Origin of the sequence: Kitasatospora sp. NPDC096140, from assembly GCF_040303045.1 — a bacterium.
Taxonomy (GTDB): domain Bacteria; phylum Actinomycetota; class Actinomycetes; order Streptomycetales; family Streptomycetaceae; genus Kitasatospora.
Window position 1 is genome coordinate 102,812 of the sequence record NZ_JBEOUW010000002.1, and the last position, 57,671, is coordinate 160,482.

At 75.5% G+C, this 57,671-nt stretch carries 31 protein-coding genes (2 of these 31 running past the window's edge); 16 read left to right on the plus strand and 15 right to left on the minus strand.

Annotation, left to right across the window (positions count from 1 at the left end; translation table 11 throughout):
- The 8 genes from ABT048_RS02225 to eccCa form a co-directional block, all read right to left on the minus strand.
- On the minus strand, positions 1 to 3,036 hold the 5' portion of the coding sequence (locus ABT048_RS02225) for a lantibiotic dehydratase (RefSeq protein WP_350519390.1). Its footprint begins 417 nt before the window's first position; only the first 3,036 of its 3,453 coding nucleotides appear in the window; the start codon lies at positions 3,034 to 3,036; the stop codon falls past the left edge of the window.
- A complete protein-coding gene (locus ABT048_RS02230) occupies positions 3,033 to 4,412 on the minus strand; it encodes a lanthionine synthetase C family protein (RefSeq protein ID WP_350519391.1) in 1,380 nt (459 codons plus the stop codon). Before ABT048_RS02230 ends, ABT048_RS02225 begins: the two co-directional genes overlap by 4 nt.
- 251 nt (positions 4,413 to 4,663) lie before the next feature.
- Positions 4,664 to 5,560: a hypothetical protein gene (locus ABT048_RS02235; RefSeq protein WP_350519392.1), complete on the minus strand. Its 897-nt coding sequence runs from the start codon at positions 5,558 to 5,560 to the stop codon at positions 4,664 to 4,666.
- Between the two features lie 61 nt (positions 5,561 to 5,621).
- Positions 5,622 to 6,383, minus strand: a complete 762-nt coding sequence (locus ABT048_RS02240) for a hypothetical protein (RefSeq protein ID WP_350519393.1) — start codon at positions 6,381 to 6,383, stop codon at positions 5,622 to 5,624.
- 389 nt (positions 6,384 to 6,772) lie between these two features.
- Positions 6,773 to 7,681 carry a LysR family transcriptional regulator gene (locus tag ABT048_RS02245; protein WP_350519394.1) on the minus strand — a complete coding sequence of 303 codons (909 nt, stop codon included), beginning with the start codon at positions 7,679 to 7,681 and terminating at the stop codon, positions 6,773 to 6,775.
- Positions 7,682 to 7,895: 214 nt separating this feature from the next.
- Entirely contained in the window at positions 7,896 to 8,261 is a 366-nt protein-coding gene (locus ABT048_RS02250; RefSeq protein ID WP_350519395.1) for a hypothetical protein, read from the minus strand.
- A 168-nt stretch (positions 8,262 to 8,429) separates the two neighbouring features.
- On the minus strand, positions 8,430 to 11,186 hold the full coding sequence (locus tag ABT048_RS02255; RefSeq protein ID WP_350519396.1) for a hypothetical protein: 2,757 nt from the start codon (positions 11,184 to 11,186) through the stop codon (positions 8,430 to 8,432).
- The gene (gene eccCa / locus ABT048_RS02260; protein ID WP_350519397.1) at positions 11,183 to 15,118 is read right to left on the minus strand and encodes a type VII secretion protein EccCa; all 3,936 of its coding nucleotides are present in this window, start codon (positions 15,116 to 15,118) and stop codon (positions 11,183 to 11,185) included. Before eccCa ends, ABT048_RS02255 begins: the two co-directional genes overlap by 4 nt.
- Before the next feature lie 268 nt (positions 15,119 to 15,386).
- Here eccCa and eccD point away from each other — a divergent pair, with 268 nt between their 5' ends.
- The 13 genes from eccD to ABT048_RS02325 all read left to right on the plus strand — a co-directional run bounded on the left by eccD (position 15,387) and on the right by ABT048_RS02325 (position 48,410).
- The gene (gene eccD / locus ABT048_RS02265; protein ID WP_350519398.1) at positions 15,387 to 16,778 is read left to right on the plus strand and encodes a type VII secretion integral membrane protein EccD; all 1,392 of its coding nucleotides are present in this window, start codon (positions 15,387 to 15,389) and stop codon (positions 16,776 to 16,778) included.
- Positions 16,779 to 16,852: 74 nt separating this feature from the next.
- The gene (gene eccB, locus ABT048_RS02270; protein ID WP_350519399.1) at positions 16,853 to 18,319 is read left to right on the plus strand and encodes a type VII secretion protein EccB; all 1,467 of its coding nucleotides are present in this window, start codon (positions 16,853 to 16,855) and stop codon (positions 18,317 to 18,319) included.
- Positions 18,320 to 18,394: 75 nt separating this feature from the next.
- Positions 18,395 to 18,739 carry a hypothetical protein gene (locus ABT048_RS02275; RefSeq protein ID WP_350519400.1) on the plus strand — a complete coding sequence of 115 codons (345 nt, stop codon included), beginning with the start codon at positions 18,395 to 18,397 and terminating at the stop codon, positions 18,737 to 18,739.
- Positions 18,740 to 18,801: 62 nt separating this feature from the next.
- Positions 18,802 to 19,101, plus strand: coding sequence for a hypothetical protein (locus ABT048_RS02280; RefSeq protein WP_350519401.1), 300 nt, complete (start codon positions 18,802 to 18,804; stop codon positions 19,099 to 19,101).
- Positions 19,101 to 19,511 carry a hypothetical protein gene (locus ABT048_RS02285; protein ID WP_350519402.1) on the plus strand — a complete coding sequence of 137 codons (411 nt, stop codon included), beginning with the start codon at positions 19,101 to 19,103 and terminating at the stop codon, positions 19,509 to 19,511. Before ABT048_RS02280 ends, ABT048_RS02285 begins: the two co-directional genes overlap by 1 nt.
- 37 nt (positions 19,512 to 19,548) lie before the next feature.
- Entirely contained in the window at positions 19,549 to 21,840 is a 2,292-nt protein-coding gene (locus tag ABT048_RS02290) for a hypothetical protein (protein WP_350519403.1), read from the plus strand.
- Between the two features lie 73 nt (positions 21,841 to 21,913).
- Positions 21,914 to 22,381: a YbaB/EbfC family nucleoid-associated protein gene (locus ABT048_RS02295; RefSeq protein ID WP_350519404.1), complete on the plus strand. Its 468-nt coding sequence runs from the start codon at positions 21,914 to 21,916 to the stop codon at positions 22,379 to 22,381.
- On the plus strand, positions 22,374 to 22,673 hold the full coding sequence (locus ABT048_RS02300) for a hypothetical protein (protein ID WP_350519405.1): 300 nt from the start codon (positions 22,374 to 22,376) through the stop codon (positions 22,671 to 22,673). The genes ABT048_RS02295 and ABT048_RS02300 overlap by 8 nt, the downstream gene beginning before the upstream one ends.
- Before the next feature lie 119 nt (positions 22,674 to 22,792).
- Positions 22,793 to 40,969, plus strand: coding sequence for a scabin-related ADP-ribosyltransferase (locus ABT048_RS02305; RefSeq protein WP_350519406.1), 18,177 nt, complete (start codon positions 22,793 to 22,795; stop codon positions 40,967 to 40,969).
- 99 nt (positions 40,970 to 41,068) lie between these two features.
- Positions 41,069 to 41,872 (plus strand): type VII secretion system-associated protein, encoded by an 804-nt coding sequence (locus ABT048_RS02310; RefSeq protein WP_350519407.1) that lies wholly within the window; start codon positions 41,069 to 41,071, stop codon positions 41,870 to 41,872.
- A gap of 177 nt (positions 41,873 to 42,049) precedes the next feature.
- Positions 42,050 to 43,402: a hypothetical protein gene (locus tag ABT048_RS02315; protein ID WP_350519408.1), complete on the plus strand. Its 1,353-nt coding sequence runs from the start codon at positions 42,050 to 42,052 to the stop codon at positions 43,400 to 43,402.
- 125 nt (positions 43,403 to 43,527) lie between these two features.
- Entirely contained in the window at positions 43,528 to 46,995 is a 3,468-nt protein-coding gene (locus ABT048_RS02320; RefSeq protein ID WP_350519409.1) for a right-handed parallel beta-helix repeat-containing protein, read from the plus strand.
- The gene (locus ABT048_RS02325; RefSeq protein WP_350519410.1) at positions 46,992 to 48,410 is read left to right on the plus strand and encodes a S8 family serine peptidase; all 1,419 of its coding nucleotides are present in this window, start codon (positions 46,992 to 46,994) and stop codon (positions 48,408 to 48,410) included. The genes ABT048_RS02320 and ABT048_RS02325 overlap by 4 nt, the downstream gene beginning before the upstream one ends.
- A 146-nt stretch (positions 48,411 to 48,556) precedes the next feature.
- Here ABT048_RS02325 and ABT048_RS02330 read toward each other — a convergent pair whose 3' ends face one another.
- The 4 genes from ABT048_RS02330 to ABT048_RS02345 form a co-directional block, all read right to left on the minus strand.
- On the minus strand, positions 48,557 to 49,921 hold the full coding sequence (locus ABT048_RS02330) for a MinD/ParA family ATP-binding protein (protein ID WP_350519411.1): 1,365 nt from the start codon (positions 49,919 to 49,921) through the stop codon (positions 48,557 to 48,559).
- Positions 49,922 to 50,065: 144 nt separating this feature from the next.
- Positions 50,066 to 50,743 (minus strand): HAD family hydrolase, encoded by a 678-nt coding sequence (locus tag ABT048_RS02335; protein WP_350519412.1) that lies wholly within the window; start codon positions 50,741 to 50,743, stop codon positions 50,066 to 50,068.
- Positions 50,744 to 50,802: 59 nt separating this feature from the next.
- A complete protein-coding gene (locus tag ABT048_RS02340; RefSeq protein WP_350519413.1) occupies positions 50,803 to 51,756 on the minus strand; it encodes a DUF4331 family protein in 954 nt (317 codons plus the stop codon).
- Between the two features lie 203 nt (positions 51,757 to 51,959).
- Complete coding sequence (locus ABT048_RS02345; protein WP_350519414.1) at positions 51,960 to 53,225, minus strand: cytochrome P450 family protein; 1,266 nt, start codon at positions 53,223 to 53,225, stop codon at positions 51,960 to 51,962.
- A gap of 348 nt (positions 53,226 to 53,573) precedes the next feature.
- Between ABT048_RS02345 and ABT048_RS02350 the strand changes: the two genes are divergently transcribed.
- On the plus strand, positions 53,574 to 54,440 hold the full coding sequence (locus ABT048_RS02350) for a hypothetical protein (RefSeq protein WP_350519415.1): 867 nt from the start codon (positions 53,574 to 53,576) through the stop codon (positions 54,438 to 54,440).
- A 23-nt stretch (positions 54,441 to 54,463) separates the two neighbouring features.
- Here ABT048_RS02350 and ABT048_RS02355 read toward each other — a convergent pair whose 3' ends face one another.
- Entirely contained in the window at positions 54,464 to 55,036 is a 573-nt protein-coding gene (locus ABT048_RS02355) for a YcxB family protein (RefSeq protein WP_350519416.1), read from the minus strand.
- A gap of 276 nt (positions 55,037 to 55,312) precedes the next feature.
- Entirely contained in the window at positions 55,313 to 56,509 is a 1,197-nt protein-coding gene (locus ABT048_RS02360; protein WP_350519417.1) for an outer membrane protein assembly factor BamB family protein, read from the minus strand.
- A 280-nt stretch (positions 56,510 to 56,789) separates the two neighbouring features.
- Between ABT048_RS02360 and ABT048_RS02365 the strand changes: the two genes are divergently transcribed.
- Complete coding sequence (locus ABT048_RS02365) at positions 56,790 to 56,984, plus strand: hypothetical protein (protein WP_350519418.1); 195 nt, start codon at positions 56,790 to 56,792, stop codon at positions 56,982 to 56,984.
- A 59-nt stretch (positions 56,985 to 57,043) separates the two neighbouring features.
- A complete protein-coding gene (locus ABT048_RS02370; RefSeq protein ID WP_350519419.1) occupies positions 57,044 to 57,424 on the plus strand; it encodes a S24/S26 family peptidase in 381 nt (126 codons plus the stop codon).
- Positions 57,425 to 57,442: 18 nt separating this feature from the next.
- Here the strand turns inward: ABT048_RS02370 and ABT048_RS02375 are convergent, their stop codons facing one another.
- Positions 57,443 to 57,671, minus strand: partial view of an ankyrin repeat domain-containing protein gene (locus ABT048_RS02375; RefSeq protein ID WP_350519420.1) — the final stretch only. The gene runs 1,052 nt beyond the window's last position; 229 of the gene's 1,281 nt are visible here — the last part of the coding sequence; its start codon lies beyond the right edge, outside the window — the gene reads right to left on this strand; its stop codon occupies positions 57,443 to 57,445.

The following is a 57,671-nucleotide window of genomic DNA, read 5'->3' on the forward strand; positions in this document are numbered from 1 at the left end:
GCCGAGCCCGGCGAGCAGGTCGTCGGTGCTCACGGCGGCCAGCTCGGTGAGGTCGCCGTCGAACGGGGAGGCCGGGGTGGCCGGGGAGGCCGGGGTGGCCGGGGTGTGCCCCGGATCCGGCCCGGACTCGGCGAGCAGCCGCAGGACGGCCCGGCTGTCGGCGCAGAAGACCTGCTCGCTGACATCGGTCCCCTCCGAACCGCCGTACCGCTCCAGTTCGCGCTCGTAGGTGTCGATCACCAGCCGGGAGACCAGGCCCTGCTCGGTGAGCTCGGCGGCGAGCCGGGCGACCTCCGGGAGCAGGTGCCGGGTCAGGGCCTCCTGGCCGCCCTGCCAGCGCAGGCGCAGGTGCGGGTCGGGGTCCGCGTACCGGATGAAGAACCACTGGCGCGCGAGCCCGGAGACCTCGGCCATCTCGCACAGGCGCCCGAGGGGGCCTGCCAGCAGGCCGTCCTCCTGGTCGCGGTCGCAGTAGAACTTGGCGAACAGCCAGTCGCTGCCCGGCAGGCGGAGCCGGTCCCGGACCGGGACGGGGCGGCCGTTGCCGTGCGCGACCGCCGGCGCGGGGCCGGCCCGCGGTGCGGTCAGCGGTGTGGCCCGCGGTGCGGCCAGCGCTGCGGGCGCCGGCGGGGGCGCCGGCTGCGGGCGGAGGACGAGCGGTGCCACGAACTCGCTCACGAAGACGCCGTCCGTGCCCGGCACCCAGGCGTCGGCGGCGTCGGGCAGCGCCTCCTGGAGCACGAGCGGCCCGGACCGGCCGCTGCGGGCCTCGGCGCGCAGCTGCTCCACCTGGCCGGGGTCGTCGAAGTCGAGCAGCAGCCGGTTGTCGGCCATGGTCAGGTAGAGGTGCGCCGGGACCGACCACCGCGCGCGCCAGGCGGCCACGTGGGCGGCGAAGGCCTCGGCGTCGGCCGGCCGGCCCCCGCCGTCGCCGCTTCCGCCGCCGTTCCCGCCGTCGCCGTTCCCGCCGTCGCCGGTGCCGTCGTCGGTGGCCGGGCGCAGCAGCCACCGGGCGGGGGCGAGCACGATCCGGCCGTACTGCACTCTGGGTAGGAACGGGAAGCCGGCCGCCGGGCCCCAGTCGAAGGCCGCGAACTCGGGTGAGCCGTCCCGGGCGACCTCGTCGAGGAAACGGCAGACGGCGGGCGCCTGATGGGTGTTGAGCATGTGGCGTGCGGTCGGGCGCAGCACGGTGTCGAGCCGCCGTGACCGCAGCCGGTAGCGGTCGTGCAGGATGCCGACCAGGATGTCGTCGAGCGGGACGACCCGCTCGGCGGGCACTCCGGCGGGCACGTCGAGAACGATCTCGTGCCCGTGGACGGCGGGGCGCACCACGACGTTCGCCATCCGGTGGTTCGCCGGGAGGTAGACGACCTCGGCGGGCAGGGCGGTGTCGGAGCAGGCCCGGGACTCGGCCTCGCCCAAGGCGCGCAGTGCCGCCGGGCCCTGCGGCGCGAGGAGGTCGGCGAACCGTCCGAGCGAGCGGCCGGCGCTGCTGGCGCCCAGGTTGGGCCCGACGACCAGGAGGAAGTCCCCACGGTCCACGGCCTCGGGGGAGGCGGAGGCGACGAAGGCGGACAGTTCGAGGGAGAGCGGCGCGGGTGAGGCCGCGGGGTCCCGGGTCCCGAGGTCGGCCAGCAGGGCGTCGGTCAGTTCGACGGCGCGCCGCCCGTCCCGCAGGGCGCCGAGGGCGAGGTCGGTCAGCGTGGCCGCGCGCCGGGCGGCCACGTCGGGCGGCAGTGCCTGACCGGCGCCGTGCGCGTGCGGGAGCGGGCCGATCCCGGTGTGCTCGTCCAGCAGCTCCAGCAGGGGCACCTCCCGGTCGTGACCGTAGCGCTGGGTGAACGCGCCGCGGTGGGCCGACAGTTCGGCGCAGCCGAGCGGCTGCGGCGACAGCCGGAGAAGCAGCTCGGCCGCCTGGGCGCAGGCCTCGCCGACCCGGGCGGTGAGCCGGTCGCCGGCCAGGGGCCGCGCCATGTCGGTCTGGAACACCGGCCCGTGGCCGGGGTGGACGGCCCCGGCGTGCCGGGCGATGCCGCCGACCCGCTTCGGCGCCTCGTCCGCCGGGGCGCCGTCGAGGTCGGCCATCTCGGCGAGCAGGCCGGCGAGTCGACCGGCCGTGCCGGCGCAGGCGGGGCGGCCGGCGAGGCGGCGGCGCAGCTCGTCGGCCGGGTCGGCGGTGGTGAGGACGGCCCGCAGGTCGGTGACCAGGAAGCGCTGGCGCCACAGCTCGGTGAGCAGCCGGTCGACCTGCTCGGGGCTGCCGTTCGTGCGGTCCAGCAGGTGCCGGCGCAGCGCCTCGTACGGGACGGGGCCGCGGGCGGCGCGCAGCGCCTCGCGGACGGCGGCGGTCAGGCGCACCGAGCCGGTGCTGCGCGCGGGGTCGCCGTCGGCCAGGGCGAGCCGGCCGTGCCGCTCGACGGCGTGGGCGCCGGTCGTCCACCGGCTCTCGGCGCGGGCGGCGGGGTCGCCCTCCAGGGCGAGGCACAGTTCGGTCAGCCAGCCCATGTCGGGGCGGGTGCGGATGCGGTCGGCGTCGTTGCGCACGGAGAGCGTGGTGCGTTCGCCCCAGGTCGCGAGGGACACGGCGGCGAACGCTCCGTACGGGGTGGGCCGGGTGCTCATCCGGATCAGGTAGCGGGCCAGTTTCAGCTCGGCCCGGGCGGCGTCGCGCGCGCTCGCCCCGGGGCGTTGCAGGGCTTCGAGCAGATCGGGGCTGGCGACGGCCAGCGCCCGCAGCACGCGCGGGTCGGCGAGCGCGTCGCGGGGGTTCGCCGCGGTGGCGGCGCCCGGTCCGCGGGCCGGCAGCAGGGGGGTGCGCACGATCAGCCAGGGAGCCGGCTCGTAGAGCGGGGCGCGGCCGCGGGCGGCGGCGGGCGTGCGCCCGGCGCGGCGGCGCGGCCGGCCCGCGTCGGTGGTGGTGGCGGAGTCCGCGGCCGCGGGCGCCTCCGGCCGCGGGTCCGGGTGCGGGTCCGGGTGCGGGGGCGGGTCCGCCGCGCGGGGGCGGGCGTCGGCCTCGTGGCCCCGCGCCGTCATGACAGCGCCACGGCGCGGTCCCACACCGGCTCCCGGTCCGTCGCGGCCGCGAGCAGGACGAGGGCGACCCCGGCCGCCCCGTCGAGGAGGCCGGGCTGGTCGACGAGGTTGCCCGCCGGCTCCACCGTCGCGATCCCCATCGGCCGCGCCGGGTCGACGTGCGCCAGGATCTGCTCGGTGAGATCGGCGGCCGCCTCGGTGAACACGGGCAGCCCGGTGTCGTCGGCGAAGCGGAGCGTCACCTGGAGGAGCCCGGCGACGCCGTGGCAGAAGGTCGGGGAGTCGATGCCGCGCTCGGGGACGGGCCGGCGGTAGACGGCCTCCATCGCCCGGACCGCCGCGCCGCACAGGCCGTCGTCGCCGAGCGCGCTGCCCGCCAGCCACAGCGCCCTGGCGATCCCCGGGCTGCCGTAGCACCACGCGCTGCGGGTGGCGCGGTCCGCGCGGCCCTCGCGCAGGCCGAGGCCGCCGTCGACCAGCGGGACGACGGCGGGCCAGTTCGGCCCGGCCGCGTCGTCCACCCGGTGCGCCGGCAGCCACCGGGCCAGCTCGCGGACCGCCGGTTCGAGGCCCTCGACCCCGACCCCGCCGGCGACGGCCAGGGCCATCACCGCCAGCGGGCCCGGGACACCGTGCGCCAGACCGCAGTTGAGGTTGCCGAACGGATAGGCGCGGGCCTGCTCCTCGTCGTGGAGCAGCGTCACCGGGGTGTACCAGGCGGGCGGCCGCCCGCCGGGACGGGCGAGGTCGGCGAGCGCGCCCAGCACCTGCGGGAGCGCCGGGTGCGCGGGCCGGTTCGCACCGGCGGGCAGCAGGTGGGTGGCGATGCCGCTGAGGCCGGAGATGAGGTCGAAGGCCGACACCGGCACGCCGCTGCGTCCGCGCACGGCCGCCGCCGCGGACAGGCTCACCGTCGCGATCCGGTCGTCGAGCACCTGTCGCAGGCGCCGGTAGCCGAGGCCGTCGCCCAGCACCGCCGCGCAGAACGCGACACCGCTCAGCCCGCCGAACACGCTCGGCGGGGCGTCGCCGCGCCGCTCCAGCGCGGCCACCGCGCGTGCGAGGTGCGCGTGCCCGGTGCGGTCCCAGCCCTCGGCGGGAAAGCAGCGGTGCAGCTGGGCGCAGAGCAGCGCCTGGCCGGTGTCACCCTGCGCCAGTGACACGGGGTCCCAGCGCACCGATCCGGGGAACGACGTCTGTCGGGCGGCGAGTTCGAGCGCCGCCCGCACCTGCGGGGGGCTGGTGGCCCGGTCGGCGATCAGCCGGGCGGCTTCGAGCGCACGCGCCCCGGCCGCCGGCTCCAGCCGCGGCGCCCAGCCGCCGTTGCCCGTGGCTGCCGTCGTCGTTGCTGCTGTCGTCGTGCGGGGTGTCGTCATCCGTTGCATACGCCGGTCCTGCACACGCTGTGTCCACGGTGGGTGAAGCAGTCGTCGTCGAGCAGGCCGCTGAGCGTCGGCGTCCTGGGCGAGCGTCCGGACGGGTCGGACGGGTTCCTCGCCACGAGGTCGTCCTGTGGGCGGTCGCCGGTACCGCCGGGCCCACCGGATCCGGAGCTCTTGTCGGCCATGTCAACCTCCGGGGTGCAGCCGGAGCGGTTCCTGCTCCGTCTCGACGGTGTGCCGGATCCTCAGGCTCTGCACTGCGGGTTCGGTCCGCAGGTGAACACGTGCGGGTTGCAGGTGGGGCCGTGGCAGGTGTTGCAGGTGGCGTCGTCACAGGTGCGGCAGGTGTCACCGGGGCAGGTCTGGCACGTGTGGGCGAACTCGGTGCGGCAGGGAGCGCCCGTTTCGAACCCGGGCGCGTCGCCGGCGAACTCGGTGAGCATGAGGAGGGTGCCGCACACCGGGCCCGAGGTGCAGAGGCACGTGTTGTAGGCGGTCACGCATGCCGGCGGCCCTTCGGTGCAGCGGATGGTGGCGAAGGCGCCTCCGACCGGGCCGGCGGTGCAGCGGAAGGTGTCGGCGGTGCCGCACACCGGGCCCGCGGTGCAGCGGCACGTGGCGTCGAAGGTCGCGCACCCCGCGTCTGTGCACTGGCAGGTGTGCGGCTTGCAGCCGGTGTTGAATTCCGTCGGACAGCCGAATTCGGTGCGACAGAAGTCGAAGGTCGGCCCCGGCAGGGTGGCCGGTCCCAGGGGCGAACCCGGCCGGCGCGGCTGCGCCAGTCGCAGGTCGAGGTCGAACTGGTCCACGGGGGTGGCGGTTTCCACGCGGGTGAAGTGGACGGTGGCGTCGCGACGCAGGGTGACTTCCGTTGCGTCGAGGCCGACGAACGGTGGCCGGTCGCTGGCGACGTCCTCGGCCGACAGGACGTCGGCGGAGGCGAACTCGGCGTAGTAGTCGAGCTGCTTGGTGAAGTACAGGCGGCGGAATCCGGGGCGGTCGCTGTCGCCCAGCAGGCCACTGAGCGTCAGCGTCCTGGGCGGTCGTTCGGACGGGTCGGGGAGGTTCCGTGCGACGAAGTCGTCCTGTGGGCGGTCGCCGATGCCGCCGGGTCCACCGGGTTCGGAGTTCTTGCCGGTCATGTCGACCTCGGGTGCTACTGGTGAGGTTCCTGCTCTGCCGCCGGTGGTGTGCCGGAGGCCGTCAGGCCCTGCACCTCGGGTTCGGTCCGCAGGTGAACACGTGCGGGTTGCAGGTGTCGCGGGTCTCGGGCAGATGGCAGACGGCGTTGGCACAGGTGACGCACGTGGCGCATGTGGCGCAGGTGACGCAGGTGGCATCGTGGCAGGTGTGGCAGGTGGCCCCGCCGCAGGTCACGCACGTCTGGCAGGTGGAGCCCGGGTGGGTGGCGCACGCCCCCTGCTCGGTGATCCCGCACGTGTGCGGCTTGCAGACCGTGAAGCCCGTCGGGCAGTCGACGTCGGTGCCGCAGGCGAAGTCGGTCGGGCAGCCGCCCCACGTCGGCCCGGCACACTCGGCCTCCCAGGTCTGCGGGGCGGCGGGTTGCGTCGTCGCCGCCGTCCCGGTGCCGCGGGGCCGTCCGAGGCGGAGGTCGAGGTCGAACTGGTCCACGGGGGTGGCGGTTTCCACGCGGGTGAAGTGGACGGTGGCGTCGCGACGCAGGGTGACTTCCGTTGCGTCGAGGCCGACGAAGGGTGGCCGGTCGCTGGCGACGTCCTCGGCCGACAGGACGTCGGCGGAGGCGAACTCGGCGTAGTAGTCGAGCTGCTTGGTGAAGTACAGGCGGCGGAATCCGGGGCGGTCGCTGTCGCCCAGCAGGCCACTGAGCGTCAGCGTCCTGGGCGGTCGTTCGGACGGGTCGGGGAGGTTCCGTGCGACGAAGTCGTCCTGTGGGCGGTCGCCGATGCCGCCGGGTCCACCGGGTTCGGAGTTCTTGCCGGTCATGTCAGCCTCGGGTCCTCCCGGTGCGGTCCTGTGGCGCGGTTCCCGCTCCGTGTCCCGCTCCGTCGCCACCGCGGCGACGGCCCCACGGCCGCGCAAGCGGTGTACGCACCCGGGGGCCGTGACCGCGCCGCGCCGCCGACCTGTCAGCAGTCCTGCGGCACGCCGATCTCACGAGGACACGGGACCCGGGACGGCGAACCGCACCGACCGTGTTAACTCTGCGTCACTCTTGGTGAGGTCTCTCCTCTTATTGTGAGCCTGATCGCTCGTACCCGCACCGTCCCGGGGTGTCCGGCGCCTCAGCTCCGTCCGCCGTCCGTCCGGTCCCACGCGCTGACGGTGTCGCGCAGCAGGCGGGCGACACCGGGCTCCGGCGCCTGCCCGCGCCGTCAGGCCGGCCCGGCCCCCGGGGCCGCCGCGCCGTCGCCCGCCCAGTCCCAGCCGGCGACGGCGTCGCGCAGCAGGCGGACGGCGGCGGGCAGGCGGGTGCCCGCGCCCCAGGCGAGGGTGAGGGTGCGGCGGCAGTCGACGGCGTCGACGGCGACCCAGGCCAGCGGCAGGCGGGTGGCGGTGCGGCGGCCGACGGCGGGCACCAGGCCGATGCCCAGGTCCGCGCTGATCAGTTCGGCGATCGCGCCGACCTCGTCGACCTCGCAGACGATCCTGGGCACCAGGCCGCGCCCGGCGAACAGCCGCTCCAGCAGGCGCCGTTGCCAGTGCCCGGGGCGGGCGGCGATGAACGGGTGGCCGGCGAGCTCGTCGATGCCGACCGCGGTGCGGGCGGCCAGCGGATGGCCGGGGGCGACGGCCAGCCCGACCGCCTCGTCGAGCAGCGGGACGGTCTCCAGCCCGTCGGCGGCGATCGGCTGGGAGACGACGGCGAGGTCGACGTCCTGGGCCCGCAGCCGGCGGGCGGCCTCCTCGGCGGACAGCTGGTGCAGTTCGATCTCCACCCCGGGGTGGGCCCGCTTGAACGCGGCCAGCGGCCCGCTGAAGGCCAGGAAGGTCTCCGAGGCCAGCCGGACCGTGCCGAAGCCCTGCCCGGCGGCCTCGGCCACCGCCCGCCGTCCGGCGGCCAGTTCGCCGAGCGAGCGCTCGACGTGGCCGCGGAAGATCCGCCCGGCCTCGTTGAGGCGCAGCCGCCCGCCCCGGTCGAACAGCGGGGTGCCCAGCTCGGCCTCCAGGCGGGCGATGCTGCGGCTCAACGACGGCTGGGCGACGCGCAGTTCCTCGGCCGCGCGGCTCAGGTGCTCCAGCCGTGCCACGACGAGGAACTGGCCGAGCGTGTGCAGGTCCACCGGCGTCCGTCCCGTCCTGTCCCCGTGTCCGCGACGACGGCACACCGCCATCCCTGGTCCTGCAGGGTATCCGCGGCTTCGGACGGGCCGGCGGGCAGTGCACCGGCGTGGGTGCCGCCGGTGCGGGTGACGTGGGCACGGGCAGTGCCCGCCGCTCCCCCGTGCGGCGGGCACTGCCGGAACCGGAAACCCGGTGACGATCCGTGACGATGCGTCAGGGGCGGTCGAGCGTGATCGAGTTGATCGGCCCCAGGTCGTAGTACACCCCGTTCTGCGCCGGGATGTCGTAGACGCAGTTCGTGCCGCCCGAACCGCGGCACAGGTGCGCGTGTGCCCCGCCGGTCTGGTTGTTCAGCACCCAGTGGTTGCCGAACTGGTTGCTCAGGTTGTGCGCGCCGTAGCTGTAGTAGACGTCGGTGGGGGAGACGGCCGGGTTCTGGTTCTGCGGGTAGATGCAGACCGCCCCGGACGGGCAGCCCGCCCAGGAGCCGTCCGCGGCGCCGGCACTGCCGGTGCCCATCGCGGTCAGGGCGGCGGTGGCGAGGCCGAGGGCGGCCAGGGCGTGGGTGATCCTGCGCATGGGGTGGTTCTCCCTTGGCTGGTACGGGGCCCGGCGATCGGCCGGACCGGTGCCCGTCAGCCTAGGAACGCGGCGCCCCCGGCGGTCCCTGACATCTGACAGGGGCGTGGCTGCTTGCCCCCCGCCGCCCCGCGCCCCCGGCCTCCCGGCCGGGGGACCCCCGGGGCCTCAGCCGGTGGCGACCCCCGGCGTCAGGCCCAGCCGCTCCGGACGGGCCGGCGGGCGCAGCTGATCGGGCGTCAGCTGATCGCGGCGGGCCTGCCAGGCGAGCAGCCGGACCCGGGCCTGCTGGTTGCGCTCCGCCGCCGCCCCGTCCGCGGCGGGAACGGCGTCCGCCTCGCGCAGCAGCACCCTGGCCGGACGTTCGTCGGCGCCGGGCAGGACGTCCAGGACGAGGAAACGCGCACCCGGCGGGAAGACCACCTCAGGGTCCCCGTCCTCGGCGATCACCGACGTCCGGCGGCCGGTGGCCGACCACACCAGGAACTCCGCCGACGTCCCCGGAAGGAGATCGGCCTCCGGAGTCCCGACCAGCGGTGCGGGCTCCGTCAGCAGCGCGTCCCGCACGTAGTGCCGCAGCACCTCCTCGTCCGCGTCGGCGCCCAGCAGCACGGGCCCCCGGTGGTTGGGCAGCCGGCGCAGCCCGGAACCCAGGCACGCCAGGTACGGGTCCAGCGCCCCGGCACCGCCGGGCCGGCGGGCCGCCGCCACCAACTCGGCCCGGGACGCGGGCAGTCCGGTGTCCGCGTGGTGCAGGTAGACCGCCGCGAGGTCGTCCTTCAGGTCGTCACGGGCCTGCGACCGCAGCGCCGGCAACCGCAGGGCGACCTGCTCGGCCCGGCTGGCGTAGCGGTGGAAGTGCGGGCCCAGCAGGGCCCGGAACGCCGCCCGCTCCGCGGCGGTGGACGGCCGGCCGGCGGGGAACGCGCCGTCCGGCGCGACGAGCCGGGACACGGCGGTGCCTTCGGTGTCGCCGGCGTCGGTGCCGCCGTTGCCGGTGCCGCCGGCCGGCCCGGCCGTGGGGTCCACGGAGACGGGGACGGAGACGGGGACGGAGACGGGGACGGGGACGGGGACGGGGACGGAGACGGGTTCGGATTCGGGGACGGGTTCGGTGACGGCGGGTTCCACGGCGGCGGGCCCGGCGCCCGGACCGACGGGTGCCGGTGCGGGCTCCGGTTCCGGGTCGGGTTCGGTGTCCGGTGCGTCGGGGAGCGGGGTACGGGCGGGGGCGGGTTCCCGGGTGCCGGTCGTGGTGTCGGGGCCGGCGGAGGTGGCCGCCCAGGTGGGCGGTTCGGGGAAACCGGGGTCGGCGGGTGGCACCGACGGCCCGGGTTCGGGCTCGGTGTCCGGTGCGTCGGGGAGCGGAGCACGGGCAGGCACGGCCGGGCGGGCGGTCTCCGGCGCGGGGCCCGCGTTCAGGAGCAGCCCCGGTACCGCCGCGCCCGGGACGGTGAGCGCCGTCAGCAGGCCGTCCACGGCGGCCAGCACCTCCGCCGGCACCGTACGGTCGGTCACGCCCGCGATGAGCACCGGACGGGCCGGGTCGGGGTCGAGCAGCCGCGGGCCGTGGTCCAGCGGTGGGTCCTCCGGGCGCAGCCACAGGCCGGCCGGGACCGCCTCCAGGCACCAGCCCGCCACCGGCGCGCGGTAGAGCGCGGGGCCGCAGGACGTGGTGCCGTCGGGCAGGGGACGCCACGCCGAGGCGACGACCCGGCCGCGGCCGGGGGAAGCGGTCAGCTCGGTCAGCCACGGCTCCCAGCCGGGGATGCCGTCGGCGTCCAGGATCCGGGCGGAGCAGCCGTCCCCGGTGCGCATCGGCAGGCCGACGGCGGCCCGGACGTCGTGGCCCAGCTCGGCCGCGAGGGCGGCGGCCAGGGTGACCAGGGCCGTCGTGGGCGCCCAGGGCGCGCTGACCAGCAGGTCGTCCGGGGCCGGGTGGACGCGGCGCAGCCGCTCGGCGACGCCGGCGGCCTCGGGCAGCGGCGCACCGGGGTGGCCGACCACCAGGACCAGGGTGCCCGGCGTCGCCGTGGTTCGGGCCGGCAGGCCGGGCCGAACGTCGGGGGCGGGCTCGTCGCGGAACCAGTAGCCGCGCGGCAGCACGGTCACCAGCGGGTCCCCGTCGAACGGGTCGCGGTCGCCGCCCGCCACGGGGGAGGGTGCGGGCGGTGGCGGTGTCCGGGGGGCTGTCGGGCCGGTCGTGACCGGTACGGCCGTGCCCGCCGCCGACGCGGGCAGGGCCGCCGGTGCCGGTGCCGGTGCCGGTGCCGGTGCGGGTGCGGCCGCGGCTGCGGGGGAGGGCAGGGCGACCGGCACCGCGCCCGCCGCGACCGGCACCGCCGCCGCCGCGCCCGCCATCGCCGCCGCCGTCTCCGGCAGCGGCCACACCGGCCCGAGCCGGCGGGTGCGCCCCGCCGGGGTGAACAGCCACCAGGAGGACGGCTCGCCGTCCTCGGCGCCGCCGCTCAGCAGGGTCCCGTCGGGCCGCAGGGTGACGACGCCGTCGGGCGCGACGATGCTGGTGGCGGCGAGTTCGGCGATCCGCTGGGCGGGCCGCCGTCCGTCGGCCTGGCCGGCGGCGAGGCCGGAGGCCGCGAGGACCAGGGTGGCGGCCCGGCGGGCGGCCGCGGTGCGGGCGAGTTCGTCCAGGCCGGCGAGCAGGACGGGCTGCGCGTCGGCGGCCGCCGCCAGCACCGTCACGGTGCCGACCACGGCCGGCAGCAGGGCCAGCGCGTCGGCGAGGTCGGCCGGCAGCACCGCCGTCGCCTCGGTCCCGTCCGCCGTCCCGCCGGCCGCGCCCTGCGCCGGGCCGGGCGCGATGACGAAGTGCGGGCCCGCCTCGTGCAGCACCGCGGGCGCGGGCGCCGGGACGTCGCGGTGACGGGCCAGCCAGCGCCGCACCGGCGCGCTCCCGGCGCTCACCGCTGCGCCCCGTCGGCGTCGTCGAGGACCGCGGTCTGCACCTGCACGGTGCGCCGCCGGGTGATGTGCAGGGCCCGTCCGGGCGGGAACGTGCGGGGTTTGGTGTTGCCGAACAGGAAGCCCTCGCTCGGCGGGCAGGACAGCAGCACCGCCGGGGTGTTGACCTCCTCCAGCTTGCGCAGCAGCTGGTCGGAGGAGGCCCGTCCGATGCCGTTGGCGCTGCGCGCCACGATCAGGTGCAGGCCCAGTTCGGCGCCCTGCGCGAGGTGGTCCAGCAGCGGCGCGAACGGGTGGGCGGTGATCCCGCCGGGGGAGCCGGCGACCAGCTCGTAGTCGTCGATCAGGATGAACAGCTCGGGGCCCTCCCACCAGTCACGCAGCCGCAGCCGCTCGGGCGGGATGTCCGCGCCGGGCAGCCGGTTGCCCATCGCCCGTGCCGCGCCGTCGACGATCTGGCGCAGCACGTCCACGGCGACCGCGTGCCCGAGCCGGTACTCCTCCGGCACCGCGCCCTGCAGCACCCGGCGGTAGTCGACCAGCATGATGCGCGCCTCGTCGGGCCGGTAGGCGCCGGTGATGCCGGCCGCGACCAGCTTCAGCAGGTTCGTCTTGCCCGACTCGCTGTCACCGACGACCACCAGGTGCGGCGTGTCCTCGAAGTCGTGCCACAGGGTGTCCATCGACACGTCCTGCAGACCCAGCGGGACGCGCAGCCGGCCCTCGGGCGCGGGCAGCGCGGCGGCGGGCAGCTGCAGCGGCAGCATCCGGACCTCGGGCGCGCGCGGCCCCGTCCAGTGCTCGGCGACGGCGTCGACCAGGTCCGCGACCCCCTCGCCGAGGTCGTCGGTGGCGCCGTTGCCGTCCATCCGGGGCAGCGCGGTGAGGAAGTGCAGTTCGTCCACGGTCAGACCGCGGCCGGGGACCTTGGGTACCGTCCCCGCGACGCGCATGCCGATCGCGGAGTCGACCGGGTCGCCGAGGCGCAGTTCGAAGCGGGTGCCCAGCAGGTCGCGCAGCGCGCCGGTGACCTCGCCCCAGCGGGTGGTGCCGACGACCAGGTGGATGCCGTAGTTGAGGCCGCGCTGGGCGATCAGGGTCAGCACCGGAGCGAGGTCGGGGAACTCCTGGCGCACGGTGTTCCAGCCGTCGATCACCAGGAAGACGTCGCCGTGCGCCTCCTGCGGCAGCTCACCGGCCGCCAGCATCCGGCGGAACGCCGCGACGGAGTCGATGCCGAGTTCGGCGAAGCGCTGCTCGCGCCGCGCGAGGATCGCGTTGACCTCCGCGACCGTGCGCACCACCCGCTCGGGGTCGTGCCGCCCGGTGACCCCGCCCACGTGCGGCAGCCCGCGCAGCGAGGACAGCGTCCCGCCGCCGAAGTCCAGGCAGTAGAACTGCACTTCGCGCGGGGTGTGGGTGAGCGCCAGCGCCGTCATCAGGGCCCGCAGCAGGGTGGACTTGCCGCTCTGCGGGCCACCCGCGATCCCCACGTGCCCGCCCGCCCCCGACAGGTCGGCGGTGAGCAGGTCGCGCACCTGCTGGAAGGGCCGGTCGACGACACCGACCGGAACGCTCAGCGTGCCGCGGCCCGCCGCGCCCTCGGTGGTCAGCCCGTGCTCCGGGTGCGGCGCCAGCGGCGGCAGCAACTGGTCCAGGGTGGGCGGCACCCCCAGCGGCGGCAGCCACACCTGGTGCGCCGGCGGCCCCGCGTCCAGCAGCATCCCGGCCGCGATGGCCAGCAGGCTGCCGCTCTCCTGCTCCTCCTCCACCTCCGGCTCCTCCGGCACCAGGACCGGCTGACGCGGCGCCACGTACCCGGTGCCGTACGCGGCGACCTGCCCGGCCGCGGCCTGCCGGCGCACGGCCGCGGGCCGCGGCGCCCGGTAGGGCCCGGAGACGTACGCGGCCTTGAACCGGGTCAGGGTGGCGATGTCGCTGCGCAGGAACCCGTTGCCGGGCTGGGACGGCAGGTGGTACGCGTCCGGCACCCCCAGCACGCCCCGGCTCTCCATCGCCGAGAACGTCCGCAGCCCCACCCGGTACGACAGGTGCGACTCCAGCGCGTGCATCCGGCCCTCGTCCAGCCGCTGCGAGGCCAGCAGCAGGTGCACGCCCAGCGACCGACCCAGCCGGCCGATCATGATGAACAGCTCCATGAAGTCCCGGTGCGCGGCCAGCAGTTCGGAGAACTCGTCGACCACCACGAACAGCGTCGGCAGCGGCTCCAGATCGGCCCCGCCCGCCCGCGCGGTCTCGTAGTCCAGCAGCGAACTGTAGTTGCCCGCCGCCCGCAGCAGCTCCTGACGGCGCACCAGCTCACCGTGCAGCGCGTCCCGCATCCGGTCCACCAGCGCCGCCTCGTCGGCCAGGTTGGTGATCACCGCCGAGGTGTGCGGCAGCCGGTCCAGCCCCAGGAACGTCGCACCGCCCTTGAAGTCGACCAGCACGAAGTTCAGCACCTCCGAGGAGTGCGTCAGCGCCAGCGCCAGCACCAGCGTGCGCAACAGCTCCGACTTGCCCGACCCGGTCGCCCCGATCAGCATCCCGTGCGGACCCATGCCGCCCTGCGCCGACTCCTTGATGTCCAGCTCCACCGGCGTGCCGTCCGCCGCGATCCCCAGCGGCACCCGCAGCCGGTCCGCGATCCCGCGCCGCGCCCAGCTCAGCGCCACGTCGTGCCGGTGCAGGTCCCGGATGCCCAGCAGCGACGCCAGATCGAAGTCACCCGCCAGCGGCTCCCCGGCCTCCACCTGGTCCCCGAGCCGGTACGGCGCCATCAGGGAGGCCAGCCGCCGAGCCGCCGGCAGCGACAACGCGTCCGGCCGCCCCAGCTCCGTCACCTCGTCACGGTGGTTGCGGTCCGCGCCGACCATCGCCAGCCGGCCCTCCTCGATCCGCAGCCGCAACCGGTGCCGCAACGGCTTCCACTCCAACGCGTCACCCAGGTCCAGCAGCACCGCGTTGCGCCACCCCGCCAGCGCCGCCCGGCTGCCCGCACCCGCCTGCGGACCGTCCAGCACGATCACCGTGAACGGCTCGTCCCGGCCCGGCTGCGCCTCCGGCTCCCACGGCCCGCGCCCCGCGAACTCCGCCCCCAGCACCTGCTCCAGCTCCGCCAGCGACCCCGCCACCAGCCGCACCGGCCCCAACGCGTCGGTGTCCACCGGGTGCAGCGCGTGCGGCAGCCACTTCGCCCACTCCCACCGCTCCCGGTGCTCCGCGTCCGTCACCACCGCGATCCGCAGCTCGTCCGGCGCGTGGAACAGCGCCAGCTGCGCCAGCATCGCCCGCGCCAGCGCCCGCGCCGCCTCCCGGTCGTCACCGCGCACCAGCACCTGGGCGTACCCGCGCACGTACACCGCGATCGGCTGGTCCGCGACCGTGCCGTAGGCGTGGATGAACCGCCGCAGCGCGTGCGCGCACAACGGCTCCAGGTCCTCCACCGGCTTCGTCGACAGCGGCGCCAGCCGCACCGCCAGCCGCTGGTGCCCCACCCCGATCCGCACGTCACCGAAGTCCGGGTGCGCGCTGCGCCGCTCCCACAGCCGCGAGGTGCGCACCAGCGACGCCACCGTCGACGGAGCCGGGTGCCGCCAGGCCAGCGCCTCCTGCTGACGCACGATGTGCCCGCGCACCTGCCGGCGCATCTGCGACAGGTACCGCAGGTAGTCCCGCCGCTCGGCCCGCAACTCCCGCTTGCGGTCGCTGGAACCGCGGATCAGCGAGGTCACCAGCATGCCCACCGCGGACAGGCCCATCATGCCCACCGCCACGTAGCCGAGCACCCCGCCGCCCTCACCGGGACGCAGGAACACGAACACCATCGACAGCGAACTCAACGCCATCGGCGCCATCGAGATCATGCTCGACATGCCGCTCTGCGACTCCGGCAGGACCGGCGGCTCCTGCAACTGGATCTCGCCGTCGGGCATCGCCGGACCAGGACGCCGAGGCGGACGGTCGACCAGCACCACACTCAACGCAACGGCTCCTCGCACCAGGGGGGACGGCCGCGAAGGCCCCGCGGTCCGGGGCGCCGTCCGCCCAGGACGACGGACGGCGCCCCGCCCCGGGTTCACCCGCCGTACGGAACCCGCCACCCGCCGGTGAACCCCGCGGCCCCCGCCGCCCGTGGCCCAGGGTGAAGGAGACCGCCCCCGCGGGGCGGACGGCCCAGGCCGTACGGACGTGAGGAGAGCCTTGAACGGGAGCGCCAACGGGACCGCAGTCGCCGGACTGTGCCGACTGAGGTTCCACGCACCCGAAGCGGTGTTCGACCTCGCGGTCCCCGCCGACGTGCCACTGGCCGACCTGCTGCCCGCCGTCCTCGCCCACGCCGGCGACGACCTGGAGGAACGGGGCACCGAACACGACGGCTGGATCCTCCAACGCCTCGGCGAACCGCCCCTGGACGAGGAACTCGGCGCCGACGCCCTCGGCCTGCACGACGGCGAGGACCTCCACCTGCGCCCGCGCCGCGACCCCCTGCCCGAGGTCCACTACGACGACCTCGCCGACGGCGTCGCCACCGGCATGCGCGAACGCCCCGACACCTGGCGCCCCGCCCTCACCCACCACGTCGCCCTCGCCCTGGCCGTCACCGCCCTCGCCGGCGGCCTCGCCCTCCTCCTCCTGCCCGGCCCGCCCCACCTGCGCGCCGGCGCCGCCGCCGTCACCGGCCTGTTCCTGCTCCTCGGCGCCCTCAGCGCCTCCCGCGCCGTCGGCGACGCCGGCGCCGGCACCGCCCTCGGCGCCACCGCCGTGCCCTACCTCGCCCTGGCCGGCGCCCTCCTCACCACCGGCACCGGACCCTCCGCCACCGGAGCCCGCCTGCTCGCCGGCGGCTGCACCGGCGCCGGAGCCGCCGTCCTCGCCATGGCCGCCGTCGGCTGCGCCGCCCCGCTCTTCCTCGGCCTGGTCCTGCTCGCCCTGCAGGTCACCACCGCCGGCGCCCTGCTGCTCGGCGGACTGACCGCCCCCGCCACCGCCGCTGTCCTCGCCGTCCTGCCCGTCGCCACCGCCTCCTTCCTGCCCGGCCTGTGCTTCCGCCTGTCCGGCCTGCGCCTGCCCGCCCTGCCCCGCAACGCCGAGGAACTCCAGGAAGGCATCGAAGCCGTCCCCGCGGCCTCCGTGCGCTCCCGCAGCGCCGTCGCCGACGGCTTCCTGACGGCCTTCCACCTCGCCCTCGCCCCCGTCCTCGCCCTCTGCCTGGTCACCCTCACCGGCCGCGACGGCTGGGCCCCCACCGCCCTGACCTGCGCCCTGGCGCTCCTGCTCCTGCTGCACGCCCGCGGCATCGGCAGCATCCCCCAGCGCCTGGCCGTCCTCGTCCCCGGCGTCCTGGGCCCCGCCCTGCTCACCGCCCACCTCGCCGCCGGCCGGTCCACCGCCGAGCGCACGGGCCTGCTCGCCGCCCTGGTCGCCACCGCCGCCGTCCTGGCCGCCGTCTCCTGGACCGTCCCCGGCCGGCGCCTGCTGCCCTACTGGGGCCGCGCCGCCGACCTCCTGCACACCCTCGCCGCCGTCAGCGTGCTCCCGCTCGCCCTCGCCGCCGCCGGCGCCTACCAGGGGCTGCGCGCCATCTCCGGCTGAAGCCCGCCGCCACCCGCACCCGCGCACCGCCCGCGCGAGCCGACCCGACGCCCCGCCCCGAGGAGAACCACGCCATGCAGTCGAAGCGCGACCAGGTGCAGGCCCACCTGTTCGTGATGGGCCGTCTCGCCACCGGCATGCTCCGCGGCGAACCCGACGCCCCCGACGCCCCCACCGGACGCACCTCCCGCGGCATCGTCACCGGCACCGTCATCGCCGTCCTCGCCTGCCTGATCGCCGCCGTCTACGGCGTCCTCGTCCCCGGCGGCGCCACCGGCTGGAAGAAACCCGGCACCCTCGTCCTGGTCAAGGAGAGCGGTGCCCGCTACCTCTACCTCGACGGCACCCTCCACCCCCTGCTCAACGAGACCACCGCCCGCCTCATCGCCGGCGACCAGCTCACCGTCGACCAGGTCAGCACCCACTCCCTCGCCGGCACCCCCCGCGGCACCCCCCTCGGCATCCTCGGCGCCCCCGACGGCCTGCCCGAACCCGGCCGCCTCACCACCGCCCCCTGGCTCGCCTGCGCCGCCCTGCGCCCCGGCCCCTCCGGCACCCGCACCCCCCACCTCGCCCTCGCCGTCGACCCCGCCGCCCGCGGCACCGCCCTCACCGACAACCAGGCCCTCCTGGTCACCGCCCCCGACGGCACCGCCCACCTGCTGTGGCACGGCCGCCGCCTGCGCCTGGACACCCGCAACGGCGCCCGCCAGGCCCTCGGCCAGAGCGCCGCCACCGCCCAGCCCGTCCCCCAGGCCTTCCTCAACGCCCTGCCCGCCGGCCCCGACCTCGCCGCCCCCGACCTCGACCAGCGCGGCACCCCCGGCCCCGACCTCGCCACCCGCCCCACCCGCGTCGGACAGCTCTTCACCGGCCCCAACGGCGACCCCTACCTCCTCACCGCCGCCGGACTCACCCCGCTCACCCCGATGGCCTTCGAACTGCTGCGCAACGACCTCCGCACCCAGCAGAGCGCCTACCAGGGCGCCGCGGTCACCCCCGCCGCCGTGGGCGCCGCCGACCTCGCCGCCCACAGCGCACCCCCCGCACCGGCCGCCAACGCCGCCACCGCCCTGCCCACCACCGTGCCCGAACTCCTGACCGCCCCCCAGGGCCGCGACGTCTGCGCCGAACTGCGCCCCGGCGACCCCGGGCCCATCACCGCCGTCACCCTCGTCGACGACACCGCCCTGCAGGGCTCCGCCCCCACCGTCCAGCCCGGCGTCGAGGCGCCCTGCGCCACCGCCGACACCATCGCGGTGCGCCCCGGCGGCGGCGCCCTGGTGCGCGCCCTGTCCACCGCCGGCACCGGCACCACCCTGTACCTGGTCACCGACACCGGGGTGAAGTACCCGCTGCCCTCACCGGCCGTCGCCAAGCAGCTCGGCTACGGCGAGGCCGCCCCGCCGGGCGTCCCCGAGGCGCTGCTGACCCTGCTGCCCACCGGCCCCAGCCTCGACCCGGCCGCCCTCACCGGCGCCCCCGCCGGCGCCCCCGCCGCCCCCGCGCCCGCCGCCCCCGCACCTGCCTGCCCGCGGTGAACCGGCCGCCGACACGGCGCCGTTGACCTGAAATGAACCCGGCATCCGCGCCGGGCCGACGGAGAGGAGCCCCCGATGGTGAACACCCTGCAGACAGAGGACACGGTCGTCCGCCAGACCCTGGCGACCCTGCAGAGCCACATCGACACCATGCTCAGGGCCTGCACGAACATCCAGGACATCAACACCGAGATCCACCAGCACTTCCAGGCCGCCTGCAGCGACGCCTACCAGCAGAAGATCAACGACTGGACGACGCGCTACCGGCAGCTCAACAGCGCCTACAGCACCTTCCACGAGAACTTCGCGGCCGGGCACAACACCATCAACACCGCCCACACGGAGGCCCTGTCCGTCGTCCACGGCTCCGGCCCCTCCAGCCTCAGCCTGGACATCAGCAACGGCCTGAACCCCAAGTAGCAGCCGGCCGCCCGGCACCGACCCGCACCACCGACCCGCACCACCGACCCGAGGGGAAACCGATGGCCGCGAACGACGGACACATCACGCTCAACCACGCCAACATCGACGAGGCCGCCGACGCGCTGGCCGCGGCCGGCGGCGCCATGCACGACGCCATGGAGAACCTCCGCACCGCGCTCCAGAGCGCCGAGGGCCAGCTCCAGGGCCAGCTCGCCACCGCCGCCCGGGACTTCCGGCTGATGCTCGACGCCCAGGAGTCGGAGATGACCAACGACATCTCCGCCGCCGCCGGCACCCTGAGGACCATGCACGGCCTGCTGCGCGACGCCGACAAGCGCGCCGCCGCGGGCGTCGGCTGATGGCGACGCCCGAGCCGCCGAACTACGAACACACGCTCAGTGTCGACAAGGACGACCTCCAGTACTTCGCGAACACGGAGATCGGCGGCCTGCTGGACGACCTGAACCAGAACCCCGGCTACAACGTGATGCAGCGCTACGCCGGGATGCTGAACGACACGGGCAACTCGCTGCTGGTGGGCAACAAGTACTTCTTCGCGGACTCGGTCGTCCTCGACTTCAAGAACCTGGCCACCGGCCTGGCCACCGACCTCGGCACCCTCAAGGCCCAGATGCGTCAGGCCCAGATCAAGATCCAGCTGACGCTGACGATCATGGACGAGGCCCACGAGAAAGCCATGACGGCGGCCGAGATGATGGAGGTCCTCACCAAGGTGTCGACCGCCACCGCGCCCAAGTCGGGCAGCTGAAAAAGTAGTTGACCGTACCGAGCATGTGGGGGCACTGATGGCCGTGAGCTGGGAGCAGGTGCTCACGTTCTTCGCGGGCCCGGACCAGAAGATCGTGGACCGGACCAAGGTCGCGGAGCTGCCCACGGGGGCCAAGTCCTGGATCAGGACGGACCAGGTCAAGAAGGGCGAGACCGGCGCCGACTTCTACTTCGGGGACAAGTCCGACGTCGGGAAGACGGACATGGCCAAGGAGGGCGAGAGCAAGCCCGACGTCTGGTGGGCGTGGAACTTCACCCGGAGCAGTGGCAGCCACAGCCACATCCTGGTCGGGATCCCGGTCAACTACACGGACTGGGGCAACGACACGGACAAGCCGCTGTCCCAGTTCATCCACCAGCACGAGGGGATCTTCAGCCCGCTGGCGTCCGGCGGCGGCAACGCCGCGATCGACCCCCGGAGCCTGCGGGCCGCAGCCCAGGGCCTGCGGGACGTGGGCACGTGGCTGGAGACCTGGTACCCGCGGGTGAACAAGTGGGTCGACCTGATCGACGGCCCGGACAGCAACTGGCAGGGCGATGCGGCCGGCGAGTTCAAGATGCTGCTCAAGCGGTACGCGCTGGAGATCGAGACCATCCGCCTCCAGCTGGACACGGTGAACCACCCGCACGACCTCGAAGCGGCGGCCGACCAGATCCCGAAGACGGTCACCGGCCTCTACACCGTCCACCAGCAGTGGTGGGACTCCGGGACCCTGTGGCCCTCCCACGCCATCTACCAGGCCCTGGAAGAGGCACTGAGGGGCGTCACGCCGACGATCGACGCCTCCGGGAACGCGACGGCCATCCCCTCCAACACGCTCGGCGACGCCCTGCACGACTCCTTCTACGTCCTGCTGGAGCAGCGGGCGAAGGAGATCTGGCGCTCCAACGCCGCCGTGTACCTCGACGCGCGCAAGGGCGGGACCGGCGGCGGGACCGACCCGACGGACGCCCTGAACACCGCCTACAAGCAGCTGGTCACGGACTTCGGCCGCGGCTACGTCAACATCAGCCTGGACCTGCCCACCCAGGCGCCCCCCGGCCCGGGCACGGGCGACGGCACCGGCGGTGACGGCAAGGACGGCAAGGGCGGTGACGGCAAGGGCGGTGACGGCAACATCGACCTGGGCGGCGGCAGCGGCGGCGGGGGCGGCGGCTCCGGCAGCAAGTTCGACCTGGGCGGTGGCAGCGGCGGCGGTGCCGGCAAGGGAGGCGACGGCAAGGGCGGCGACTCCAAGACCCACCTGCCCCCGCCGCCCCCGGTCATCGGTCCCGGCGGGGGAGGCGGCAGCGGCATCGGCGACGGCGCCGGCACGCCCATCCTCGACAAGGACCACAAGCCCGTCCTGGGCGCCGACAAGAAGCCGGTGCTGCTGCCCCCCGGCGGCTACATCGGCAAGGACGGCCAGGTGTACGACGCCAACGGCCAGAAGGTGATCGGCAAGGACGGCAAGCCCGTCGTCGTCCCGCCGGGCTCGGACGTCCCGCCCGGCACGGGCGGCGGCATCTACGGGCAGAACGCCAAGGTGCCCAGGGGCTCCAGGGTCCGCGAGGACGGGACGGTGATCGGCCCCGACGACAAGGAGGTGCTGGACCGCGACGGCAACCCCGTGGTGCTGCCCAAGGGCGGCTCCATCGCCGACGACGGCACCCTCCTGGACTCCACCGGCCGCCCGATCTCCGACATCTCCCAGCGCTACACCGACCGCCAGCACGCCATCGACGCGATGGTCGGCAGCGGCAGCGGCGGGGGCGGGACCGGCAGCGGCGGCGGCATCCGCCCGCCGTCCAGCGGCGACGACTGGAAGCTGGACCTCGGCTCCTCCTTCGGCGACTACGGCTCCGGCGGGGGCTCGGACTCCGGCTCCGGCGGCCCGGGCCCCTACACCGGCCTCCTCGGCGGCGTCGGGGGAGTGGGCGGCTCCGGCGGCATCCCCTCCGGCGGCTCGCTGCCCAAGCTGGTCGGATCCGGCGGCGGGCTGAGCGCGCAGGCCATCGAGAACAGCGGCGGGCTGGCCCCGGGCGGCAGGACGGCGGCCGCCGCGGCCGCCGAGTCGGCCGCGGCGGAGAAGGCCGCGATGCAGAAGGCCTCCGCGCTGGCGGCCGAGGAGCAGGCCGCGATGCGCGGCCGGTCGGTGTCCACCAGCGGCGGCGGGATGCCGATGATGCCGCCGATGGGCGGCGGCATGGGCGGTGGCATGGGCGCGGGCCAGGGCGAGAAGGACCGTCAGCGCACCACCTGGCTGGCCGAGGACGAAGAGGTGTGGGGCACCGAGACCGGTGCGGTCAACGGTGTGATCGGCCGCTGAGCGGCGGGCACCACCGGCAGGCAGGGCGGCGTCCCGGCAGGGACGCCGCCCCGGGAAAGGACACGGAGAAGGCATGTCGTACTCGTTCGAGGACCAACTGGACCGAGCCCTGGCCTCGTTGGAGGAACAGAAGGAGAGGCTGGCCGAGTCGACGCGCAGGATGCAGGCGATGACCGCCGAGGCCAGGAGCAAGGACCGGATGGTCACCGCGAAGGTCGGCCCCCAGGGCGAGCTGCTCGCGCTGAGCTTCCACACCACCGCCTACCAGTCCATGGCGCCCGCCGAGCTGAGCACCGTGCTGAAGGACGTCCTCAACGAGGCCAAGGCCCGGATGGGCGAGCGGATCGCCGCCGAGATGCGCGGCTTCGAGGGCGTCGGCGAGACGCTGCGGATGAACTTCACCGGCGAACGCGGCGACGAGGACCCGTTCGGAACCGGCGGAGCCCTGGACCTGGACGCGCTGCTCGCCCCGCTCACCGCGATGCGCCCCGGCGCCGACCAGAGCGTCAAGTCCCGCAAGCAGGAAGAGTTCAATGGCTGACAGGCTGCGCAAGGAGTCGGGCCTCAAGCAGGCGTTCGCCAACTTCGACGACGTGGCCGCCCTGGTGGAGAAGATCAACACCGAGGTGGAGGACATCAACACGAAGAACGTCAAGGCCGGCGGCGGCGACGACATCGGCAAGCAGTACCACGAGAAGATCGACAAGCCCACCGCCGACCTCACCGGGCTGACCACGCAGATCCGCAACAAGCTGAAGGCGATGTCCGCCCACGGCCAGGGCACGGCCGACCTCTTCGACGCCGCCGACGACCACGGCCGCGGCCTGGTGTGAACCGCCTCCGCTAGGGATCGGCCCCGGCGCCGGTCCCGCGCGCCTGCCCGTCCGTTCGCCCGCTCCCGCCGGCCCCCGCACCCCCCGTACCACCAGCACCGCCCCGGAGGCCCTGCGCCATGTCCCACTCGTCCATCCACGTCTCCCCGGGCGTGGCGCAGTTCTTCCACATCATCAGCGGCATGCCCTGGCCCGAGTCCGACGAGGGGCTGCTGCGGGACGTCCGGGACGACTACCTCGCGCTGGCCCAGGACCTGCCGAAGCTGAGCGAGTACATCCTCGACGCGGTGCAGACCTGCGACAAGCGGATCGAGGGCGAGGCCGCCAAGGCCTTCAGGCGGGAGTGGAGTCAGTTCACCAGCCAGGACCCGAGCGACGACCCGCTCCGCAAGGCCGGTGAACTCTGCACCCAGCTGGCCGAGTTGGCCGGCAAGGTCGCCAACACCGTCGAGTACACCAAGTGGATGGCGATCGGTCAGCTCGTCCAGCTGATCATCGAGATCGCCTTCGCCATCGCCTGGTCCGTGTTCACCGGCGGCTTCTCCATGGTGCAGCTGGAGTGGCAGAAGATCCTGACGCGGCAGTTCCTCCTCCAGCTGCTGAAGAAGCTCGCGCTGCTGATCGCCATGCACACCTTCGGCGGCGTCGTCGGCGGCCTGATCCTGGACGCGATCATCCAGGGCATCCAGTTCGAGCACGGCGACCGGCACGAGTGGGACAAGGACCTCACCAAGCAGGCGGCGATCTTCGGCGCGCTCAGCGGCGCGATCGGCGGGCCGCTCAGCCTGATCGGCGAGGGCCTGGGCAAGCTGCTCGGCGGCCGTCTGGCCAAGCTGTTCGTGCAGAGCGCGCTCGACGACGTCATCAAGGGGCTGGCCGGGGGGACCCTCAAGGGAGCGGGCAAGGAACTCGGGGAGGACGCCGCGGCCGGAGCCCTCAAGGGGGCGGCCAAGGAACTGGCCGGCAGCGTGGCGGGCGGCGCCCTCAAGTCGGGCATCAAGGAGCTCGGGGACGGCGCCGTCAAGGCGGGCGCCAAGGAAGGGGCCAAGGCCGGCGGCGAGGGCCTCGGCCACCTGCTCGGCAACGAGGCGGCCGAGCGGTTCGCGAAGGGCATCTCCAACCTCCTGAAGGAGAACGCCCAGTACCTGACCAAGGGCTTCAAGGCCGGACGCAAGGTGGGCGCCGCGACCGGCGAGAAGTTCGTGCGACAGCTCGGCGAGCTCTTCGAGAAGGAACTCGGCGACGAACTGGGCAAGACGTTCGCCCGGGAGATGGGCGAGCACATCGGCAGGCAGTTCGCCGAGCACTCGCTCAAGACGGTGATGAAGGAGAGCAGCAAGGAAACGCTCAAGGAGACCCTGGAGAACCTCGCCAAGGACGGCGCCCGGGTCGCGCTCACGCCCGAACTCAAGCTGCTGGTCGAGAAGGTGCCCGAACTCGCCGGCGGCGTCAACAGGATGAACAAGATGTTCCACCTCGGCCACGTCCTGGGCAGCCAGCTGGAGTCGGGCATCAACCAGTACCTCACCGAGGGCATCTACAACACGATCTACAACGGCGAGTGGCAAGCCAGCGGGATGAGCTTCGTCGGCGGCTTCATGATGGGCGGGATGCGCCACATGATCATGGGCCTCGCCTCGCCGCTGACCCTGCGCTACGCGGACTTCGTCCGCGGCCTGGAGAGCTCCCGGATCACCGACGAGTCCGGCCCGAACTACCCCCTGACCCACCCGCTGACCATCCTGTCGGTGATCAGCAACATCGGCGGCCACTCGGCGCCCTTCCCGGTGCCCCGGCCCGGACACATCGACCAGATCGCCGGGACGCACCTGTCGGGCGGCGACGGCGCCCCGATCAAGTCGGGCGCCTCGCTGTCCGGCTCCACCCTCCTCGGATCCGGGAACCACCACCGGGAGGAGAACGGCGACGGCGTCCTCGCCGACCCGAAGGGCAAGACCAGCTTCAACTCCTCGGTCGACGGCGGATGGGACCCGAAGGCCCCCGCCCGGCCCGTCGAGACGCAGTCCCGAGGCGACGAGCGCACGACCGCCCCCACCCCGCCGAAGTCCACCACGACGCCCGGCGACCGGGAAGCCCCCGTCACCCCGCCCGTGCCCCGCAAGACGGGCGGCGGACCCGGGACCACCGAGTCCGGCACCACCGGCGCGGGCGCACCCAAGGCCGGCAACCAGGGCAGCGGCAACCAGAGCAGCGGCAACCAGGGCGCCGGGAACCCGGTGAACGGCGGGGAACGCGGCACCACCGCGACGGCCTCCGCCGACGCCAACGGCCGCGACGGCGCCGTCAAACCCCAGCCCCAGCCGCAGCCCAAGCCCACGTTCGACCCGGCGCGCCGCACCACGGTCGTCGACGAGCACAACGAACCGCCCCTGCACCAGCCCCCGACCTCGACCGGCGGCGGCCCCGGGGGAGCGGGCCGGCACCCCGGCAGCACCGACACCAGCCCGCAGCCGCAGGAGAACACCGCCCACCGGAGCCCGGCCGCCGCGCCGCCGCCGCTGCGCACCAGCGCCGGCGGCCCCGGCGACGGCACCGCGCCTGCTGCGCCCGGCCACCCGGACCCGAACGGCCCGGCCCCGAAGACCCCGGCCGGTCCGGGCCCCGACCCGAAGACCCCGGACCCGAAGAGCCCCGACCCGAACGGCCCGGACGCGAACCGCCCCGACCCGCAGGGCCCCGTGCCGCCCGCCACCCCGCCGCGCGACCCCGAGCCCGGCGGGCCCGCCGACCCGCACACCCCCGACGGCCCCGCCACCTCCCACACGGCCTCCGGCCACCCCTACCACCGCGTCGACGCCCCCGAGCACGCCAAGGCACCCGCCGGCGACGAACGGCGCACCTCCTGGCACGACAAGCAGAAGGAGATCGCCGAGCGGCACGACGCCGTGCTCGCCGAGGCCGAGGCCAAGGAAGCCCTGCACGGCGACATCGAGGACCGCCTGATCGACGTCCACGCCGACCTGCCCCGGGAACTGCGCACCCTCACCGGCCCCGGCACCGAGGCGTGGCGCCGCACCGCCGCCGACCTGCAGACCGACATCGAGGCCCGCCCGCACGAGCGCCGGGAGATCCTCGACGACGCCGCCGGCCGCCTGGAACTGGCCGGCGCCCGCGAACTCGCCCTCAAGGTCGCCGTCGGCCGCTTCGAGCACCTGCTGACCGAACGCGGCCTCGACCCCGCCGCCACCGGCGGCGACCACCTGCACGCGGAGATCCGCCGCGAGGCCACCGAACGCTTCCGCTCCGACGCCGAACGCGACATCGCCCAGCTGTACGCCACCCGAGCCGACGTCACCCCCGAACGCAACGCCCTCGCCACCCGCGCCCTGGAACGCCGGCTGCTCCGCGCCGCCGGGGACCTGGACGTCCGGCAGGCACGCGCCACGCAGACCGAACGGATCGAACGGGCGGTGGACGACGCCCACGCCGACTGGAAGCGGGACGACCTCACCGAGACGGACCGCGCCCTGCTGGACGCCGCGGGCGTGCCGAAGGACGCCCGGGTCTCGGAGGAGGCCCGCGACCAGATCGCCGAGGCCATGCGGGAGCGGATCGCCGAGTTCCACGGCCGCTACCAGGAGCGGACGGCCCAGCACGTCGACGGGACCGAGCCGGGTGCCCAGCACCCCGGCGGTACCGAACCGCACGGCGGCCGCCGCGACGAGGACGCGTTCCTGGGGATCCAGGACGAGAACGGCGAGGACCTCGCCGCCCTCGACCCCGCCGTCCAGGGGAAGGAGCAGCTCGAAGCCGACTTCCGGGCCGGCTTCGAGAGCCACCGGAGCGGGCTGTCCCACGAGTTCACCGTCCAGGCGGTCCGCGAGACCGTCCTCAAGCGCTCCGTCGACGCGGTGGACGACGCGGCCGCGGCGTGGAAGACCAGCGCCCCCGACCAGTTCGGCCCCGAGACGCTGCGCGAACTCGGCCTGGCCGACGGCCCGTCCCCGCGCGCGGTGGCCGCCGCCCGCGCCGACCTCGCCCGCCGCGCCGACCGCCTCGTCGCCGAGCACACCGCCGCCGAGCGCGACCCGGACCGGCTCAAGGCCGAACTGGACCGGCTGACCTCGCAGGCCGAGGCCAACCGCCTGCTGGCCCTGCACGGCGCCCGCGAGGAGGCGGTGCGCGCGGCCGAGGACACCGCCCGCGCCGAGGTCCCGCACGACCTGGGCGGCCCCGACGCCGCCGACCACCGCACCGACCCGGCGGCCTCCGTCGAGACGGCCCTGGGACGGCCGGTGCGCGGCGCCCGCACCGACCGCTCGGAACCGCCGGCCTCCGCCGCGGCCCGGCGCGTGCGCGAGGGCTACACCGAGCGGGTCCGCGCCGCGTTCGACGAGCACTTCCGCTCCCTGCTGCGCGACCCGGACGCCGACCACAAGGCCGACCTGCGCGGGCAGTTGGAGCAGTGGCGGCGCGAGCGCGAGCGGCTGACGCAGGGCCTGGAGGAGCACGTCGCCTTCGAGCGCGCCGTGCTGCCCGCCCGCGAACACGCCGCCGCCGGCTACGACCGCCTCGCCGAGGGCCGCCGGGTGTCGCCGGAGGAGGTCCAGGAGCTCAAGACCCGCTACGGCGGCGAGTTCTTCGACGCCTACAAGGAGCACTGGGGGCCCGAGGACCTGGACGGCGACCGCTGGCGCGGCCACGAGGCGGCCAACGAGAACGTCTTCGGCCGCCCGCACGCCGAGAACCGGCCCGAGAACCGGCCCGAGCACGAGACGGAGCACACGCCCGAGCACAAGCCCGAGCCGACCCCCGAGCACAAGCCCGAGGCGGAGACCGAGACGGAGCGCAAGCCCGAGCCGACCCCCGTGCCCGGACCCCGCACCCCGTCCGGCCCGCCCGTCCGCCCCCGGGACACCGTCCCGGAGCCGTCCTCGGACAGGAAGCCGGGCGGAGGCCGCCCGAAGGACCACGAACCCGTCGAGCGGGGCGACCTCCACCCGGACACCCCCGCACCCGAGGGCGACCGGTCCGGGCCGGTCGGACCGCTGCGGGACCAGGCGGGCCGCACGGTCCGGACGACCGGCCGGGACCACGAGGACGCCGGGCCCCGCCGGGAGACGCAGGAGCAGGAACGCCGGGAGGTGGCCGGGAAGGACCGCCGGGCCGCCGACGAAACCGTCTACCCGGTGGCGCAGCACACGCCCGCGCAGGCCCCGCCGCCCCCGCCGCCGCCCCCGCCGCCGGGCCGCGGGACCGGTGCGCCGGTGCCCCCGCCGCCGCCGGGTGGTGGCCCGCCGGTGCCCCCGCCGCCTCCGGGTGGTGGCCCGCCGGTGCCCCCGCCGCCGCCGGGTGGTGGCCCGCCGCCTCCGCCGGTGGGCGGTCCGCCGCTGCCGCCCGTGCCGGGTGGTGCGGGACAGCCCCTCGCCATGCCGCTCGTGCCGGTGGTCTCCCACGGGCCGGCCCAGGAGATCCGGGAGCAGCACCGCGTCGAGGACGAGCAGCACCTCGCCGCAATGCCGCCGCACACCGGCGAGCCGCCGACCGTGTCCCCGGCCGACGCCGCCCTCGGGCAGCAGCTGCACCAGCGCTACCCGCGGATCAGCCTGGTCGACCCGGGCTCGCCCGGCAGCGGCCACCAGGTCGCCTTCCTGAGGGTGCTGGAGGGCCTGGCCACGATGGGCTACCGGGGCGAGGTCCACCTGACGTTCGCGAGCGGCAAGGCCCCGTTCTACGCCGAACGGCTCGGCCGTGCCGCCGACGTCGGGCACCCCCGGCACTCCTACGGGCTGTTCCACGGTCCGTGGACGGGCGTCCACCGGGGGATGCGGGTGACCGCCCACCCCGCGGGCGCGCCGCTGGACGTCGCGTACCGGGTGAGCGAGCGGCGGCTCGTCGCCGATCTGGAGACGTACTGGAAGTACTTCGCCTGGAGCGGGGCGAGGCCCGAGGAGTCCTGGCTGGTCTCCGCCGGGGCGAACGCGAACGTGCGCGGCCGCTACCTGGGCAATCCGGGCAGTTCTCCGCAGATCCAGACGGACTTCCGGGCCTCCGTCACGAAGGAGGACAACCGGGACCGGACGATCAACCCCGCCCGGCACCTGACCTCCGACCTCCTGAGGGCCGGCGCCCAGTCCTCCGGGCAGGGCCGGACGCTGACCGTCTTCGCCGCCCTGGACGCCCCGCACGGCGAGGACGCGTCCGCCTACTTCGGGGAGAACCTGGCGCCCTCCCTGCGGGAGATGACCGGGGAACAGGACCCGGACGCCCTGGTCCTGCAGCCCTTCCTCTGGGACAGCCACCCCCGGCAGATCCGCCGCGGGGTCGACGTCCTGGCGGAGCTGTGGCACGACCAGGGCGCCACCGTCACCTACCCCTTCCGCCCGCAGCCCGTGCCGGCGGACCTTGCGGGCCACGTCCGCGACCACTGGCCCGAGGCCACCGGTCCCGACGACCCGGTGCCGGACCTGGTCGCCGACCTCCTGCGCCGCGCCCAGGACGGCGAGATCCGGCTGGTCACCGCCTACTACGGGCAGATCGGCGACGGCACGGTCCGCCACCGCGACATGGCCACCCGGATGGAGGCCGCCCTGCGGGCGCTGCCCGACCCGTCCCGTCCGGCGGTCGTGATCCTGCTCGGCGCCGAGCCGAACGAGGTCCAGAACCACGCCGACCTGCTGACCGGCCTCCGGGACGTCGCCGCCGCCCAGGCCGGCGACGGGGGCGTCCACCGCCTGCGGCTGGGACGCGTCCAGCCGGCGGTGATGGAACTGTTCGAGCAGCGCTCGACCCTGGTCGTCACCGAGGGCGCCAACACGTGGCAGGAGATCCTCACCCTCGCCACCCCCGGCATCTCGGCCCGCCCCGGCGGCGAGACCCGCCCCTGGACGCTGGCACCGAACGGCACCCAGTCCCAGGGCGGGCACCGGATCGGCGAGGCCTCGACGGCACTCGCCACCGGGAACACCACCGAGCTGAGCACGTTCCTGCACGGCCTGGACGACCAGAACGGCGAGGTGCACCAGTACCTGGACGTGTGGCGCGACGCCCTGGGCGCCGACGCCAACGACCAGTTCCGCAGTGCGGTCGAACAGCTCCTCGGCCAGCCCGAACACCCGGCCGGGGAGAACACCGGGGCGGCGACGGCCGTGCACCGGAACGCCCAGGCACCGGTGGCGCCCGCCGCCGGGGCCCCCGCCGTCGTGCCCCCGGCCGCGCCGCCCGTCACCCCGGGCGCGGTGCTGCCCGCCTCCGCCTGGGCCGACATCCGCACCCTCGCGCCGCCCGCCCGGATGGACACGGTGCGCTTCGACCCCCTGGTGCGCGGCCAGGCCGGCCCGGGCGACATCGCCGGCCCCGGCGTGCGCGACCACTACGAGAACCGGCAGCCCCTGCTCGGCGGCCTGCACGGCGCCGCGACCGTGATCGGCTACGACGCGCGGCGCTTCGAGGTCCGGCCCGGCCACTGGGTCACCGAGTTCACCCTGCGCCTGCACCTGCAGGGGCCGGACGGCCACCCGCTGCCCCCGCACGAGGCCGCCCGGACGCTCGACCGGGCCCGGGACGTGGTCGGCGAGCGGTTCAACGAACGCTTCCACCTGCCCGGCGGCGACCAGGTGCACCTGCGGATCGAAGGCGCGCAGACCGAGCACGGCGCGCACCGGACGGTCACCGTGGTCCCCGGCGGCGAGCGCAGCAACCAGACCCGCTGGTCCGACCAGAGCCCGCCCGGCGTGCTGCTGCACGAACTGCTGCACTTCCTCGGCCTGCCGGACGAGTACGTCGAACCGGTGACCAGGCCGGGCGACGCCTACGCGCTGCGCCGCCGCGACTGGTGGGCCGGCGAGAACGGGGTGATGGGCACCGCGGCCTACCGGGACGACTTCACGGTGCTGCCCCGCCACCTCCAGCGCATCGAGGAGGTCCTGCACTCGGGCCCGGTCCTGCGCGACCTGACCCACGAGCAGCACAGCTCCCGCCCGGACACCGCCCAGGCACCCACCCCGCTGACGGAGCAGCATCGGCAGGCCGAGGGGCCCGTCGCCCCGGCACCGCCGAACGCGGTCGCCCACAACGCGGTCGCCCACGTCACCGAGAGCACCGTCCACAGGCCGTCGAACGCCCCGGCCCCGGTGCACGAGTCACGCGTGAACGTGCTCGACGGCGGCCGGCTCCACCACGTCGTCAGCGTGCCGGGCGACGGCGACTGCCTGCTGCACGCCGTCCTCGCCGGCGCCCGCGGGCTGGAGAGCTGGGAGCACGGCGACCTCACCGTCCACGGGCTGCGCGAGCTGGCGTCGCGGTGGTTCCGCAGCGACGCCGGCGCCGCGCTGCGCCGCAACGCCGACGCCACCGGCCAGCGGCCCGTGGACCGGCTGGAGCCGCACGAGCGCGACCGGACCTGGCAGGTGTACCGCAGCCCGGGGGACGAGCAGCCGTCGACGCTGTCCGCGAGCGACCTCGGGAACCTGCGCATGAGCGACCTGCTCGACATGGGACTGCGCAACCGGTCCCTGTGGAACACCTCGTTCTACGACGAGGCGCCGGCGGTCATCGCCCACGCCCTCGGCATCCACCTCGTGGTCCACGAGGGGAACGGCCGCACCGCGTTCAACACCGAGGCGGCCGGCCGCGAGGTGCACGTCTACCGCGACCCCGGCAGGGGGCCGGGCTCGGCCGCGCACTACGCGGAACTGCGCCCCGACACACGCGGGCCGCAGGCGGTGGCGACCGAGCGTCCCGTCGACCCGAAGGTGGCGAAGGAACTGACCGGGCGGGTCCAGCCGGACATCGTCGTCGTCACCCTGGAACCCGGGCAGCCGGTCTTCCGGGTGACCGACGCGTGGACGCTGCGCGGATACCTGCTCCAGGGCAAGATCGGCGCGGTCAAGAACAAGGAGGGCTGGTCCCAGCTGGGGCCCGGGCTCTACACCGGCCACGACTTCGACCACGCGGCCACCTACAGCGACACCCTCTCCGGCCTGCCGGTGGTCATGGAGTTCGTCCTCGGCCGCGCGGCCACCGGCCTGAAGGTGAAGAACATCACCGAGGACTGGACGGCCAAGGAGGTCCCGGAGACGCTGAAGAAGTACGACTTCCTCACCGACGGGACGCAGTTCAAGTTCCACCCCCACTTCTACGAAGGCCTCATCCGGGACGGCGGACAGTCCGCGGACAAGCAGAGCGGCCTGCGCGTCGCCGGCCTGAAGGTGAAGGAGGGCGCATCGGTCTGGAACCACTACCGGACCGAGGACTTCGTCCCGGAGTTCGAGGGCTACCTGATCAAGGCGCACCAGGACAAGGCCCGTCAACTCCCGCACGGCGACGACGCGGCCGCCCCCGCCCACGAGCCGGATCCCGTCCCGAAGAGCGAGGCCCTGGAGGCCGCCCCGCCCGCCGCGCCCGGAGACCTCCGGCGCATCCGCTACCGCGAGCAGGCCGAGGCCTACGAGCGGCGGCTCGCCACCCACCTGCTCGACCGCGCCGACGTCCAGCGCGAGGTCAAGAAGGTCGTCGACCTGGCCTGGTCCATGACCACCAACGACAAGGACAGGACCCAGTTCGGCTCCAGGAGCACGGGCACGACCGGCATGGTCGGCACCGACCGGCACATGCTGCAGGAGGTCGTCGACGGCGGAAACCTCCGGGAACGCATGGCCCTGCTCTACAACGGCTACACCTCCAACCACTTCGCCAAGCTCGTGCGGCAGCGGCAACTGCCGCGACCGGAACAGCTGAAGCAGGAACGGCAGGACCGCCACGACATCGGCGCGGAGGTCGTCACCCCGCTGACCGCGGAGATCAAGAAGGCCTACGGCGAACTGCTGAAGCCGCCCGCCGAGCGCCGGGACCAGGCGCCCTTCGAATCGTTCCGCACCGACGAACCGTACGGACCCGTCATCGAGGGGATCCGGAACGCCTACACCGAGCTCCGGAGCCGCCAGATCGCCGACTGGGAGCGCAAGCGGGTCGTCGAGGCCGCACAGAAGGCCGCGGAGCGCCAGGCCAAGACCATCCTCGAAACCGACCGCAACCCCTTCGACGTCAACCCGCCGCTGGGCCGGGGCGAGTGGTACAGCGCCGTGGAGAAGGACGGCCGGCTCGGCTGGCAGCCGGGCGCCAAGTCCTTCCACTACAACCTCGGTTCCGACTTCCAGCAGGCCGCCCACGACAACGGCGGGCTGGTCGTCAGCGGAACCTCCGGAACGGCCTTCGGGATGCTCCAGGCCGTCAAGGAACTCGTCAAGACCGACGCGGGGAAGGCCAAGCTCGCCGAACTGGGTTCCGAATCGGTCGACTTCGAGCAGTTGAGGCTGGCCCTGCTCGGCTGGATGCTGGAGTCGGAGGACCACAGCTTCCACGAGATCATGAGCGGCTCCCGCCTGTTCTCCGAGAGCCTCACCCCCGAGGAACGCGCGAACCCGAACCTCGCCCACACCGACCTCACCTACAGCGACACCTACCACCGCTACCGCTTCCTGTCGCCGCTCACCGAGCAGGAGCTGCGCAGGGACGTGGCACCGGAAGGACTCTTCCCCGACGAACACCTGGTGGGCGAATGGTCCCTCCACGAAACGGAGTTCGCCGACCCCTCCGCCGACACCCCGCCCGGCGGCGAACAGCCCGCCCACGACGACCCGCCGGCCACCATCCACGACACCGTCCACGACAACGACACCGTCCACGACAACGGGACCGACGGGCACCGGCCCTCCGCCGACGGTGACCTGGTGACCCACGCCATCGTCGGGGCGAACGGCGGCAACGTCGGACGTTCCTTCCACACCACGGCGGACTTCACGCTGCGCGGCGAGACGCATCTGAACTTCCCCTCGGAGCGGACGAGCGCCGAACACCAGGTCACCAACCCGGACTTCGTCCCGAAGAAGGCCGTCCGCCCGGACGGCGGGTTCGACTGGGAGGCCTACCGGCGCGGCGAGAACAAGCCGGGCGAGCGCGACGGCGCCGACGCCGACGTCCGGGTCCCCTGGGACGCGAAGTCCACGCCGTACTTCGCGAACCTGCACGGCTCCCCGGAACAGCTGAAGGTCGCCGTCCGCACCCCCAGCGGCCGGGAAGGCCACAAGTCCCTCTCCTACGGCCAGTTCGGCACCGTGCTGCGCCGCAGGCCGAGCCTGTCCGCGCGGCCGGAGGAGTCGCCGATCGTCCTGGAGGCCTGCGACGCGGGCCTGAACCGCGCGGGCCTGCAGCAGATCGCCGACGCCACCGGGCGCACCGTCCACGCGGCGACCGGCAAGACCTACGTCGCCAAGGAGGGCGACGGCAGCACCCGGCTCGTCCTGCTCCACGAACCCGGCCGGGCCCGGTCCGAGTTCGTCACCGTCCACCCCACCGGCAAGGACACCGCCGTCACCGGCAAGGACACCGCCGCAACGGACAAGGACGTCCACCCCGCCACCACCGACACCCCGGACCCGCACCCCGTCACACACGAAGACGGCACCCACCTGCTCGACGCGGACGACGACCGGATCCCCGGCGCCCCCATGCCGCTGGTCCGCAACCCGCGCGACGAGGCCCTCCCGCACGACCCGTCGGCGCCGACCGCCCGCCAGGACATGGTGCCCGGCGCCCGCGACCTGGAGATGGTCGAGCACCTGCGCCGCGACGTCGTCGTGCCCGGCGACCGCCCCCGGGAATGGGGCGCCCAGGACCACGCGCTGTACGACCACCTCACGGCCACCGACGCCCGCCGGCCCTTCGGCTTCTGGAAGGGCCTGAGCGAGGACCAGGCGGCCGCCCTCGTGCTGGCCGAGCGCAAGGGCCTGGAGTTCGCCGCCCGCGAGCACGCCGTGCTCAAGGACCGGCTGCGCCAGGCCACCGGCAGCTGGTCCTGGGCGCAGAACTACCCCCGCGACAGCGAGCAGGCCCTCGACCGGCTGATCGCCACCGTCCAGGACCACATGCGCACCGGCATGTTCGTCGCCACCAACTTCTTCCTCGACAAGCCCCTCAACGACAACCGCAGGACCACCCTGGGCACGTCCGGGGGCACCCGGACCGCCCGCTCCTCCCGGCCCGAGCCGGAACCGGCCCCCAAGACCGTCCTCGACCTGATGATCGAGGACCCCTCGCAGACCTTCAAGAACGTCTGGCAGACCCGCGCCTCCCAGGCCGCCGTGGACGACTCCCGCCGCGGCGGCGTGGAGGAGCACTTCGGCTACGCCGCCACGCTGCGCCGCGACCCCGCCACCAGGAACCACTTCCAGGACACCGGGACCGACAAGAGCGCGTTCCACCCGGACGAGAAGGAGGCCGCCCGGCTGCCGAAGTACGCGGCCCTGGTCTCCGAACTCCAGCCGCGCGGCGTCGCGGTGCGCTACGGCAGCGCGATCATGCGCTGGAAGGACGACGTCCGCGCCCGCGCCACCCACACCCCCAAGGACTCCTGGTCCGCGGGCGCGATGGGCGCCCGCTCGGTGACCCCCGACTCCCACCTGCTGCCGCTGCTCACCTACGGCACCGACTTCATGGTGCGGCGGGTGTTCGGTGAGGCCACCGGGTTCCGGCACGACGTCGAGTTCGGCCGCCGGCTGCTGCGCGAGGGCATGGAGACCGACGAGTACTTCGAGACCCAGATCCACGGCGACCTGCACTGGAAGGACCTGCACAGCGTCACCATCGTGCACCTGCCCGAAGGCCGGACGGCCGACCGGACGACCGGGCCGCTGCCCACGGCGGAGGCCGCCCGGCAGCTGCGGGACCGGCTCCTCGCCCACCGGCAGGACCGCGGCTACGACTTCACCGTCGACCTGCGCCTGCACGGGCAGCCGCCGGTGCTGGACCGCGTCGTCCCGCACCCCTCCGTCCCCGAGCCGCCCGCCCACGAGACCGCCGTCCCCGAGACCGCCGCCCACGAGACCGCCCCGACCATCCTCGACAACGGCGACGAGATCACCCCCGTGGAGCACGACGTCACGCAGCACGACGCCGCGCAGCACGACGCCGCGGGGCACGACGACGACGAACCCACCCCGCCGCCGACCGGCGCGCCGATGCGCGTGGCCGACCACCCGCTCGACGTCCCCAGGCGCATGCCCGGCCCGGACGCCGAGGACCCCTTCCCCGCCGGGTGGGGGCAACTGTCCGACCTGCGCGCACGGCTCGACGCCCTGCCCGCGGACAGCCCCGAACGCGCCCCGCTGCAGCGCCAGGTCGACCGGGCCCAGGCGAAGCTGCGGTCGGACTTCACGACCTTCCTCGACCACGACGGCAGCGACCTCGCCACCGCCTCCCGGGCCCGCGAGGACCGGATCACCGAGCTGCGCACGCAGACCCCGCCCCCGGGCACCCGGGAGGAGGCCCACCACCAGCGGCTCCTGGACACGCTGGAGCTGGAGGTGCGCGAACTCCAGGCCGAGCTCGACCGCCACGCCCTGGACGCCCGGTCCAAGCAGCGGATGATCCCCGGCCCGCGGGACCTCGCCCTGGTGGCGCACTTGCAGGACCCTCAGAAGCACCCGCTGCCGGAGGGCGAACACGCGCCCGAGCTCCTGGAACGCCTCACCGGCGCCACCGTCGACTGGAAGTCCCTGGGCCCGGTCCAGGCGGCCGCCCTGATCATGGTCGAACGCAAGGCGATGGCCTTCGAGCAGCGCGACCGTGCCCTGCTCACGGAGAAGCTGACCGCCGCCACCGGCGAGTGGGCGTGGGCGGCGAACTACCCCCGCGACACCCCCGGGGCGGTCGACGAGCTGATCGACCGGGTCCAGCAGCACATGCGCACCGGCATGTTCATCGCCACCAACTTCCACTTCGACCAGCCGCTCAACGCCAACCGTCAGACCGCCTTCGGCAAGGCCGGCGGGATGCTCGGCACCTGGGCGCCCAAGCCGAAGACCCTCCTCGACAAGCTGATGGCCGACAAGCAGGGACTGTTCCGCAACGCCTGGGAGACCGGCGCCTCCCAGGCCGCGGTCGTCCCCTCGCGCCGCGGCGGCGTGGAGGAGCACATGGGCTACGGGCCCGCCCTGCGCCGCAGCCACGACACCCGCGGCCTCTTCCAGGACACCGGCACCGAGGACAGCGTCTTCGCCCCCAAGAAGGGCGACCGCGGCCTGATGCCGAAGTACGGGGCGCTGGTCTCCGAACTGCAGCCCTTCGGCGTGGCACAGCGCTACGGCGCGTTCGCGCTGCACTGGTCCGACGACATCCGCGGCCGCGTCACCCACACCCCCAACGACTCCTGGACGGCACGGGAGAAGGGCGCCCTGTCGGTCACCTCCGACTCCCACCTGCTGCCGCTGCTGCTGTGGGGCGAACGGGACATGGTCGAACGGGTCTTCGGCGAGGCGACCGGCTTCCGGTACGACCCGACCTTCGGCGAGCGGATGCTCACCCAGGGCATGGACACCAACAGCTACTTCGAGACGCAGATCCACGGCCCGCTGTCCTGGGGCGACCTGCGGCACGTCGTCATCAGCCACCGGGAGGACGGCGGCACGCCCCCCTCCCGGCGCGACGCGCACCTGCCCACCCGGGAGCGGGCCGAGGAGATCGCCGGCAGGCTCCGCGCGTTCGCGACGAAGAACGGCCACGCCTTCACGGTGGAACTGCGCCGCTCCGACGCGCCCCCGGTGCTCAACCGCCTGGCCGACGCCCTCGCCCCCACCCCGCAGCAGCCCCGGCAGCCCCAGCCGCAGCAGTCGCCGCACGAGGACGTCCCGAGCATCATCGACAGCGGCGCCTACGACCACTGGAGCGACTCCGACTCCGATTCCGACGCCGGCTCGGACGCCGCCTCCGACACGGGCGGCGCGGTCCACCCCGGCGACGACCCGGCCGGGACCTGGTACGACGAACAGCCTGAACTGCCCCAGGGTTTCCTGCTGAACGGACCCACCCTCGATGCGTTCGCGCACCGCAACGTCGAGGTCGACTACCCGGTGGGCCTGGCGGGACAGGAGTTCGTGCCCGGCCCGGGGGAGCCCCACCTGCTGGCCGCCCCCTGGGAGCTCGACGGGTTCCCCGGCTGGGACGCCTCGGCCACCGGGTTCGACCGCGACCTGATCTTCGCCGACCTCGACGAGAACCCGGTGCTCTGGCGCGGGGACACCAGCCTGCTGTACCGGTGGGAGAACGGCGCCCGGGACTACCTGGAGGTGTTCGCGCAGGGGTTCGCGCCCCGGGGCCAGGACACGTACGTGCCGCTGGAGACCTACCTCGTCGACAATCCGGCGTCGGTGTTCGTCAGCACCACCCGCTCGGCGATCCACCAGAGTCCGGGCTGGGGCACGGCCTACCGCTACCTGATCGACGCGCCGGGCGGGATCGACGTGCGGGCGACCCTTCCGCACCGCCAACTCGCGGACATCGAGCAGGAGGTGGCGTTCCCGGGCGGCATCCGGCCCGAGTTCGTCGTCGGCGTCGAGATCGTCCACGACACCGCGCTGCTGCACGACCCGCAGGACCCGGGCGTCCACTGGTACGAGCACCCGGTGACCTTCGTCCCCAACCCCGGCTACCAGCCGGCCCACCGCTTCGCCCACGAGGAGCAGCACGAGCAGCACTGGGAGCAGCACGACCACGACGGTGACGACGGCGGTGTCGGCAACCTCGGCCTGACGCTGACGAACGCCACCATCCACGACACCGTCCACGGGACCGACGGGCACCGGCCCTCCGCCGACGGTGACCTGGTGACCCATGCCATCGTCGGGGCGAACGGCGGCAACGTCGGACGCTCCTTCCACACCACGGCGGACTTCACGCTGCGCGGCGAGACGCATCTGAACTTCCCCTCGGAGCGGACGAGCGCCGAACACCAGGTCACCAACCCGGACTTCGTCCCGAAGAAGGCCGTCCGCCCGGACGGCGGGTTCGACTGGGAGGCCTACCGGCGCGGCGAGAACAAGCCGGGCGAGCGCGACGGCGCCGACGCCGACGTCCGGGTCCCCTGGGACGCGAAGTCCACGCCGTACTTCGCGAACCTGCACGGCTCCCCGGAACAGCTGAAGGTCGCCGTCCGCACCCCCGGCGGCCGGGAAGGCCACAAGTCCGTCTCCTACGGCCAGTTCGGCACCGTGCTGCGCCGCAGGCCGAGCCTGTCCGCGCGGCCGGAGGAGTCGCCGATCGTCCTGGAGGCCTGTGACGCGGGCCTGAACCGCGCGGGCCTGCAGCAGATCGCCGACGCCACCGGGCGCACCGTCCACGCGGCGACCGGCAAGACCTACGTCGCCAAGGAGGGCGACGGCAGCACCCGGCTCGTCCTGCTCCACGAACCCGGCCGCTCCCGCGGCGAGTTCGTCACCGTCCACCCCACCGGCAAGGACACCGCCGCAACGGCCGCCGCGCCCCACGCACCCGACCACGAGGGCATCGCCCCCACCCTGCTCGACGGGAACCACCACTCGAAGCGGATCACCCTGCAGCCGGACAGCGAGCAGCCCGTCGGCCTCGTCGGCCACCCGCTGGACGACCCGCTGCGCATCCCCGACACCAAGGCCGACGACCCGTTCCCGGCCAAGAGCACGTGGAAGGCGATGGCCCGGCTGCGGCGCGAGGCGGACGCCCTGCCGGCGGACGACCCGCAGCGGCGCGTCCTGGAGCGGCAGATCCGCGGCCGGCAGGAAGGCCTCCGGGCCGGTTTCACCCGCTACCTCGGCAGCGAGGGCGGCGACCTCGCCGCGGCCCGCGACGCCCGCAACGCCAAGATCGCCCAGATCCTGGCGAAGCAGGACCGGCTCTCCGGCGCGCCGGGCGAGCGCTGGCAGGCCGACCACTACCGGGCGCGCCTGGACATGCTGCGCTCCCAGGTCCGGGACCTGGAGCACGAGATCGACCTGCGCGCCCTGGACGGCACGTTCAAGCAGCGGATGATCCCCGGCCAGCGGGACCTGGAGATGGTGGCCCACCTGCAGGACCCGCAGGTGACCGCCCCCGAGCACAAGCCGTGGACGGCCCAGGAGAACGCGTTCCTGGAGCGGCTCGCCGCCCGCACGGACTGGGCGGCCCTGCACCCGGTCCAGGCCGCCGCCCTGGTCATGATCGAACGCAAGGCCGAACTCTTCGCCCAGCGCCACCGCGACCTGCTCACGGACAAGCTCACCACCGCCACCGGCGGCTGGTCCTGGGCGGCGGACTACCCCCGCACCCCCGAGGCGATCGACCGGCTGATCACCGCCGTCGAGAACCACCTGCGCACGACGATGACGGTCGCCACCAACTTCCACCTCGACCAGGCGCTCAACGCCAACCGCCAGACCAGCTTCGGCACCCCCGGAGAATCCCCCGACGGCGCCGGCGCGCAGACGCCGCCCACCACCCTCCTGGAGGTGCTGCTGGCGGACGGCGACGGGCGCTTCCGCAACGTCTGGGAGACCAACGCCTCCCAGGCGGCCGTCCAGCCCTCGCGCCGCGGCGGGGTGGAGGAACACTTCGGCTACGCGCCCGTCCTGCGGCGCACCCGCGACAGCCGCGCGCTGTTCCAGGACACCGGCACCGACGAGAGCACCTTCGCGCCCCTGCCGGAGGACGTCGACCTGCTGCCGAAGTACGGGGCCCTGGTCTCCGAGTACCAGCAGTTCGGCGTGGCGCAGCGCTACGGCGCGTTCGCGCTGCACTGGTCCGACGACATCCGCGGCCGCGTCAGCCACACCCCGAACGACTCCTGGACCCTGGGCCCGATGGGAGCCCGCTCGGTCACCTCCGACTCCCACCCGCTGCCGCTGCTCCTGTGGGGCGACGCCCAGCACGTGCGACGGGTCTTCGGCGAGGCGACCGCCTTCGCGCACGACCCGGCGCTGCGCCGGGAGATCCAGGAGCGGGCCGTCCACACCAACAGCTACTTCGAGACGCAGATCCACGGCCCGCTGAGCTGGGCCGACCTGGAACGCGTCGTCATCAGCCACGAGCCCGCGGGCACGGAGGGCACCGCCGGCGGGACGCCCACGCTGGAACGGGCCGAGGAGATCCGCCGGCGGCTGGAGGGCTTCGCCCGGGACAACGGCCACACCTTCCGGGTGGAGCTGCGCCCGGTCGACCCCGCCGCGGAACGCGAACGCCTGAACGCCCTCCTGGACCCCGCCCCGGCCCCGGCCCCGGCCCCCGCGCCGGCCCCGGCCCCGGCCCCCGCCCCCGCGCCGGCCCCGGCCCCGGCCCCCGTCCCCGCCCACGGCGGTGACGAGATCACCCCGGCGGACGGCATCCCGGACATCGTCGACACCGCCACCCCCCGACCGCTCGCCGACGAGGTCCTGGCCGCCCTGACCCCCGCCCGCACCCGCCGACCGGTCGTGGCGGAGGAAGTGGTGCCGGACGGCAGCGCCGCACCGGGCGCCCGGTCGTCGCGCCGGCCGTCACCCAGCCGTGAGTGAACGCCGCCGGTGCGGTCCGCCGTGGACCCAAGGGGAGACGGGCACCCCGGCCCACCGACCACCGCATCGCACCGGCACCACACCGTGGGGGAAACGACCATGACAGCCGACACCGCCGGGCCCGCCGCCGCAGCGGACACCGCCGTAGTGGACACCACCGCGGCGGACACCGCCGGGCCCGCCGCCGCGGTGGACGTCCCCGTGCCCGAGCACGTCCGCGAGACGGCCCGGCTGGCGCCCGACCACTGGATCGGCGTGGTCGACCCCGTCTGGACGGACGGGCAGGCGCCGCCGGACTGGGCGGTGGTCGGCCACTGGCGCTCCGACGGGAACGGCGCCACCGAGGAGTTCCGCCCCAACCCCGACTACCGGCCCTCCCCGCGGGCCCTCGGCTGGGCCGAGCCGACCGACGCCGTCGACGCCGCCGTCCAGCTCGCCGCCACCGGCTACGGCCCCGGCGAGGACGTGCTCGCCCGCCTCGCCACCGCCCGCCTCGCCGTCCCCGTCACCCCCGGCGGACACCCGCTGACCGCCGTCGACCCGGCCGGCGCGCCCGTCGTCCTGGCCTTCACCGCGGGCGACCACTGGGCGGCGGCGGGCCGCCTGGGCCACCTCCTCCTCGACGCCCGCGCCCTGCTGGACCGCCTCCCCGAGGGCCACGGCATCCTGCTCAACCCGACCGCCGACGCCATGCTGACCGTCGACCCCGACGCCCTGCGCGCGCTCACCCCGGCCACCGACCCCGCGCCCGCCCCGGACGCGCCCACCCCGGACGCGCCCGCTCGCGCCGCCGAAGCCCCCGCCACGGAGACCCCGCCGGCGGACCCGCCGCGGCCCGACGCCGAGCACGCGGCCGCCTCCGTCCTTGGCATCCCCACCGCCGCCGGACCACCGGACCGGTGACCACCGCACCCGGGTGACCACTCCACCCCGTCGCGCCCCGCAGTCGCCGCGCGCCACCCGCTGAACCCGCCGGGCCGCCCCGGCCGTCGGTCAGGAGAGGGGCCACTGCGCCGCGACCGGTGAGGCCGGTGCGGGCCGCCCCTGTCGGGTGTCGTCGTCGAGGGCCAGGAGGCCTGGGTGGGCAAGGTGCGCAGCGGCCGGGAGAGTCAGCCGTCGGGCGGGGGTATCCAACTGCCCGCCGTGGCCTGGGCCGTGCCCGAGCCGGCCGAGGAGTCCGGGAAGCCGGCGGAGGGCGCGCCCCGCGCCGAGGAGCAGGCGCCCGCGGCGGTGGGCGCCGCCGGGCCGGTGCCCGCGGCGGTGGGCGCCGCCGGGCCGGTGCCCACGATCGGGACCACGGCCGCCCGGGCCGCGGTGGCGGGGCGCTCCCGCGCCGGGGTGAGCGCCGAGCCCGCACCGGCGGGGGCGGCCGAGGAGGAGGGCGGCCAGCGCCGCATCCCCAAGCCGATGGTGGCCGCCGCGGTGATCGCCGGCCTGGTGCTGGTCGGTGTGCCGCTGGGCGTCTCCGGGTTCGGCGGGAACGGCCCCGGCACGCCGGGCGCCGACGGCCCGCCGCCCGGCGGGTACTCCCAGCCGGACGGCGGCGACGGCTACGTGCCGGGCGCCGACACGCCCGGCAACCCGCCCGGCGACCAGCCCCTGCAGCCGGGCCAGGACGGGCAGCCCGCCCAGCCGGCCGGCGGACCGCCGCCCGGGGAGGGCGTCGTGCCCGCCGCCGCCGGAGCCGCCGCGGCCGCCCTGCCCTTCGCCGCCCCGGCCCCCGACCCGGGCCAGGGCGCACCGTCGGCCGGCCGCCCCGCCACCGGCGGCGCCCCCGCCCAGGCGGGCGCGCCCGCACCGGCCCAGGGCGGCGGCCAGGGCGCCGCGCCGGGCACCGGCCAGGGCGCCGGCGCGCCGAAGACCCAGCCCCAGCAGCCGCCCGCCGCCCAGCAGCCCCCGGCCGCCCAGCCCCCGGCCAAGACCACCCAGCCGGCCCCGCCGCCCCCGCCCACCTACAACGCCGTGGCGGGCCCCGGCTGCGGCGGCTCCACCTCCATGCAGCTCAACGGCTGGTACGACAAGGGCCAGGAGGGCTGGCGGAAGAACTCCGGCGGCTACACCGGCGACGGCTGCAGCGGCGGCTTCACCTCGGTGCCGATGTCCGGCGACGCGAACGACGACAAGAGCAACACGGTGGTGTGGACCTTCAACACCGGCTCGCTCACCACCGGCACCTGCAACCTGTCGGTCTACGTGCCCAACGGCGACCTCAAGGCGGTCGGCGGCGCCCCGACCTACTACACCGTGCAGAACCGGACCTTCCAGGTGAACCAGGTCGCCAGCAGGGGCCAGTGGGTCTCCGCGGGCACCTTCCCGCTCAGCGGCGGCAGGATCGCCGTGGTGCTGCACAGCCGCGGCGAGGACTGGAAGGGCGGCACCGTGACCTACGCCCACCACGCCGCCTCCGCCGTCAGGGCCAACTGCACCGGCTGACCCGGCCCGTCCCGCCCCGCCCCGGCGGGCCCCGGCCCGCCCCGCCCCGGCGACCCGCACCACAGCACCACAGCACCACAGCACCACAGCACCACAGCCCCACGAACGACGGAGGAGAACGCCCCATGACCCGCCACGTGCTGACGGTCTGTGCGGAGCCGAGCGACGGCGGCTACCGCACGATCGGCGCCGCCCTGGAGGCGGCCCGCAGCGGAGCGGTCATCAGCGTCCGCCCCGGCCGCTACGAGGAGAACCTGGTGATCACCAAGATGGTCACCATCACCGCGGAGGAGGCCCGCGGCAGCGTCCGCGTCTCCCCGCGGCGCGGCGCCGTCGTCCAGGTCGTCGCCGAGGCCGTCCAGCTCACCGGCCTCGTCCTCCAGGGCCAGGACGAGGAACTGCCCACCGTCGACGTCCCCCGCGGCCAGGCCGCGCTCCAGGACTGCGAGGTCGCCGGCAACTCCTGGACCGCCGTCCTCACCCGCCAGCAGGGCTCGCTCGCCATGCGCGGCTGCCGCGTCGTCAACCCCGCCGGCGCCGGCATCGTCGAGACCTCCACCGGCACCAGCGTCATCGAGGACTGCGTCATCGAACACCTCGGCAGCTCCGCCGTCGTCATCGGCGAACGCGCCAACCCCGTCGTCCGCGGCTGCGTCATGCGCGACGCCCGCGGCAACGGCGTCTGCGCCAACGGCGAGGGCCGCGGCTCCATCGAGGACTGCGAGATCTCCGCCACCGACAAACCCGGCATCGCCCTGGAGGAGAACAGCACCACCCGCGTCCTGCGCACCACCGTCCGCGACGCCTCCATCGGCGTCTACGTCTCCTCCGCCGCCCAGGTCCTCCTGGAGGACTGCACCGTCAGCGCGACCCGCGGCCACGGCCTGGTCCTGGCCGGCGGCACCGACCCGCTGGTACGCCGCTGCCGCACCGTGCGCACCCGCGGCCACGGCATCCACGTCACCGGCCGCTCCCGCGGCCGCTTCGAGGAGTGCGAGGTCTCCGCCGCCGAGACCACCGGCATCCTGGTCGACGAATCCTCCAGCCCCGCCCTGACCCGCACCGCCGTCGCCGACAGCGCCGGCGCGGGCGTCGAACTCACCGGCGAGAGCGCCGCCGAGTTCGACCGCCTGGAGGTGCGCGGCGCCGCCGGACCGGGCGTCAGCGTCCGCGACGGCGCCAACCCGCTGCTGCGCCGCCTGGACGTCGCCGAGGTGCACGGCCACGGCGTCGAGGTCCTGCGGGAAGGCCGCGGACGGCTGGAGTCCTGCGTGCTGTCCGCCACCGGACAGGCCGCGCTGCACGTCGCCGACGGCGGCAACACCCAGGTCGGCGGCACCACCCTGCGCGGCGGCCCGCCCGCCGCCGGCCCCGGCAAGGCCACCGCGGTCACCGGCGTCGAGGTCGGCCCCGGCGGCGTCGCCTCCCTGCGCGACTGCGACATCGCCGAATGGACCGGCGAGGGCGTCCTGGTCGAGGACGGCGGCGAACTCACCATGGCCCGCGGCCGGGTGCACGGCAACCGCCGCCACGGCGTGCTGCTGGGCCCGGGCAGCCGGGCCGCGCTGACCGGCTGCGAAGTCACCGACAACGCCGGCGACGGCCTGCGCGTGGACTCCGAGGAACCCGTGCGGATCACCGGCTGCACCGTCGCCGGCAACCGCGGCTCGGGGCTGCGCCAGACCAGGGCCGGCGGCCGGCTCGCCGTGCAGGACCTCACCAGCCGCGACAACGGCCGCGCCGACAGCCACGGCACCGCCGGCGCCGGAGCCGGAGCCGAGGACGGCCCCGCCGCCGCCCGCCCGGCCGGCGCCCCCGGCGCCCCCGGTGACACCGGCCACGGCCCGGCCGGCCACGACGACACCGCCGACCCGGCACCGGACCCGGCCGCCGCCCCGCCGCCGCCCGAGCCGGAGGGACCGCAGGCCGCCCTGCAGGCCCTGGTCGGCCTGGAGGGCGTCAAGGAACAGGTCGCCACCCTGGTCAACCTCAACAAGCTGGCCCGGCGCCGCGAACAGGCCGGGATGCCCGCCCTGCCGATGGGCCGCCACCTGATCTTCGCCGGGCCCCCCGGCACCGGGAAGACCACCGTCGCCCGCCTCTACGGCGCCATCCTCGCCGAACTCGGGGTGCTGCGCGACGGCCACCTCGTCGAGGTCGCCCGCGCCGACCTGGTCGCCTCGATCGTCGGCGGCACCGCGATCAAGACCACCGAGGTCTTCCAGTCCGCGCTCGGCGGCGTCCTGTTCGTCGACGAGGCGTACGCGCTGTCCGCCGGATCCGGCGGCACCGGACCGGACTTCGGCCGCGAGGCCATCGACACCCTGGTCAAGCTGATGGAGGACCACCGCGACGACGTGGTGGTGATCGTCGCCGGGTACTCGGACGAGATGCGCGACTTCCTCGCCTCCAACCCCGGCCTGGCCTCCCGCTTCAGCCGCACCGTCGAGTTCCGCAACTACGCGCCCGAGGAACTGGTCACCATCGTCGAACGGGCCGCCGCCGCCCACGGCTACGAACTCGACGCCGCCGCCGTCGACGCGCTCGGCACGCACTTCACCCGCATGCCCAAGGGCGCCGACTTCGGCAACGGCCGCGCCGCCCGCAAGGTCTTCGAGGAGATGGTCGACCGGCAGGCCTCCCGGCTCGCCGGACTCGCCGAGGTCACCGACGCCGACCTGCCGCTGCTGCTGCCCGAGGACCTCGGCGCCGAGGCCGCCGCCGCGGCCCGCGCCGACACCGGCGCGGCGGGCGCCGACGGCGGCGGGAGCACCGCACTGCTGGAACAGCTGCGCTCGATGGTCGGCCTCACCGCCGCCAAGGAACAGGTCGAGAACCTGGTCAACCTGATCACCCAGGTCCGCCGCCGCGAACAGGCCGGACTGCCCACCGCGAAGATCAGCCACCACCTGGTCTTCGCCGGCCCGCCCGGCACCGGCAAGACCACCGTCGCCCGGCTCTACGGCGAACTCCTCGCCGAACTCGGCGTCCTGCCCGGCGGCCGCCTCGTCGAGACCGCCCGCGCCGACCTCGTCGGGCGCTACATCGGCCACACCGCCCAGCTCACCCGCGACGCCTTCGAACGCGCCCGCGGCGGCGTCCTGTTCATCGACGAGGCCTACACCCTCACCCCGCGCGGCGGCGGCTCCGGCGGCGACTTCGGCCAGGAGGCCGTCGACACCCTGATGAAGCTCATGGAGGACCACCGCGACGAGGTCGTGGTGATCGTCGCCGGCTACCAGGAGGAGATGCAGGGCTTCCTCGCCTCCAACCCCGGCCTCGCCTCCCGCTTCTCCCAGCAGATCGCCTTCGACCACTACAGCGCCGACGAACTCGTCACCATCGTGCGGCTGCAGGCCGAACAGGCCGGCTACGTCTGCGCCCCCGAGACCCTCACCGCCCTGGCACAGCTGTGCGAAGCCGTCCCGCGCGACCGCACCTTCGGCAACGGCCGCTTCGCCCGCCAGACCCTCGAAGCGATGATCACCCGCCAGGCCGGCCGCCTCGCCCGGCTCGACATCGGCGACGTGTCGGAGCTGAGCCTGCTGCTCCCGCAGGACATCCCCGCACTGCTCCAGCGGAGCGGCGCGTGACGGGCGGTCGCCCCCGTCCGCGCCGCGCCGGGCCCCTCCCGGCGACGGCCGCCGCCGCACTGTGCTGCGCCGTCCTGCTGGCGCCGGCCACCCCGGCCGGCGCCGCCCCCGGCGCCCCGGCCCCCGGAGCCCCGGCCCCCGGCGCCCCGCTGCCCGGCGCCCCGGTCGCGGGCGTCCCCGTCGCCGGCACACCCGCCGCGCCGGGCACCGCCCGCCCCGGCCCCGCCCCCTCCGGCGGCGACGCCGCGCTGCCCGTGATCGGGCAGAACCGGGGCACCGGCCGCCCGGACGGCTGCGTGAAACCCTCCGACAAGGACACCGACCGGATGCCCTGGGCCCAGGCCTTCCTGCGCCCCGAGACCGCCTGGCAGCTCGGCCGCGGCGCCGGCGTGACCGTCGCCGTCGTCGGCTCCGGCGTCGACCCGGCCTCCGGCGTCCTGGGCGAGCGCCTGATGCCGGGGCCGCGCGAGTACGGCGACGGCGGCTCCACCCGCGACTGCGTCGGCCACGGCACCTTCCTGGCCGGGCTGATCGCCGCCCGCCACCGCGACGGCGTCGGCTTCACGGGCATCGCCCCCGAGGCGCGGATCCTCGCCGTCGCCGTGACCGACGACGCCGGGAACACCACCGCCGCCCTGCTGGCCAAGGGCATCCGCGACGCGGCCGACGGCGGCGCCCGGGTGATCGCGGTCGCCCTGCCCGTCGCGGCGGGCAACGAGGACCTGGCCGGCGCGGTCCGCTACGCCGACGGCAAGGGCGCCCTGGTGGTCGCCCCGGCCGCACCCGACCAGGGCGGCGGCCCCGGCGCCGCCCAGGCCCCCGCGCAGGTGCTCACGGTGTCCGACCTGGCCCCGAACGGCGCCCCGCCCGGCGGCGGTTCGGACTCCGGTGGGTCCGGTGGGTCCGGTGGGTCCGGCGGCTCGGGCGGCTCGGGCGGTGCCTCCGGCGGGTCCGGACGCATCGACCTGGTGGCCCCCGGGGACGCCATGATGAGCGTCGGACCCGGCGGCAAGGGCTACTTCACCGGCTCGGGCCCCAGCTTCGCCGCCGCCGTGGTCGCCGGCACCGCCGCCCTGGTCCTCGGCTACCGGCCCGACCTCGGCCCGGCCCAGCTGAAGGACCGCCTCACCGCCACCGCCTACCACCCCGGCACCGCCCTGCCCGACCCTCGCCTCGGCTACGGCACGGTCGACCCGGCAGCCGCCGTCGGCGCCCCCGCACCCGCCCCCGCGCTGTCCGCCCGCCCGGCCCCGACCACGGCCGCACTCCGACCGCCGCCCCCCGACCCGGCCGGCCGCGAGGCGATCATGACGGCGGGCGCCGTCCTCACCGCCGTGGCCCTGATCACCGGCACCGCGCTGGTCTGCACGGCCGGCCGCCGCCGCGCCTGGCGCCCCGGCCGCTGGCAGGCCTGACCCCCGGGACCCGGGAGCCCGACCCGGGCCGAGGCGGGCCGGGCGGGGCGGGCGAGCGCACGCTCCGCCCGGCCTCCGGACGCCCATGACGACGCGCCCCCGGCCGACATGACGTCCCGTCGCGTGACCGGCGTCGAACGCGGCTGCTAGCAGGCGGGAACGGGCCCGCCCGCGAGGCCCGAGGGCTGCGCGAGGCCCGCCGGGTGCACGGACTGCACCGGGTGCACCGGGTGCGCGGGGTGTGCGGCGCCGAGGTTCATCCCCTCGGCGACCGCGGCGGCGAGTTCGAGGTGGGCGCGGCGGGTGCGGTGACGCAGCTTCGCGGGGTCGAACGTCCCGCCGAGGGCCAGGTGTTCGTCGAACGGCAGGACGACCGCGGCCCGGCACAGCCGCTCGAAGTGCGCGACCATGTGCTCCGCCTTCACCGCCCGGCCGGTGCCGCGGACGCCGGAGATCAGGGTCACGCTGCGCTGTGCCAGCGCGCCGTACCCGTTCGCGTGCAGCCACTCCAGGGTGGCGCCGGCGCCGCTCGCGCCGTCGATGCTGGTGGTGGCGGCGATGACCAGCTGGTCGGCGAGGTCGAGCACGGCGCTCATGGAGCCGTGCAGCAGGCTGGTGCCGCAGTCGCTGAGGACGATCGGGTACTGGCGGGCGAGGAGGTCGACCAGCTGCCGGTAGTCCTCGCCGCCGAAGCCGGTGGCGACCGCCGGGTCCGGGTCGTTGGCCAGGACCTCCAGCCCGCTGGCGGTCAGTGAGGTGAAGCGGCGGATGTCCATGTAGCCGGTGATCGAGGGCGCGGCGGCCAGCAGGTCCTGGACGGTGGCCGTGGTCTCCCGGCGGACCCGCCGGCTGAGGGTGCCGGTGTCCGGGTTGGCGTCGACGGCGATCACCTTGTCGGACCGGGTCTCGGCGAGGACGGAGCCGAGGGCCAGCGTCGCGGAGGTCTTGCCCACCCCGCCCTTGAGGCCGACGACGGCGATCCGGTAGGAGCGCTGCAGCGGCGTGCGGATGACGGCCTCCAGCCGTTCGCGCTCGCCCCGGCCGAGCGCGGCGCCGAGGCCGATCCCGCGCAGGCCCCGCCGCGCTGCGGGCGCGGCGGGTGCGTTGACCGCCTGCGCGTGCGGCGCGTGCGGCGCCGCCTGGACCGGCGGCGCCGCCTGGAGCGCCGGGGCCGCCTGGACCGGCGCAGCGGGATGGACGGGCGGCGCGGGCGGCACGGAGAGGAGCAGGGCCGACTGCGGCTGCGGCAGGTGTTGCGGCGGCAGGTGTTGCGGCGGCTGCGGCGGCGGGGGCGGTGCCTGCGGGGGGAGTGCGGCGGGCAGCGGCCGGGCCTCCGGGGGCACCAGCACCGTGCCCATGGCGTCCAGCGGCCCGTGCCACCGCGGTCCGGTCTCCGGCAGGGGCGCGGCCTCCGGCCGGGGTGACACGGGCCCGTACGCGGGGGCGAGGTCCCAGTCCGCGTCCTGCTCCAGTCGCCGTACCCGCTCGATGACCGTGTGGTCGCCCGCCACGCCATCGCCTCCTGTCACTACGTGTGCCCGGCCCCCGCCAACCTCCTCAACGGCCCGGGGCGGCGAACCCGTTCAATGCCGGGGCCCGCGGCCCCGGGCAGGCCGGAGGAGGGAAGGGGCCGGCGGGGGAGCCGGGCGGCGCCGTCAGGGCAGCGGCTGGTCGGCCGCCGCGGCGACCAGGGCGGGCAGTTCGCGCATGTCGGCGAAGGTGCGGGTGCCCGGCCCGGCGAGCCAGTGTTCGGGGGTCAGCCCGCCGTGGAAGCCCAGCGACCGCATGCCCGCCGCGCGGGCGGCCGCGACGCCGTACTTGCTGTCCTCGACCACCAGGCAGGCGGCCGGCTCGACGCCCATCGTCGCCGCGGCGTGCAGGAACAGGTCGGGGGCGGGCTTGCCGCGCTCCACGTCCTCGGAGCTGAAGACCCGTCCGGCGAAGCGCGGCAGCAGACCGGTCCGCCCGAGGGTGGCGCGCAGCCGCGAGTGGCTGCTGGAGGAGGCCACGCAGTCCGTTGTCCCGGCGCGCTCCAGCTCCGCCAGCGCCGCCGTCACCCCCTCCACCGGGGCGAGTTCGGCGGCGAACGCCTCGTCGTACAGGTGCTGGAAGCGCTTGTCCCACCCGGGCTCCAGCACGACTCCCGCGTGCGCCTCGACCTCGGCGGTCATGTAGGCGTGCGAGCGCCCGAGGAAACGTTCGACGATCTCCTCCTGCGTCAGCGGCCACCCCACCGCTTTCAGCACCTGCTCGTCCACCCGGACCGCCAGGCGTTCGCTGTCGAGCAGCACGCCGTCGCAGTCGAAGATCACCAGTTCGACGGGAAGGGACATGCCCGTCACCCTACGGGCCGCCGTGCGCACCTCGGCGCCCGGGGTGGCGGGCGCCCGGCTCAGTGCGGGTGGCCCAGGTACGGGAAGGCGGGCAGCAGGTCGGTGTGCGGGCCGATGTGATCGGTGGGCACCGTCCCGTCGGTGAGCATCGACAGCCGCGCCGACGTGACGTCGTCGCTCAGCGTGCGCCCGTTCGGGTACCCGGCCGGGCGGGCGCGGTCGTAGCGCAGGACGTCCGGCAGCACGATCCGCAGCTGCGCCTCGGCCGCGTCCGTGGTGTACCCGCCGAAGTGCTGCAGCCTGGCCGTCCACGGCTCGCGGTAGGTCTGCCAGTCCTCGGCGGGCTCGCCGGCGTTGTACGCGTCCTTGACGTCCTCCTCGTTGAAGTACGCCGTCAGCGACGGGTGCGCGCCCCGGTCCACCGACACCAGCCGCCCGTCCCTGCGCACGCTCACCCGCGCCCACACCCCGATCTGCGGCGCCGCACCGAACTCGGCGTCCGGCGCCTCCAGCACGATCCCGAACACGTTCTTGTCCGCGCCCCAGTCCACCCCCGTCCACCGGAACTCGTGCACGATCCCGTCCAGGTCCGCGAAGAACGGGTCGCTGCGCAGCCCCGCGCTCACCCGGTACGGGCCCGCCTCCACCACGGCCGGGGTGCCCGTGAAGCTCACCGGCGCCCCCGACACCAGCGGCTCGCCCGTCGCCTCGTGCCCGCGCGCGCCCTCACCGGTGGCCCGCCGCACCGTCATGGTCTGCGCCCCGTCCACCGGTTCGGAGAACGTGAAGCTGAACGCGAGGTCGGCCCGGTTGTCGCCGTCGGTGTCGACGTTGATCCGGTACACCGCCTCCGGGTGGAAGGCCTGCCCGCCGGTCGGCGCGACCGGGTTGACGTTCATGATCAGCACGGTGCGGCCCGGCTCCGGCGCGGCGAAGGCGAACAGGTCGGTCAGGTCCAGGCGCGCGTCGCCGTCGGGCGAGCGCAGGTTCGGTCCGCTGAGGTGGTGCGACAAGAGGGTCTCCGGCTTCGAGTGCGTGCGTACGTGCCTCGGGTGCTCCGTACGGATGGCCCCGCCCCTGCCGCCATTGCTAGCACGACCGCCCGGCCCGGGCCCGCCCGCTGCTCCGCGCGGGTCAGGCCCCGCCGGGGGGAGCCGGGGGAGCCGGGGGAGCCGGGGGCGGGTGGGCGAGCCGGGGGTGGGTGGGCAGGCGCTGCTCAGGGGGCCGTCGGCGCCTGCTCGCCGAGCAGCACCGGCAGCGCGTGGTGCCCGTTGGAGATCATCGACTCGACCGGCCGCAGCTCGGTGCCCGGCGCGAGGGCGAGGTCGGGGAAGCGCTCGAAGAGCCTGCGCAGCGCGGTGCGCCCCTCCAGACGGGCCAGCGGGGCGCCGAGGCAGAAGTGCGGGCCGTGGCCGAAGGCGAGGTGGTCCTTGGCCGGGCGGGTGACGTCGAAGGCCGCGCCGCTGTCACCGTGGCGGGCGGGGTGGCGCCCGGCGGCGGCGTAGGAGCCGAGGATCGCCTCGCCCCGGGGGATGGTCACGCCGCCGGGCAGCTCGATGTCCTCGACGGCGTAGCGCAGCGGCAGGTGCGCGACCGGGGCGTCGCGGCGCAGCGCCTCCTCGACCACGTCGTCCCAGCCGGCCTTGCCCGCGCGCACCAGGGCGAGCTGGTCGGGGTGGGTGAGCAGGTTCGCGATGCCGTTGTCGATCAGGTTGACGGTGGTCTCGTAGCCGGCCGAGACGATCAGCAGCAGGGTGTCGCGCAGCTCCTCCTCGGTCAGGGCGCTGCCCTCGCCGCCCTCGCCGCCCCCACGGCCCGCGCCGTCCTCGCTCTCGGTGTCGCGGGCGGCGATCAGCAGGGAGGTCATGTCCTCGCCCGGCTCGCGGCGCTTGGCGGCGATCAGTCCCTCCAGCATGGCGAAGAACTCCGCCGCGTTGGCCGCGGACTCCTCGGGGGTGAGGGTGGTGTCGAAGACCCGGTCGACGCGGGCGCGGAAGCGGTCCTTCAAGTCGTCGGGCAGGCCCAGGAGTTCGGCGATCACCCGGATCGGCAGCGGGTAGGCCAGGCGTTCGCGCAGGTCCACCACCGTGTCCGGACCGGCGGCGGCGAGGTCGTCCAGCAGGGCGTCGGTCAGCTGCTCGACGCGCGCGGCCAGTGCGCCGACCTGGCGGGCGGTGAACGCGCTGCCCACCAGGCGGCGCAGCCGGCGGTGGTCGGCGCCGTGGGCGGTGAACATGTTGCGGGCACTCACCCACAGCGCCAGCGGCCAGGTGGGGACCACCTCGGCGAAGGCCGGCCAGTGCAGGAGCGGGTCCTTGGAGACCCGGGGGTCCTTGAGCAGGCCCTCCAGCACGTCCGGGTCGGCCACCGCCCAGGCCTTCACCCCCAGGATGTCGACGGGCGTGGCGGGGCCGCGCGCGTGCAGCTCGGCGGTCTCGGCGTCGCGGTCACGGCCGGTCGGGTCCAGGACGAGACGGTCCACGGGGCTCCTCCACTGGTGCGGTCGCCGGTGCGCTCACCGGCCGGGGTCGCTGGTACAGGTCGCTGGCGCTGATGCTGGTCGCTGGTGCGGGTCGCTGGTGCTGGTCACCGTTCTGCGGCCGCTGCTGCGGGGTCGCTGCCCTGCGGTCACGCGGTGCGGTGACGGAGCGCGCCCGCGCCGGTGCGCTCCGGGACGAGGATGGGGCCCCGGGCCCGCCCGCGTCGAGAGGGCCCCGCTGCCGCCGACGCGCCGACCGGCCGCCGCGCCCGCACCGCGACGCCCTGAACCGCCGGTCCGTCAGGGGTCCGCCGTACGACGGGGATCCGCCCTCTGGTAGGGATGATCACCGTGAACACGAACCACCTCCTTCCCCCCGCCGCCGGAGCCGCCGCGATCCGCCGCCTCACCGAGCCCGGCTACCGCGCGCCGCTGCTGCTGGCGGCCGTGCTGGCCGCCGTGGCCGCGGCACCGGGCGGCTACGCGCACCTGGTCGCGACGCTGCTGACCGCGAGCGCCGGCATGCTCGCGATGCTCCCGCTCGCCGTGGTCCACCTGCTCCCGGCGCCGGTCCTGGTCCTGCTCGCCCTGGCCGCGGCGGCGCCGGCCGCGTTCCCGGCCGTACGGCGCCGGGTGCGGCGCTTCCACCGCCCCGGCAACAGCGCCCTGCTGGGCTGCCTGCTCGCCTCGGGCGCGGTCGTCGCGGGGGCGAGCGTGCCGGGCCTGGACTACGGCTTGTCCGGGGCGGGCCTGGCGGCGCTCGCCGTGCTGCCGTTCGCCTGGACCGTCCGGCAGCTGGTGCTCACCTCGGACGGGCGCACCGCGGACGGGCGTACCGCGGACGGGCGTACGGCCCGCGTCGGGGGCGGCGGGTGGTGGCGCTGGGTGGCCGCGCCGCTGGTGGCCGGCATCGCGGTGCCGCTGGCCTGCTCCGACGTGCCCCGCGAGGCCCGGTTCGCCCTCGCCCGCCCCGCCCTGACCGCCGCCGCCCAGCAGGCCCTCGACGGCGGCACGACCCGCGGCGCCTCGGGCTGGATCGGCGGCCTGCCGATCGGCAACGCCGAACTCGTCGGCGGCGGAGTCAGGTTCACCGTCTCCGGCACCGGCGTGTTCGCCGGCCACGGCTACGCCTACTTCCCCTCCGGCGCCCCCGCGCCCGACGGGTACACCCCGGTCGGCGACCACTGGTACGAGTGGTCGGGGCCCGACCGCTTCTGAACCACCGTCAGCGCCCTGGCGGGTTACTTCGAGCGCACCGCCGAACCCGCGCCGCTGACCGCCGCACCGCTGACCGAAGCGCCGCCGCCCATCGCGCCGCCCGCCGGCGTGGTGTGCCGGGCGAGCAGGGCGCGCAGCGCGTCGGGGGCGGAGGTGGCGCGCTTGGGCAGCACGACCAGGCAGTTGCCGCTGCGGTTCAGCACCACGAACAGGTGCTCGGTCTCCAGCGAGCGCGGCACCCGCGCCCAGGGCATCACGCGGGTGCCGCGCGCGTCCGTGACGCTCACCCCGGTGCCGTCCACCACCGCGCGGTAGCGGCCGCCGCGCCGCTGCGCCCGCCGGTGCGCCGAGAGCACCTGGGAGCGCGGCGCGAACAGCGCCGTGGCCGCCAGCAGGGCCACCAGCCCCACGTCCGACAGGCGCGTCGCGCCGCTCGCGGCCCCCAACGCGCAGCCGAGCGCGGCGACGGCGGCCGGCACCCACACCGCCACCCGCACCACCCGGCCGACGGTGGTGTGCCGGGCGTGGGCGGCGATCGCCTCACGGAAGTCCTCACCCGTGGGCGCGTACGCCAGCTCCATGCGCTCCTGGTCCACCGCGTGCCTCTGCCTCTCCTTGATCCACTGCCCGGAGCGGCGGAGCCTAGCAAACGGCGGCCCGGCCGCGGCCCCCGGCCGGCCCCGTGACCAGCGCATCTCCACGATCCCGCACCCGTACGCCGGGCCCCCGGGCACCGGCCGCCAACCAACGACCGGACGACCGCACGGGCGAGACCGGGAAGGCAACGGGAGTGGGAAGTCGGCCCGTCCGACGTCCCACTCCCGAACACCCCGGCCGGGGACCCCCGGGCCGGGACGCCACGCCCCGTCACATCAGGCCGACGGCAGCGCCCCCAGCGCGTGCAGACCGGTCCGGCTGCCCCGGAAGACCGCCGAACCGGCCGCCGCCAGGAACACCCGGGTGTACTCCGTGTCCTCCCGCAGCCGCTGCGGCTCGTCGCGCCACCGCGCCCGGCCCGTCACCAGGTCGAACGCGAACAGCCGGTCGTCGTTCGTCCCCACGTACACCGTGCCGTCCGCGGCGGCCGCCGAACTCGTCCCGCGCCCCAGACCCCGGGGCACCTGCGCCGTCCACCGCGTCTCGCCCGTGGCCGCGTCCAACGCCACCAGCCGTTCCCCGCTCAGCAGGCACACCGCCCCGTCCGCGACCGACAACGGCCCCGACACCGGCAGCCGTCCGCGCTGCCACAGCACCCGACCGGTGGCCGCGTCCAGCGCGAAGACGGTCGCCGAATCCACCGTCGGACCGTTCTGCAGGACGTGGACGACACCCCGCTCGACGACGGGCGGGGTACCGGTGCCGTCGACCGCCTCCTGCACCCACCGCCGCTCCCCGCTGCGCGCGTCGAACGCGAGCAGCCCCCCGTACCGGCCGCCCGCGAACACCGTCCCCCCGGCCAGCGCCAGCACCCCCGAGGCACCCGGATCGCTGCTCCAGCACAACCCCCCGCCCACCGCGTCGTAGCAGCGCAGCGACGTCCCGTGGGCCGCGAACACCCGGCCCCCACCGACCACCGGCTCCTGCCGCCACGGGAACTCGTCCCAGTCCGGCGCCGCCACCTCCCACCGCGGCTCACCCGACGCCGCGTCCAGGACCTGCACACCCGCCGTGGAGGCCACGCACACCACGCCGTCCCCCGCCGCCAGCGGCCACCCGCCCGAACTCGCCAGCTGCCACCCGTCCGGGCCGTCCGCGGGCGCCGCCGCCCCCACCACCCGGCTCCAGCGCACCGCACCGGTCGCCGGATCCAGCGCCCGCACCCTGCCGTCGTACCCCGAGGCGAACAGCCCGTGCTGCGCCCCGGCGGCCAGTACGACCCGCCCGCCCAGGTCGGGCGAGGCCCACAGCCGCGGGCCGCGCACCTCGCCGCGGCTCGCCCACCAGCCGGTCCCGCCGGCCACGGCGAGCGCGCCGAGGCCCCCGGCGGCGCTCAGCAGCAGCCGGCGGCGGTTGATCGGGGGAGGAGTCGCGGACGGTGTCGGATCGTTCTGCGGGGTATCGGAGTTCACACCGGTCCAGACTTCGTGCACGGACTCGTGGTTCCCGTCGGTCGGGCGGGGGCCGGAAGCCCCCGCGGGCAAGTGAAGCGGCGCAGGTGCCCGTCGGGCTCCCCGGTCCGGGACAACGGCCCCGGCCGGCAATCGGGTTCACTCCGCAGGGGCTGCCGGAAGGAATCACGGGCCGGGCGGTAAACGCCCCGGCCGGCGCACGCCACTTCCCGGCAGCCGCCTCAGGCACCCCGACCGGGGTCCGCCGAGGGCGGGACGCACCGGGAGGTACGCCGCCGTGATGGACCCCGTGACCCTGCTGCTGCTCGGGACCGCGCCCGCCGCGCTGAAGGTCGCCGACACCTACGCCCGGTGCCTGCTGCTGCGCGCCCGCGCCGAACTGGCCCGCGCCCAGGCGCAGACGGTGCGGACGGCGGGGACGGAGCAGACGGCGCAGGCCCCGGACGCCGAGGCGAACGGCGGCGACGCGCAGTGAGCGGCTCGCCGCCGGAAAACCGGTGGGCCCGGCCGGGCGCCCTCTGCCACGATCGCCGGATGGGTGCGTTGGATGCGGTGGCGGCCAGGGTCGCGGGCGGGGCGACCGTCGAGTTCCGGCCGAGCGGTTCCTCGATGGTCCCCCTGATCCGCAGCCGGCAGCCGGTGCGCGTCGCCCCGGTGGACCCGGCGAAGCTGGAGACCGGGGACATCGTCCTGGCCAGGGTCGCCGGGACGGTCTACCTGCACCTGGTGTCGGCCCTCGACCCGGCCCGCAAACGCGTGCAGATCAGCAACAACCGGGGCCGGGTCAACGGCTGGACGAGCCACGACCGCGTCTTCGGCATCTGCGTCGCGGTCGACGGGACACCCCGGGCCGGCGCCGAGGCCAAGACCGCCCGGGCCGAGACCGCCGACGCCAGGACAACCGCCCCGGAGTGAGAGCGCCCCGAGCGCCCGTCACTCCGACGCAGCCGCGGCCTCCCGCTCGCGGCGGCGCCGCTCGAAGCGGGCGGGCGCGTCCAGGATCCAGGCCCGGGCGGCACGGTCCGCCACCGCCCCCACCCGCCCGGCGCCCTCCACGCAGCGCGGATCGTCACGCTCGGCCAGCCCGAACACCGCCCAGATGCGGATGTCCTGCTCCTCGTCGTCCAGCGCGGCGGCCAGCGCGTCCCCGACCGCGGGCGAC

Coding starts and splice junctions, on each gene's coding strand:
- ABT048_RS02295 (WP_350519404.1), top strand. CDS start 21,914: ATGTCGTACTCGTTCGAGGACCAACTGGACCGAGCCCTGGCCTCGTTG.
- ABT048_RS02275 (WP_350519400.1), top strand. CDS start 18,395: ATGGTGAACACCCTGCAGACAGAGGACACGGTCGTCCGCCAGACCCTG.
- ABT048_RS02230 (WP_350519391.1), bottom strand. CDS start 4,412: ATGACGACACCCCGCACGACGACAGCAGCAACGACGACGGCAGCCACG.
- ABT048_RS02235 (WP_350519392.1), bottom strand. CDS start 5,560: ATGACCGGCAAGAACTCCGAACCCGGTGGACCCGGCGGCATCGGCGAC.
- ABT048_RS02280 (WP_350519401.1), top strand. CDS start 18,802: ATGGCCGCGAACGACGGACACATCACGCTCAACCACGCCAACATCGAC.
- ABT048_RS02300 (WP_350519405.1), top strand. CDS start 22,374: ATGGCTGACAGGCTGCGCAAGGAGTCGGGCCTCAAGCAGGCGTTCGCC.
- ABT048_RS02250 (WP_350519395.1), bottom strand. CDS start 8,261: ATGCGCAGGATCACCCACGCCCTGGCCGCCCTCGGCCTCGCCACCGCC.
- eccB (WP_350519399.1), top strand. CDS start 16,853: ATGCAGTCGAAGCGCGACCAGGTGCAGGCCCACCTGTTCGTGATGGGC.
- ABT048_RS02320 (WP_350519409.1), top strand. CDS start 43,528: ATGACCCGCCACGTGCTGACGGTCTGTGCGGAGCCGAGCGACGGCGGC.
- ABT048_RS02335 (WP_350519412.1), bottom strand. CDS start 50,743: ATGTCCCTTCCCGTCGAACTGGTGATCTTCGACTGCGACGGCGTGCTG.
- ABT048_RS02365 (WP_350519418.1), top strand. CDS start 56,790: ATGGACCCCGTGACCCTGCTGCTGCTCGGGACCGCGCCCGCCGCGCTG.
- ABT048_RS02305 (WP_350519406.1), top strand. CDS start 22,793: ATGTCCCACTCGTCCATCCACGTCTCCCCGGGCGTGGCGCAGTTCTTC.
- ABT048_RS02370 (WP_350519419.1), top strand. CDS start 57,044: ATGGGTGCGTTGGATGCGGTGGCGGCCAGGGTCGCGGGCGGGGCGACC.
- ABT048_RS02285 (WP_350519402.1), top strand. CDS start 19,101: ATGGCGACGCCCGAGCCGCCGAACTACGAACACACGCTCAGTGTCGAC.
- ABT048_RS02290 (WP_350519403.1), top strand. CDS start 19,549: ATGGCCGTGAGCTGGGAGCAGGTGCTCACGTTCTTCGCGGGCCCGGAC.
- eccCa (WP_350519397.1), bottom strand. CDS start 15,118: ATGCCCGACGGCGAGATCCAGTTGCAGGAGCCGCCGGTCCTGCCGGAG.
- ABT048_RS02240 (WP_350519393.1), bottom strand. CDS start 6,383: ATGACCGGCAAGAACTCCGAACCCGGTGGACCCGGCGGCATCGGCGAC.
- ABT048_RS02310 (WP_350519407.1), top strand. CDS start 41,069: ATGACAGCCGACACCGCCGGGCCCGCCGCCGCAGCGGACACCGCCGTA.